Source organism: Pseudomonas sp. NFPP02 (assembly GCF_900119355.1).
Classification (GTDB): domain Bacteria; phylum Pseudomonadota; class Gammaproteobacteria; order Pseudomonadales; family Pseudomonadaceae; genus Aquipseudomonas; species Aquipseudomonas paracarnis.
Map to the genome: position 1 here is coordinate 1 of NZ_FPJI01000017.1, position 57,671 is coordinate 57,671.

Sequence of the window (57,671 nt, forward strand, 5' to 3'; positions counted from 1 at the left end):
CGACCGTTATACAGCGCCTTGGAGATGATCGGCCGGTCGATGTCGCCATTGACGAAATGCACCAGCACTTCCTGACCAATGCGTGGAAGGAACTGCGCACCGAAGCCCTTGCCAGCGAACGCTTGACCGACCCGAACCCAGCAAGCGCCGCGGTCGTTTTCGGCCTGCCAATGAAAGCGCACCCGGACGCGACCCAGTGCATCACAGTGCAGTGGCCCATCGCTGCCGGGCGTGGTTTCACCCTCGGGGCCAACGACCAGCGCGGTCTGTGGGCCGTGGGCGGTCGGACGTGGATTCAGGCGTTGGCCTGTACCGTCTTCGAGGGTAGGGCGCCAACGTTGGGTGTGCAGCACTGCACGAAATTGCTGTGCGAAGCCACTGCGGTTTGCTTCACGGAGCACTTCGGCGTCGAGCGCTTCCAACTGCAGCAATGCCGCCGGATCAGCATCCAGTTCAGGAACTCCAAACTCCAGATTGTTGATGCCGTAGCTGCGTACCTCGGTGAAGAGAAAGTCTTGCATGTCACGCATCGGTTCGGCGTCGGGCCAGGGCGTCTCACCGAGATGAAACCGCGTGCCCGCCCGCGCGCTGCGTACGGTGCCGCGGCCTTGCCAAAAGGCGTGCTCCGTTTGCATCGCCTCGATGTGCAACCCGGTGTAATGTTCGGCTTCGCTGAGAGTGGCAAAGGCGTAGTCGCCCACTGGGTCGTAGCTTTCCAGGCCTTCGCGTTCTTGACCGATAGGGCGTGATGCACTGATGGCCTGACGACTTTTATAGTCGCAGCTCAGTAGCGTGACGCGGTGGCTACCCAACTGATGGACGCGCCCCATACCCTGAATGGTGTCCTGCACTTGCGTCGCATCGGCGCGATGAAAGCGCAAACCAGTCGCGCTGGAGGAGGTGGGATCCTCAGGCAGTGTGGGGCTGTCGCCGAAGATAATCAGGCGTTGTCCGCTAGGGCTTCGTTCATCTTCAACGAAGCAATAGCCCAAGCCTTCTTCGGCCAGTAGTCGCTGCACAAAAGTGAAGTCACTCTCGCGGTACTGCACGCAGTAGCTACGCGGCCGCACTGCGCTGAGCAGTTGCACCGCGTCCTGGGTGAAGTGCCAGCTCGCGTAGTCCGGATAACCCGTGAGTACCTGGTTGATGATGCCCTGCACGGTGCTGTCCTGAAACACCCTTGAACGGAAACTCTGGGTCAGGATCCACAGCCAGGGCACCAACTGCACATGGTAGCGGGTCAGCGTACCGTCACTGCCGATGCGTCGGGCCATATTGACCAGCCCACTGCGACGGCACCGGCTGCCATCCGCGAGGGTGGTCAATAGGGTGAATTTTTGCCCGAGGAATGCATCGAGAGGCAACGCGTGGTTGCCACTCAAGGCCAGTACATCCCAGCGGTAAAGATTGGACAGGACCTCATGCCCGGACCAGCGCTCTACATGAAGTTGGTCTAGTGTTGACTCAAGTGTGTACAGGCGCGTTTCACTGATGATGTTCGCGGCAGTTGTGCTCTTCGGCTTTGATATCCATTTCGTACGCTTTCCCCTGCGGCTCAACAAAGTTTTTGACACAGGCTTGTCTAGCGAAAAAAACACAGTGATGATTGTCTAGCGTAGTTTCTGACGGGGTGTAGTGTAATCACTTACATCAAAATATTGCATCGTTGGCAGGAAAATTTAGTGTCTGATCTTGAAGTTTTATTGAGTCCGATAAATGGCCTACAGGCAACAGGAAAAGATCTTACATACTCATCTGAGTTTGATGGCATACAAAAACTTCGAGAGTTTGACGATCCAACTTTGGAGCAAGGTGAATGGGTTGCCGATCTTAAGGTCGCCAATTGGCCGGAAGTAGTTAAACGATGTTCGAAACTGTTGCGAGAGGACAGTAAAGATCTTCGCGTTGCGGGGTGGCTGACAGAGGGTTGGGTATACACCCAGGGTTTTTCAGGCATGGCCCAAGGTTTCAGCCTGATTGCAGGCTTGTTTGAGCGGTACTGGGACGACCTGTATCCCTCCATCGACGAGGGCGATGTTGAGCAGCGTGTCGGTTGCTTGGCGTGGTTGCTCAAGCAGGGCCTGCGCTGGGTATCGTCGATCCCTGTGGTGGACGATGACGGGTTGTCCTACACACTCTCTGACTATGCAGTAGCGCATCAGCGATCCGGAACGGTTCGCCTTGGGGATTCCGAGCACCTGACGTTGGAGCAGTTGGATCGTGCCAGGTCCGCAACGCCGGTGGGATTCTATCGGCAGCTGTGGCTTGCGGTTCAGGCCGCAGGGGTTGCACTGAGCAGTCTGGAGCACCAGGCCGAAGCTCGTTTAGGTGATCAGACTCCGAGATTTGCGTCGATTCGAGACGCGTTGGACACGGCCTCCAGTAGCATTCAACGGTTTGCGAAAGAGGCTGGCGTGGATGTGCAGGGAAGGGGTGAGCCTAAGGTGCCAGGGCCTCAGCAGCATTCCAGTCAGTTGCTGTCTCCTGTCTCCGTACCTTCAGTCGCCGATACCCAGAGTGCAGTGCTGGGTATCACTTCGCGTCATGACGCGTTGAGTCGGTTGCGCGAGGTGGCAAATTATTTCAGTCAGGCGGAGCCGCATAGTCCGGTGGCTTACATGGCCAATCAAGCGGCTGAGTGGGGGGAGATGCCCTTGCATGAATGGCTCAAAGTTGTGCTGAAAGACGACGCTGCACTGGTTCGCCTGGAGCAGGTGTTGGGTGTGGCCAAGGTTGCCGACAGTGGCGGCTGAGCGCTTGGCATTCCCTCGAGTTCACTTGGAGGGGCACAAACTCGGCGAGCCCGGAAGGTCAGCGCAAATACGTTGGCGACAGTCAATGCCCGCTTCGGTATTGGCTGCTGGGCAAGCCCTGATGCGGTCTTTCAGCGCTTCGCGCGCTGGCAGTGGAAGATCGTTATCCGGGCTTTCGATATAGCGCATCAGCGCAATCAACACGTCTACATCGCTTGAACGAGGTGTGGGAGTAATGCTGTTCGCCGGGCGTGTGGCAGCGGCTCTGGGCTGAGGTTTGGCGGGTTGGATGTGATGTGCTTTTTCTACGGACGGCGGGTTGGCGGCAGTCGTGGGGATGGGATCTGTGTGCTGCTGGGCAGGCGCCTCGTTAAAGATCTGAGCGGATTCGCTAAGCATTTCCGACTCCGTTTGCTGAGCTGTAGTGGTGGGGTAGTGAGTGGTTTCAGGGGGTACGGTCGCGATGCTGACAGCCTGGCTGGGCGTGGGAGTGCCAGTGGCTTCGGGTGACGAATCGAATATCCAGGCCATCCCCGTTATGAGGGTCAGTGCGCTGACGCCCGACCAGATTAGCAGTGTCTTATTTGAGCGTATGTTGGATGGGGTCGCGGTGTTGGTTGAGCGGATATCGGGAGTGCTGCTGTCTTGAGTGTCCGCTAACAAGCTAGGTGCTTTTGAGTGTGCATTACTTGTTGTCACAGCATCCGATTCCAGAGTTTGGCGTTTGTTTCGCCAGTGAGATGGCCTGCACTTATTTGCTGGGTGGCAAGTTGAAATGGCGCAAAATATTGCTAAGAATTTAGGCGCAGCTATATAAAATTTTCAATGCTGTCATTTTGATAGTGTGCTGGGCGCGGCGCAAGAAGCTATCGTTCGGTGCTAATTCCATATTCTTCTCCGGTGGATTGTATATTTGATGCTATTGCTCGTGGTTTTTTGCTTGGCTGCAAGTGCGATTACTTACTTTTGGTGGTTGTTGTTTCCTGAACGTGCAGAGGTGTTTTCGAAATCAATAGTTCGCTTCTTTAAAGCTTGTAGGAAGATTCCCTTTGTCTGGTTGGAAAGTTCTATTTTTGTGAGCGATAGTTTTGTTCGCTTTGGGATTGGTTATAAGCGTTGGCTGTCACCGCTCGCTCAATATCAGGGCCTTGTGTGGTTGATGCTTCTTCTGTTGCTGGTGCCTCCTGCGTTGGTTTTCAGTTTGCGCGGAACGGTGGAGCTTGAAGGGTATGGCAGCGATGTCCACCGTGGGAAACCCACAAGCCTGATTGCAGAGCTGTTGCGTGGTGAGCGGCTGGTACCGCCCCGCGCGCTGCCGCCGGAGGTGTTCACCTCCCGGGAGGTGGAGCGGATTCGTCCTCGCACCGGAGCGGCCGATCGTTCATGGGACAAGATGGATGCTGACTTCGTCCAGCGCTTGCTGGTGGTTTACAAGGTGATGCTGGAACGCCATGGGTACGAAATGGTGCTGCTTGAGGGCTACCGCAGCCCTGAGCGTCAAGACGATCTGGGGCTCTTGCCTGGGACGACCAATGCCAAGGCCTGGCAGAGCTACCACCAGTACGGTTTGGCGGCGGACAGTGCTTTTTTGCGCGAGGGGAAGTTGGTGATCACCGAGAGAGACCCCTGGGCGATGCGCGGCTATGAGTTGTACGGCCAAGTGGCCGAAGAGCTGGGCTTGACCTGGGGTGGACGCTGGAAATTGATGGATTTCGGGCATGTGGAACTGCGTACTGCCGGCCGAGGGCCGTCGGCCAGATCCAGGCCTTAACCCCTGAGCAGGCGCTGTGCAGTGCTGAGCTTAGGCAAACATGGAGAAAGAAGATGACACGACCTTTGATTGTAAAAGGGGACGCGACCACCCACGGCGGAATGGTCATGGAGGCCAGTGAGGATTCGACGATCAACGACAAGGGCATCGCCCGCGTTGGAGATCTGGTGGCTTGTCCGGTCCATGGTCCTACGGTGATCACGACTGGGGACGAGGACTATGAGGTGGACGACAAGGCGGCTGCTCGAGACGGCGATGCCACCTCGTGCGGCGCCGTGTTGATCGCTGGCCAGGCCACAACTTACAGACCGTGAGCGTAGGGTAAGCAGGAATGGAATCTGATGTTTAAACGAGTCCTTGGCTACAAAACGCTGTGGGTGGCGTTGGTCTTTATCGGTACGTGGGGCGTGACATTATGGGCCTGGCGTAACCATTACCGTCTGCCGACGGCACAAGACATCATTACCCATTTCCTGGTGATCCCGTCGACCTTGTGCCTGGGGTATTGGGGGCTGTACCAGACCTTTGAATGGCTGAAGCGCCACCGACAGTCGGGGGCTACAAAGGATCTAGCCGGTGTTGAACCCGTGCCGGACGCTGAACGGGTCATGCCGATTCGGATACTGGATTGGAGCCTGTCCCTGCCCCCCGGCGATGAACCCGTTACTGTTATCGAGGCGTTGATAGCCCGTGAACGACCGGCCCTTCACCCCACACTGAAAAACGCAGACGGGTTCGCGCGCCGTATCGCCTGGATTGACGGAGTGAGTACAGAGGACTTCATTGATTCAGAGCGGGGCGCCCCGTTACCTCTTGATGTCCAGCGCGCCTTGCTGTTGGCCACACAGGCGCTGGAACCTTTACTGGTGCGCCATTTTGAGCGCGAATGTGTCGATACAGACGAGCGCCTTAACCCCCTGCCGATCCACTTCCTACTCCCCACTCGCTGGCCGATTGAGACCCAAACAACGGCACGCCAGTGGTTGCTATCAGCTCTTGGTCGGTTTTCCGAGGCTGGACTGACATGTCCCGTGTCTGTTCACGCTGCGGCTGACACCCGCGGGGTACTGAGTTTTCTTGAGCAGTTGCGCGCTGTCGATGGTGTGGAACCTGAATTCCGTCTGCAGGTCGTGCTTGCCAGTGATTCGTTCATTCAAGATGATGCGTTATGGCAGACGCTGCCGGAGGTCTCCGGCGAGGGGGCGTGCGCACTACTACTCGCGCAGGGCGTCCCAGCAGCCACAGAGCCGGTAGCGGCGGCTATTCACCCGTTTAGCAGCGTCCAGCGTACGCAATCTGCCGACTTGCCGGGCAAGGTGCGCGCCGCGTCTCTGCAACAACTGCTAGAGCAATACAGCACAGCCCCTTCACCGATCAGCGCGGTAATAGCTGATGCGGACCACCAAACCTCTCGTCAAACCGAACTTCTGGTCGCTCTGCACGCAACGCTTCCAGAACTCGACCCAATCCATGAGTGCCTGAGCTTGCCGCTGTGTTGTGGCGAGATGGGCGCCGTGACAGCGCTGGCTTCATTGGCCTTGGCTGCCTCAAACAGTTTGGAGACGCAGCAGGACACCTTGCTGGTGTCGGTGCAAGACCCTTTATGGCGAGCGATCTGTCGTATCCAACCATCGCCGCTACCGGCTCAAGCGCCTCTTCAGGACCTCGCATGAATTTGTGCATCACGTTAGCCCCGGGAATTGTTTGTCATGATTAGCCGCTTCTCCGCCTTTTTTTCCAACTCTCGTGTGTTGGCTGTTATCGGATTATTGCTTGCCGCAGCCTTGCTCCTTCTCAATGCGGCCACCGTAAAAAAAGTGCTTCTTGCACTCCTGGTGGTGACACTTGTCGCAGTGGCCGCCACTTGGTTGTGGCGGCGCATTGTCGCCAGGAAATCGGCGGCGGCGCTGCATCATATGGTGGCTGGTGCAGAGGGGGATGCTCCAGAGTTGCGCCAACGACTGGAAGAGGCGCTTCTCGCGATCAAATCCTCACGACTTGGACGACGCCGAGGAACAGAGGCGCTATACGAGTTGCCGTGGTTAATGGTGATCGGTAATCCCGCAGCGGGGAAAAGTACAGCGGTCCTGAACTCTGGATTGACCTTTCCCTTCAACGATCAAAAAGGCGCTGCGCTGCAGGGGATTGGTGGCACACGTAATTGCGACTGGTACTTCACCACCGAAGGTATTTTGCTGGATACCGCCGGACGCTACTCGGTGCAGGACGCAGATCGTGGGGAGTGGTTGTCTTTCCTCGGGCTGTTGCGCAAACATCGCCCACGCGCACCGATTAACGGAATTGTGATTGCCGCCAGTGTTGCCGAGTTGACCGGGAATTCACCGGAGTTTGCGATCGATTTGGCCAAAAAGCTGCGGCAACGTATTCAAGAGCTGACCGAGCGCCTTGAGGTGATTGCTCCCGTGTATGTGGTGTTCACCAAGGTCGATTTGATCAACGGCTTTAATGACTTTTTCCAGGCGCTAGAGCCACAGGAGCGAGAAAAAGTGTGGGGCGCGACTTTTGCCTTCAACCCCCAAACGGGCCCAGACGCGGTCAGTCAGTTCGATGAGCACTTCGATGAGTTGTGTGAAGGTCTGAAAGAGATGAGTTTGGCGCAGATGGCATTGAACCGTGGGGGCGTCCAAGCCCCAGGGCTGTTGACCTTGCCGCTAGAATTCAAAGGTATCAAGCCCCACTTGAGCACGTTTTTAACGGCATTGTTTGAGGAAAATCCTTTTCAATACAAGCCGGTATTCCGAGGTTTCTACTTCACCAGTGCTGTTCAGGAAATGGCCAGTGTGTGCGGCATGTCCAACGAAATTACTCAACGCTTTGGGCTGAAATCGGCAGACGCAGTCAATGGTCAGAATAAAGAGCGACAGTTGTCTCGCCACAGTTATTTCCTTCTGGATCTGTTCCGCAAGGTGGTGTTCGCTGATCGGCAATTGGTGCGCCAGTATTCCAGCCGTTCACGGACGAGAAAACGCACTGTAGCGTTCCTTGGGACCGCGTTGTTACTCGGTGGAAGCTTGGCGGGCTGGACGTGGTCCTATACCAACAATCAACAGTTGGTGAGCAATGTCCAGGCCGATTTGCGTAAAGCCCAGGACATCCAGAAGGATCGCATCGATCTGCAGTCGCGCCTTGAGGCGTTGCAGGTGATTCAGGACCGGCTGGCTCAGTTACAGAAATACCGTGGTGATCATCCACTGATGCTGGGACTGGGGCTCTATCAAGGTGCCGCACTGGAAGCGAAATTGCGCCATGAGTACTTCCAGGGAATGCGGCAGGTGATGCTGACCCCGGTAGCAGAACAACTGGAATCCTACTTGCGTGAAGTCAGTGCTAATTCTACTGCGCTACAACCTGCGAAATCGGCAGCGCCCGTCAGCACAACTAACGTTGGCGTTTATCAGCCCCCATCGCCGAGCAATGTCCAGGATGCCTACAACGCCTTGAAAGCGTACTTGATGCTGGGCACGGTCGAACGCGTGGAGCCCGCACACCTGAGTGACCAGCTCACGCGTTTTTGGCGCCTTTGGTTGGAAGACAATCGCGGCAGTATGGACCGGGAGGACATGGCGCGCCGTGCCGAGCGGTTGATGAGCTTCTATATTCGCCAATCGAATGCGTCTGAGTGGCCAGTACCGGACACCAAGGTCACGTTGATCGATGACTGCCGTCGGGTATTGAGCGCAGTGATGCAAGGGCTGCCAGCGCGTGACAGGGTCTATGCGGAACTCAAAGCCAGGGCTGCCACACGCTACCCGAGCGTGACAGTTGCAGGCTTGCTGGGGGAGGGGGACAAGATCTTTGCCGGAAGTTATGCCATCTCGGGTACTTTTTCTCGAGAGGCCTGGGAGGGCTATGTAAAACAAGCCATTCGTGATGCTTCGCACAAGGAACTCACCACCACGGACTGGGTGCTGCAGAACGCCCGGGCGGATGATCTGACGTTGTCGGGCAGTCCGGAGCATATCCAGAAAGAGCTGGAGCAGTTGTATACCCAGGAGTACATCGCAGAATGGAAGAAATTCTTGGAAGGCATCACCGTGGCCAGCTTTTCCAGTTTCAGTGAAGCCAATGCGGCGATGAATCAGTTGGGAGACCCACAAAATTCGCCGATGCGCAAATTGATGGAGGCGATCTACCGACAAACATCGTGGGACAATCCCTCGTTGATCAATGAGGGACTCCAGGCGGCTAAGGGTGGGTTTTTAAGCTGGTTCTCCGAGGCCCCTGCTGAAGGCCAGGCATTGGCGCAAAGCAGCGCCGGAGACATTCCGGTTGGGCCTGTAGGTCTTGAATTTTCTGGAATTGCTCGACTGATGGTGGCCCGCGACAGCTCGCCATCGCTGCTGCAAAGCTATCTGGAAAACCTGTCCGGCATCCGTACTCGTTTGAATGCCATCCAGACCCAGGGTGATCCCGGTCCGGGTGCTCGAGAGTTGATGGTGCAGACCCTGGACGCGAGCACCTCTTCTGAGTTGTCGGCTGGACTGCGGCTGGTCGATGAGCAACTGCTGTCGAGTATGGAAGATGGCCAGCGTCGCACCTTACGGCCGCTGTTGTTATGGCCGATGATTCAAACCTTCGGTGCGCTGATTCCGCCGACTCACAACGAAATCAACAAAGTCTGGAAGGCCCAGGTTCACGAGCCTTTCCAACAATCTCTAGCGGGCAAATACCCGTTCGCGCCGGCAGGGCAAATTGAAGCGGGAACGGCCGAGATTGCCGAGGTTTTTGGTCCGCAAGGGGCTATTGCACAGTTTGTTACCGAGAGCCTCGGGCCCCTGGTGATTCGTCGTGGCAACAGCTTGGTCAGCAAGCAGTGGGCAGACGTCGGACTGAGCCTGTCGCCTTCTTTGATGACCCACTTCGCGCAATGGGTTGCCCCATTGGGTCAAACGGCTGAAGGCGGGGCGCTGGTCACGTTCCAGATCTTGCCAGGCTCCGCTGCGGGATTCAGTGAATACAGTGTGCTCATAGGGGATCAGCAACTGCGTTATCGCAATACCCCCGCACAGTGGAACAATTTTGTCTGGGACAGCGGCAAGTCGAACCAAACCGCCAAAGTCAGTGTGGTGACTTACGACGGCCGGACAATCGATCTTCAGAGCTTCGTCGGTCAAAACGCTTTAGGCCAGTTGATTCAAAGTGCTCAAAGTCGACAGAACGCTGATGGTTCTTACGAGTTGCAATGGCGTCAGGACGACTGGGTGGTGCCGGTCACCATGAAGGTCATCAGTAACCCACGTGCGAATGCCGATGGTAGCCAACGCAAAGGCTTGGATGGTACGCAACTGCCGCTGACTGTGGTGGGCCTGGATGCGTCCCTGGAGAAGCGGCCATGAGCTTGGACATGTTGACGTTACCCATCAGTTACTTTGGCAAGTTGCCCGCGCATGGTGATTTTGTCAGGGCTGCGGACAATCATCGGCCCTTGATAGCCATCCTTGATCGCTGGGCAACCGAAGGGTTGGATTTGCTGGCGCAGGACGTTGCCTGGAAGTCTTTGTATGACAGCGCCCCCGGTTTTCATTTTGCCTTTATGGGGTCGCGTCATCGTTCCGTGATCGGTGGGCACCTGTTGCCGAGTGTCGACGCCAGCGGGCGGCGATTTCCGTTTATGGCTGGCGTGACGTTCGAAGTGGCAAAACCCTTGGAGTTTCTTGCACGCAGCCCATTAGCGTTCACCCGAATATGGTCGCGTCTGGGGCGCGAGCTGCCTTTGGCGAAACAGGCCGTTGAGCCCGCTCACATCTTGAGTGAGTTGAGGGAGCATAAGGCCGATCTTACGGTCTGCCCTGACACGTTGCACCGTACCTTCGGCGACTTTCTGCAAGTGCAGACCATCGGCTCGCTGCAGCAGATGCTCAACACGGCCGGGCACCAGGTGAATGTTCGACGCATTTTGCTGGCTCTCGGTTTGCTGCTGCGGCCGGTCATGAGCAGTGGCGCGCCCAAAATGGGCAAGGGCTTACGGTTACCGCTACCCGCCGATCCGCTCCACCGCCATCTGGTTTCAGCTTTTTGGCTCGATTTGATCGCTGACTTTTTGGGGCGGGCAGATTTTGAATTAATGCTGCTGCAACGTGGTGAACATCAACCGACGATGACGCTGGGGTTTGGTGGCGCCTCAGCCCGCGGGCTGTACGGCGTCATCGATCCGAGCATTGAAGAGCACGACACCATCTGGCTTGCGGATCCTGACTGGGTTGAGCAGGAGGTGGGCACGAGCTATGCGTTAAAAAAATTGTCCACCTATTCCAATCAACCGGGGCTTTCCTTGAGTACCGCCAGGGCCACCTTTCGCGAAATTTTTTTGGGGTTATGACATGCGTATTGCCTTAGGTTTTTTACTCTCGTGGGTGTGCCTGGCCGAGGTCGCACAAGCTGCCCAGGACAAGGTAGTGGTCAGTGGCACCGTCCCCTCCGAGGCGACAAGGGCGCAGGTGCTATCGCGTTTGCGTGACCTCTACGGTGCCGAGCGTGTGACCGACCAAATTGAGGTGGGTAATGTCGTAGCACCTGCCAACTGGGATCAGTATGTCTTGAAGATGCTTAACCCAAATCTCCGGAATATTTCTGCCGGAAAGGTCCAGGTGGAAGGCAATCAGATCCGTATCAGCGGTAATGTGAAGAACGAGGCTTTGCGCCAGGAGGTCACCAGTACATTGGCCAGTTCCTTCAACCAAACCTATCAGGTGCATAACACTCTGCAGGTCAGTTCAGGGCAGCAGGCGCTGGATGAAACGCTGGGCCAGCGTACCATTGAGTTTGAAAGCGGGAGCGCGATTCTCACAGCCAAAGGCCGCATCGTGCTGGATGAGATGGCAAAAGTGATACGCGAGTTGAACAATGCTCGGATTGCGATCATTGGCCACACGGACAACGTTGGGTTGCGTGAAAGCAATATCGAGCTCAGCTTGGCGCGTGCGGCCGCGGTGCGTCAGTACCTGATCGGTAAGCAGATCGAATCCAGCAGTATGTCGGTGACAGGCAGCGGCCCGGATGCACCGATCGCCGACAACAGCACGGTTGAGGGGCGCAGTAAAAACCGGCGAATCGACTTCAAGATATTGAATTGATCAACACTTAACGGTGAGCGTTATCCGTTTGGTGCGCCAAATAGTAATGCAGGGCGAGGAATCGCTTGCGTGTTTCATACTCAAATACGCGGATAGCCAGTCCGTTCGCTAGTCTGGCAAGCGAAGCTGGCCGGAGCTGCAACTTGAACACATAAGTCAACTCCGAAGTGCCGTCGCCCAAGTCGCGGTGGCGCATTGTCGCAGCCCACCACGCGAATGGACCGCTGGGCTCCACCAGCACGGCTGACGCCAGCTCCGAGGTGCGGTAATTTACGAATCGCGTGCGCATGGATAGACACCGTTTCAAGCCCCGTCCTTGGTTGTAGCTGATAGCGCCGATGTAGGGATGGCTGCCGCCACCTTCGATCTCGGCGCGAGACAACAAGGTGTCCCATTTCAGGCGTACTTGATGGTTATGAAAAGCCTCAAACGTAGCCTCCCCGGTGGCGGGCATGGTAAGTACGATGCGTCCTCGCATATTCATTTATCCCGAGTCAGGCTGACTTGTCTGTTGGCGTGCGTTGTGGAGGGATCCTGCTTGGATCGACTGAACGCCTCGATACCCAGCCGTCGCCTACGTTTAAGGACCGCTCCGCTGGTCACTCCGGCCAATCGGGCTATCACGCTGTCGGATTGAGTACCCAGCAACGCATCCAAGCCTTCCAAGCGCGATGGCTGTCGACTGCGTTGGGATTTGATTCCAAGTTTAGTGCGCCGAAACGTTACAGCCGACTTCGTGACGCCAGCGATATGAGCCACGAGCTGGTCGGACAACACGCCTAACAAGCAATCGTATTTGGTGATACGACTCGGCGTTCTACTGTTATACGAGGCGATACCCAAGTTGCGCCGGCGCTTGTTGACTGCCCCCTGAGTAACCTGTGCCAGCTTGGCGATTCTCGCGTCTGGTTGGGTTCCCAAAAGCGTGTCGAATTTGTACAGTTCGCTCCTGTTTTTCATCGGCATTCACCATCACATTCACTGGTGGATGGCGGCTTGTAGCCAGGGCCATTTACAGAATAACGGTGGGTAGGCGGGCGGCAGGCAATCCTCCAGGACTTTTGCCAGAATCACCAACAACAGCAGTGCGATACCCGAAACTGTCAGGTAGTGGAGCGGGAGCAGGCGTTCGTTGGAGGGCTTTTTGCGGTTGAAGTGGATGGGAGTGTTCATTTGCAAATCTCTTATTGTCTAGTGACTGCTTCATGCGTTGGGCGCCTACAATTTCGGCGCGGATTGATCCGGGCTCCATTGCCAGAAGGTGGTGCCGTAGTTGCTGTCCTCGATTGCCGGAAAGGGGGCACCTTGCTGGATGTAGCGTCTAGAGTTAGTTTTGGCTGGCGTGAACCACCAACCGGATGTCGGGCAGAGTTCGCCGGCGGCTTTGCGTAAGGCGGGCTCGGGAGGGGCAGGTTGTGCTTTTTCTAACGTGGCGGCTTTTGCCACGCTGTCCATGCTCGGCACAGGGACGCCGCTGACCATGGAGGGATCTTGGTAACTGTCCAGGATTGGCAAGCCAATGGCTCGTGCCTGCTCTTCGAGTTCAAAACGGTAAAGCAAGGAGTCCATCAAGGAAGCAGCATATTTGATTCTGGTTGCTTCGTTAGGATGGCTGGCGCCGCTAAGACTGGCGGAGGTTCTAATGATTATCTGCACACTGTCAAATATGGGTGTTTCAGATCCTTCTTCTCGGCTTCCTGGGCTATAACGAAGTTTCAATAGCATGCCGTCCGCATGCCACTGCCATGTGAACCCCCCTTGGAGGTTTTGCCAGTCTTCCCACGTCAGGCGATAATCAGGGTCGGCCAAAAAAGTGGAGGTTAGTTTTAGGTCTGCAATATTTGGTTTTTTTAAATGACCATCCTTAAAATAATAGGTTGCGCGGCCGATCAGGCGGGGATCACTAGGCATGATGAATCGTTGCCAGCCTGCTGTCAGAATGCTGTCCTGAATGCCGTTTATCAATGCATAGACTTGGCTGTCATAAGCTTCAATCTCTGGGGTATGTGGGCCTTTAAATAGGGGGCCATCTGGCAAGTCGATACGCATGTTGACTTCATCTACACCGTGATCGTCGCTAGCATTGTCATAGAAAAGCACGGTATAGGCGGGAGGGAAAAGCAATCCTAGTTTGGTGTGTTTAAGTTGGTATCGAACATTGCTGGTGCGATAGAAGAGCACACTGCTTACGCCAGAGCTTGAAATGGGGAATTCAGCGCGATTAATAATGTCATTGCCTTTTTCTCCCAAAGCGAACTCCAATATCGGCGTTTTCATTAAAGATTTCCTGTCAGCTGTAGGGGCGGAGTTCGAAGGTATGTAAACGATAAAAAGGCGTGCGAGTATTGTCAGTATTAGCAGTAGGCCTATTCCAGATGTCCAAAAAATAGTGCTGCGGAGCATTATTAGGCTTCCTTCCATGCTGCAATCACGTTCATTTGCTTCATCATGTACAGTCGGAACTGGCCATCAAAATCACGACCCTGCGTCATTAATTTATGATATTGGTCGAGTATTTCTTGAACGTATTTCATGCGTTCCTTTGCGCTGTAAAGCTTGCCGTCTTTAAGTTCCATAGTGATAGTGGTGTCGTTTCCGGTGAGGCCGAATTTTTCTAGCTCTCGTACTTCAATCTCCCGGGTAATCATCGGTGCTGCGTTGAATACCAGTGAAGGATCCTTGGCGCCGAGCAAGTTAAATAGCTGTCGCCCTAAATCGTTGTTGTCGATAGCGAATTTGAATTCGGCATGATCATAAACGACCGCTTGTAAGTGATGGTTTTGTTCGTGTGCCAGGAAAAATTCGGCACTACTAAAGGCTAGATCTTCTTTGAGTGCTGAGTCGTGAGTCGTTTCATACGCTCTGATCTGGCGGAATCCATTTTTCAGGTCCTCCGTCGCTTTACACTGCTTCATTTCAATCAGCGCACCTTTACCGTCAGTCAGATTCATCTCCCAATTCAGCTTTCTTATATCGAATACATACATATTCTTTTCAAGATTCCTGCGCAAGGAGGTGTTCTCCCCTAAAGCCCAGGGCATCAATCGCATCTTCTCGGCGATCACCGGGTCATACGTGGCAATATTGCGGCAATCCACGTCGCGGAAAAACACGTCACGCCCAAGTTTCCGCCAATAAAGCATCCACGGCGTGACTTCTAAAAACACCCAAAAATTACCCTTAAGCAAATAGTAGTAAGTAATACGCGACATGAGGCGGGCTTGTCCGACCACGGAATCGAATTTACTTTCGGCAAACTCAATGCCGTCCACCACTTGCTTGGCGGCAAATGCGGCTAGCCCGGCCCAATAAAAGCGTCCTTGGAATTCAGTGCCTTCATCGTTTAGAAAAAGTTGCGCGTAATTCCCGGCGGTTCGTTTGGCACGCCTTAAGGCCTTGGGTATCAGGACATTGTTTTCTGCGAGCAATTTAATGCTGTCCGCTTGGACGCTGGACCATAAATCGCAGCAGGTCACTACGGCATCTTCGGTCGCACCGGGCTCCGCGCGGGTATGCGCCTGTTTCAGGGACCGACCTTTGACGTAGCTAACGCCTTCTTGCGTGTCGACAATCCGGGATGCGGTCATCGCCTATCTCCGTGCTTGTTGCTCAAAAGGAATCGTCTTCGACCTTAATTTGCGGGTAGCTCATATGCACCTGGGCGGGCTCTGGCTGCGCGGCAAAGTGTCGACGGGTTTGAGCCGTGGCATCGCTGATCGCTCGACTGCGAAGGTCCCCCGCGCGGATATCAAGGATTTGATCGATTTCGGGTAAGGGGGCGCCGGCAGCATCTTTCAGAATGAAGGCAAGTTCGGTGGCGCCTTCGCTCTGTGACATGACGTCGAGGTTGAGGGTGTGTTTGGCGCCGCCCAGCAACGGATGCTCACTACCCTTGACACTGAACTGTCCCGGACAGGCAAAGGTGATATCGCCACCTTGCAACGTAATACTCGCCGACCCGGCTTGCAGGACGATTCGGGTCTTGGCGATCAGGTCGATCCTGCCTGCGCTGGCGGTGAAGGTTGCCGCTTGATCGGCCAACACCTCCATCCGGTCAGTGTGCGCCTGCAGGCTGATCGCACCTGTTTGCGCCACGACCTTAGCGCCACCTTTAGCGGTGTACCACTGCAGGTTGCCACCACTGACGCCGGTGACGGAGTGAGCGGCGCTCAGGTGCAGCTCCTGTTGGCTGGTCACCTGTATCTGTTGCCCTGCGTACACGGCACTACTGGCGGGTGTGGCGCTCGTCAAATGATCCGGGGTTTCCAGCACCATATGCGGCGCGCTGAAGCGCTCCACGGATTGTCCGTTGTCGCGCTGAGTGGTGCTTTGGCCATTGACCTGGGCGGGATACTGCGCGCCTTTGCGCGGGTTCAACTCATCGGCTAAGGCTTGTGGCCCGGCGTGGGTTGCCATGATGCCTGGCTGAGCTTGCTGCGCGGCCTGGCTCAACCGTTCGGCGGTGTTCACGGCGCCGTAGAGTTGGTCGAGCGCATCGCTCATCTGCATCTGAGTGGCCTTTGCGCCAGTCTGAAGGCTGGCGGACAGGAGCAGGCCTTCAGCCGCTCGAACCTGCCCCCATCCTTGGGTGGTCTGATGGAAGCCCAGCCCCTGATAAATACTGCGCTTGCTGCCTTCACTGGCAATGGCGTACCCCAGGGTGAGCGAGCTGCGTGCGGTTTCATTCCCTAGCTGCTGACGCAGTTGGCCTTGGGCGTCATCCAGTTGCCAATGGCTGGCGGGCTGGCCATCCAAGGCGACGGTCTCTACTCCACTGATGGTGCCGGGGTGGTTGGCGGCGGCGTCGATTCCGGCGCTGAAGGGGGCCGTGGCGTCGCCGTTGTACACCTGTGCAATGACCACCGGTTGGTCAATATCGGCATGCGTATAGCTGATCAGCACTTCACTGCCGATACGCGGTGTGAAGTGCTGACCAAAGTTCGCCCCGGCCAGGGCTTCGGCGACACGGACCCAAGTCCCCGATGTTTCATTACCGGGCGCATGTGCGTTGTCTTGCAGGCCGCCGGGCAGGGGGCTTTCACCGCGTTGCCAAAAAAACTGTACCCGCACCTGGTGATCACGGTTGCTGGTGAGGGTGTGTTTTGGTACGCCGACGACGGTGGCTGTTTGTACACCGGGGGCCTGGGGACGCGGGAGTCGGTCTGGCACGATCGGGACAGTGGGTGCAGCCGCGAGGAAGTGGTTGTTGTAGAGACCTTGTTCCAGTTCCGGTTGCCCCGCTCGGTGCGCAAGCGGCAGGCCTAGGTTATTGGTTGCGACGTGTCGGATCTGCCGGCAAACCAAGGGCAGGGCACCCAACTGCGGATGATGGTCCAAGGTGTAGCGAACACCCAGTTGCAGCGGCCGTGTTGCGCTGTCTCCTTCGTAGCCGTGGCAGCTTAGACGGCGCGCACTTAACAGATGGGTAGCGGCCAGGTGTGCCTCGTTCTGCGCATGAAAAATGGCGCAGGCAATTGCCTCATACACCTCCAGTTCAGGCACCACGGGCCCTTCGCTGATGGCGTCGTCCGCGGACCCGCTCAACCCCAGCAGTTGTTCCGGGTTCCAGGCGCAGGTGGTCGCGGTATCACTGGAGATCTGACGCTGCTCGCTCAGCCGACGAATACCGTCATCCGCTTGCGGCGTGTCTTCGCGGGAAAAGCTCAAGGTTCCCCCGTCCGGCCATGGGTAGTCGCGGTCGATAATCACCAGCCTGGCGCTCTTCTTCGCGTTGGCTGCGTGTTCAAAGTAGAAACTCAAACCTTCTTCGGACAATAGCCGGCAGACAAACTCATAGTCCGTCTCACGGTATTGCGTGCATAACGCACGTCTTGGCAGCAGTTGCGTCACGCGCGCCTCCCACTGCGCTTGTGGGTAGTCGGCAAAAATGCGCGTCACGATCTCCAGGGCATCCAGGTCCTGGAAGATCCGTGTGTTGCGGCGCGGCTTGAGTAGGCTCAGCCAAGTCCCGATGTGCAGTCGATAGTGTGCGATACCACCGTCGCTGTCGTGTTGCTCTGCACTGATCACGGTGCCTTGCCAACTGCGCGGCTGACCATCGAGCTGCGCGAGTTGCAGACACAATACCGTGCCCGGTAACCGCGCTAGGTCCAGCACGGCGCAGGGGCTGATACAGTCGAGGGTGAAGGCAAGTTCTTCGTTTATGGCTTCGAGGCCTTCCCAGCGCTCCACCACCAAGGCATCGGGCAGAACCGTTTGCACCTGCAGAAGCCGGTTATGCTGCGAGAGCAATGAAGACCAGTCGGTGGCATCCATGTCAGCCGGTGAGCGCATGTGTAGCTCCTTCAGGGTAGGGTGATGGTCAGGCTGGCCGTGCGTGTGGGGAGCTGGATCACGTTGTCGAGCAAGGCCATGTGTTGCTGCGTTTCGGTTGAAAGCGTCATGCTGAAGGCGGTAAAGCTGATTGCCCCAACAGCCCCCAATACTAAGGCGGGTGTCCACAACGGAACCTGTCGACGCAGGAGGTGCACGACACGATCAGGCGAGGCCCAGCGGGGAGCGAAGGCGGTACGTTTGCCTTTGAGAAACGCCAATTCGTCACCCAACCGTGCCGTTAGATAGCTCAGCTGTTCCGATCCTTCCAGGCGATATTTGCCTTGGAAGCCCAGCAGCAGGCACAAGTGATAGACCTCCAGTGACTGCAAGCGAACCGCACCCTTACTGCGCAGGTCCTCCAGGTAGTTGAAGAATTTGTCTCCCGCTAACTGGTCACCGAACATCGAAAGCTGCATCGGGTTGAGCTCCCACTGGTCACGGAACGGGCAGTCGGAAGCGGAGAGAATCAGCTCGTCAATCGTTGCGCAGAACGCGTATTTGGCCGCGTGGATGTCTTCGTTTGCGATACTTGCTGCCGTCGCAGCACTCTCCATTCGGGTAAAGAAGTGCTTGATTGCTGCGCTGAACGCTTGCTGGTGTTCAGGCACTTGACGGCGTTGAATCAACAGCAGCAGATAGAAGCCGTCGGACATCAGGTCGATCAGGCGCTGGGGCGAGTTGCTTGCGTAGCTACTAGAGGGTTCTGTCGGGGCAAGCATGTGAGGTGCGTTGGTATAGGTCATGGCAGCAGGGCTAGCAGTTCAAGTTTCAATTCGCTGAGGCCGTTGGGGATGTACACCGTGACGGTCTGGCTTTTCAGCATGTGTTCGTACAGAGCCCCACGGGGCTCAAGGGCGAAATACAGCATGCCCGGCCGCACAGGGATCGCCGACGGAGGCACGGGGGTGTAGGTCAAGGTCACACCGGGCATGGAGGAGGTGACGAGCTTTTCAACCGTATCCGGCGAGCCAATTTTTACCGTGCGCGGCACGATTTCAGCGAGTTCTACGCCAGCCTTTTCAGCGCTGACGCCTAGGTAGAGAGTGCTGTTGCCGTCAATTCGCTCGTTGTCCAGGCGGCCTTGGTGATACGCCGGTTTCACTTGGGTGAGCGCAATGCTGAAGTAACGCGCGGAAATCACGGTGTCCACCAAGCTGTGAATCACGGCGAACAGGGTGTTGAAGCCGGGTGCCGGGTGACTATGGTCGTAAGGCGGTAAATCAGCCAGGCGATAGGTTTTAGAAAATGTCAGCAGGGCGCCGGCCAGGCGCAGCAGTTCCTGATGCACGCGTTCGGGATGCAGGCCAGGGTGCTTGAACAGGTGAGAAAGGCTGGCGCATGCCGTATTGCTGGTGTGCAGCAACCAGAATGAGGCGATATCTCCCGCGCGAAATTCAACGATATTCTGCGAGGGCTCGCGGTGGGTTTCCTGCATGACCTGGGCCTTGGCATCAAGGGCTTCAAGCAACTGTCGTAACTTGATCTGCAAGCCGGGCATGGCGGCCAAATTGACGGAGGGGGGCATGTACTGGTCGTCCACCTCAAACCCGCCATTACTGCTGCGTTTCACGCGGACCATAGGAATAACTTCAAACGCGTCCTGTGCCTGGTCTTCCGTCAGCAAGCGAACGGCGGGAGCAAGGAAAGCGATTTCGCTTTCTTCCGAATCAGTGAACAGATCCGGAGTCTGCTCGTTGTTCTGGGCATAACGACCAGCGCTTGTGGCCAGGTCGCTGACGGCAAGGTTGCGTCCGTAGGGGTTCAGGCGGGGCAAGGCCAGGTAAACGATGATCTCAGACACTCCCAGGGGTAAGTCCTGAAGCGTGAGCGCCGTTGGCAGTGTGGCGCCTTCCGGCGCGCAATACAGTTCGCCCCCTGGGAACACGGCGGACACTTCCAGCACGCGCAAAGTGCCTTGCGCCAGGCTCCCCTTGTCGAGTGTCAGCTGTTGAATCCCCCAGGCATAAGGCTGCAACAACTGACTCATCTGGCTCAACCTTGCCTCGTGATAGCGATCTTGTTGCTGAAAGAGCTGCGGGCGCAGGAATAGTCCTTCGCCCCACAGGATTTTGGCGTTATGACTCAATGGAGGAGCTCCTTGCAGGGCGCTGCGGATGGGGGTCTCACGCTCATTGGTGACTCGGGCATCTGACGGTGGCCAGGGTTTCGGTGGCGCCCGTGGTGTTGATCAGCGCTCCTTGCGTGGAGGTCAGCGCGCAGGCATGAACGCCCACGGTGATGCCGGTGGGTGCCGAAGCGTTGGCGTCGTACGCAAAGCGCCAACGCCGCTCGGCGGGCTCGCGGAAAAACGCCACGATGCCGATGTAGGCGGCACCGTTTTCCAACTTCTCGTTGAGTTCGTAATGCTGCTCGGGCTGTAACAACATTTCTCGCGAGTTGACGAGGTCTGAACCCAGGGCTCTGAGCTCCTGAGTGTCGTCCAGGAAGCTGTCGAAGGGCGTCTGTTCAAAGCGCTCTGTGGCACGCAAGTGATAGATCTTGATGACTTGGGCCAGCGGTTTTTTATGAGTGCCTTGATTGAGATTAGCGGCCGCATGAATGCGCAGAGGGACCAAGGGCGTCTGCTCTACTTGTTGTTCGTTACTTGAGCATCCCGTTAATAGAAGGGCCCCTATTAGGCATAGGATGTCGGCGATCCTCCTAACTTTTGTGCGAGAGACGCTGAAGCGGATTTTACATTTTCTTAGAGTTTTCATTAGTTAAGTGGCTCTTGAAACTAAGAAAGTTGGGGCGGCGGTACGGTGTAACTAGTTGGTTGGGATGTCGCCGTTCATAAAAGCTTCCCTGTATGCGCACGTAGCAGATGGGTCATTCGCATTGCACAGGAAAATTCCTATTTAAGTCTTGGTTGCAGTCGAGTTAAGCGCAATTTGAGAGTTTTGCCCGTTTTGGTCAAGCATTACGGGTGGTTTTGTCTGTTTTAACTTCTTTCAAGTGGGCGTTTACGATTCATTTTGTAAGATGTTTTTTCTTACTTTGTGGGAAATTTCACTTTATAAAGGTTCCGTAAAAAATCGTACGAATTTGTTTGCAAGCGCTTTTTTGTTGTTATACGGTTTGAGCTCTTACGGGCGCCGGTTAATGATTCGTCCGGCGGCAAGAGAATAAATGAAGTGATAAGCATAGGACTAAGAAGTTCATCCTGGAGGGATAGCTGTGCGTGCGATTCTTATTGTGGCAGTTTTTTTATTGTTGGCAGGCTGTGCAATGCAATCTGCACAAGACTCCGTACCGACATTTGAACACTTGATGTTTAAAGCGGATGAGCGCATTCAAGCGCGAAACTTTGAGGCGGGTAGGAAGTTGCTGTCGGAGGCGGCCGCCATGGAGCCTACGCGCAAAGAGCCTTGGTTGCGCCAGGCTGAGCTGGAGTTTGAGGCTGAAAATTATGGCGCTGCGATTCTGGCCTCACAGGAGGTTCTGCAGCGCGATGCGGCGAACGCACGAGCAGACGCCATCCTGACTGTGTCGGGCTTGCGCGTAGCGGTGCAGTCGTTGGGAAGGCTGCGTGATGAGAAAGACGTAAACGGCCCTGTGCACCAAGAGGCACAAAAGCTCGCGACGAGGTTGCGCGAAACCTTGGGCGCCAAGGCATTGCTGCCCAAAGCCAAGGCTGCGGCACGCAAGTCGGCGGCGGCACCCGCGAAGGCTGCGCCAGCGCCGTCGAACTCCAATCCGTTCTCCAGCCTGCCGGGCATGAATTGAACGTGACTCCTTAAGTAAGTATTTGATTGAGGCAGTGCCTGCTATGGCTAAAAAGGAAAGCGTGCAAAAGCGCCTGCAAAAAGTGCGGGCGCCAAGGATCCAACTGACCTACGACGTTGAGATCGGCGATGCCATCGAGCAAAAGGAGTTGCCCTTTGTGGTCGGTGTGCTCGGGGATTTTTCCGGCAGTCCGGAAACACCTCTGGCCCGTCCCAAGGATCGCAAGTTTGTTTCGCTTGATCGGGATAATTTTGACGAGGTCATGGCGGCGATGGCACCGCGGGCGACCTATCGGGTGGCCAATGCGCTGACGGGGGAAGGTGAGTTTGGTGTGACTTTGAACTTTCAGTCACTGGAAGACTTCGGACCAGAGGCTCTTATTCTCCAGGTGCCCGCCCTGCATAAGTTGCATGAGGCGCGCAGCAAGCTGGCGGATATGCGCAACAAAATCTCGACCAACGAGACCCTTGAGGATGTGCTCGGCGATGTACTGAAAAACACCGAGCAAATGGCCACGATTCGTCGTGAATCCCAGGGGGACGCATGAACAGCGCAAAAGCGTCCAGTGATGTGAGTGCCCCACTGCTGAATGAAGGGGCGAGCCTGCTTGATCAGGTCGTTGAGCAAAGCAAGATCGCCAAGTCCGAATCGGAGCACCTCCGTGCACGTGACCTGATCGCCGAGTTGGTAGCTGAGGTCATGCAGGGGACTGTTGTAGTGTCGGAGAACCTTGCCCGTAGCCTCGATGCCCGTATTGCCGAGCTGGATCGGATGCTCTCGGAACAGCTTTCGCTGGTCATGCATGCCGCAGAATTTCAGAAGCTCGAATCCAGCTGGCGCGGCTTGCACCATTTGGTGACTGAGTCGACTACCGGGGCCATGATCAAAATCAAGGTCTTCAACGCATCGAAAAAAGAGCTGATGCGCGACTTCAAAGCTGCATTGGAGTTCGACCAAAGCTCACTGTTCAAGAAGATCTACGAGGAAGAGTTTGGCACCTTTGGTGGTGCACCGTTTGGTGCATTGATTGGTGACTATGCGATCACCCGTCAGCCAGAAGACCTGTACTTCCTTGAGCAAATGTCCCATGTCGCGGCTGCCGCCCACGCGCCATTCATAACGGCGCCTGCGCCTGAACTGCTTGGCCTGGAGAGCTTTGCCGACCTGGGCCGCCCGCGCGATATGGCCAAGGTGTTTGATACGGTTGAATACGCCAAGTGGAAATCCTTGCGCGACTCTGAAGATGCGCGCTATGTGGGCTTGGCGTTGCCGCGCTTCCTGGGGCGCCTACCGTACAACCCTATTGATGGTATCACCATTGACAGCTTCCCGTTCGTTGAGGATGTAGACGGTCGCGACCACTCCCGATACCTATGGTGTAACGCTGCTTATACCCATGGGGTGCGTCTTACGCAAGCGTTTGAGAACTTCGGATGGTGTGCCGCTATTCGAGGTGTTGAGGGTGGTGGTCTGGTGGAAGGGCTGCCGACTCATACCTTCAACACCGATGATGGTGAAGTGGCGCTCAAGTGCCCGACTGAAGTGGCCATCACTGACCGTCGTGAAAAAGAACTCAGCGATCTGGGCTTTATTTCCCTGGTGCATTGCAAGAACACCGATTACGCGGCTTTTTTTGGCGCGCAGTCATTGCAAAAGCCGCGTAAGTACAACACAGACGCGGCAAACGCCAACGCGCTGCTGTCCTCGCAACTGCAGTACATCTTCGCCGTGTCGCGGATTGCTCACTACCTCAAGTCGATGATGCGCGACAAGATTGGTAGCTTTGCATCGGTGTCCAGCGTTTCAACCTTTCTGAACACCTGGATCAGCCAATACGTGCTGCTCAATGACAACGCGAGCCAAGAGGCCAAAGCCCAATATCCCTTGCGTGAAGCGTCTATTCAGGTCTCCGAAGTGCCCGGTCGTCCTGGCGTATTCCGCGCCGTGGCGTTCCTGCGTCCCCATTACCAACTTGACGAACTGTCGGTGTCTCTGCGCCTGGTCGCTGAGCTGCCCGCGGGCGTTAAGGCATAGAGTGATTGCTACACCAACCCTCCCTAAAAAAGGACGAAGTAAATGAAAGACATCTACCTCAAAATTGGACAGCCGGATGTGAAGGGTGAGTCCCTGGATAAGGACCACGCGGATTGGTTGGAAATCGATTCCTGGGTGCATGAAATCCGCCAGCCAAAATCGTCAACGGCGTCTGCAACCGGTGGCAACACGGCCGAACGTTGCGAACACGATGCAATGGAGTTCACCAAGACGATGGATGTCACCAGTCCGCAGCTGTATGAGGCAGCGTCGAGTGGTACCACCTTCAAAGAAATCACCATTGAGTTCTTTAAGCGCGACGGTGAAGGTCAACGAGTGAAGTACTTGGCGATCGATCTGAAAAACGCCGTGGTAGCCAGCATCGCGCCCAAAGTTGTGGCGGGCCAGGAGCCTATGGAAACCTTCAAGTTGAAGTACGCCGCCGTGCAATGGCGTTACACCCAGAAAGCCAGTGGTGGCGGCCAGCAGGGCAACACTCAAGGCGCTTGGAGTTTGACCAAGAACGACAAGTCGTTCGCGGTCTGATTGATGCGTTAAGTCGGGCCATGACGTGGTCATGGCCTCGAACTATTTTTCTGAACATTTTCTGTATGGCTTTGGGTGAATATTTCCCGAGTCAAAGGACGACTTCTGCGTGAAAGGATACGAACTTAGCCTGCTGGAAAAGCTCTTCGATGAGGCGCCGCATAGCGTTGCCCAGGGCAAATTTACCCGGCACACGCTGGAGCAGTTCAAGGAGTCCGTTGCGCTGGATGTCGAGGCCTTGCTCAACAGTCGCCTGGTCATTGAGGAGGACGTTTTAAAGGCGTTCCCACATTGCCAGATGTCACTGATGACCTATGGCTTGCGTGATGTCTCAAGCCGCAGTTTGGCCAGTTCCGTGGACCGTGCCTTTATCTGCACGGCGTTGGAAAAAACCATCTCTCTGCATGAGACGCGCTTGAAGGACATTCGGGTATCGCTGGATCAACACCGACGTTCGGCAGGCGGCTTACGCTTCTCGATCAGTGCCATGCTCATTGTTCATCCCGCACGCGAACCAGTCAGCTTCGATGCATTGCTGCAGCCCAGTACGTTGCAGTATCGCGTCAGTAAAACCCGACGCCTGGCGGTGAGTGAATAAATGTCCATGGACGACCTTCTGCCGTTTTACGAGCGCGAACTTGCTTTTTTGCGCAGTTACTCTCGCCAATTTTCTGAGCGCTATCCGAAAATCGCCGGGCGGTTGCTGCTGGCCGGAGATGTCAGTGAAGATCCCCATGTTGAGCGCATGATTCAGTCGTTCGCACTGATGGGCGCACGCATCTCGAAAAAGATCGAGGACGATTACCCAGAATTTACCGAAGCATTGTTGCAAGTGCTGTACCCCCACTACTTACGCCCGTTCCCGGCTTGCTCGATTACCGAGTTCGACCTGGGGAGTGGTGCAGGGACATTGTCCGAATGCGTGACATTGCCGCGCGGCACTGAGCTGCTTTCCCGCCCTGTACGCGGGGTCGAGTGCCGGTTTCGCACGGTCTACAACGTGATTTTGGCCCCCTTGCGGATCGCTTCGGCGCGCTTCAGTCCCTTGGTTCAGGCGCCCCGTGCTGTGCAGTTGCCGCTCCAGGCCAGCGCTCAGCTCTCGATAACCTTCGAACTTCTGTCTTCGCATGCCTGCATCCAAGCACTGGGGCTGGACCATGTTCGTTTGTTTATCGACGGTGAGCCTTCGTTTTGCGCGGTGTTGCGGGATGTGCTGGCGCTGAATGTCGTGAAGGCCTATCTGGAATCGGGTGATAGCGGGCAATGGCAGGCACTCCCCGCGTCACCGATGAAGAGTGTCGGTTTTGCCGAGCACGAGGCGCTGATTGACTGGCCGGCGCGTGCGCATCCGGCCTATCGGTTGCTCACGGAGTTTTTCGCATTTCCAGAGAAATTTGGCTTCTTTGATTGTGATTTGAACGGCGCCCAAGGCCGGCGCTTCACGTTGCATTTATTGCTCGGCGACGTGCTCCCAGGTTCGACCGCTTCGCGCTTGCTGGAGGGGCTGTCGGCAGCCAACATACGCTTGCACTGCACGCCAGTGGTAAACCTGTTTCGACAGCGCGCGCGACCAATATTGGTGTCGCACCAGGCCGTTTCATACAACGTAGTTGGCGATCAGCAAGCGGCCTCTGCGTTTGAGGTGCATGCCATCGAATCGGTGACGCGTGCCACCGAAACAGCGGGTGGTAATTCAGTTAGCGAAATTCGGCCCTTTTATTCCTTGCACCATGGCGAATGTCTGGAGCGCAATGCCCTCTATTGGGTAGCGCACCGTGATGAAGATCTCGCGCGTAAAAGCCCTGGCCATGAACTGCAATTGACCATCGTCGATCCCGACATGGACCCCATCTCACCAGGCAGTTCGTCGTTAAGCCTGGAGCTCACGTGCAGTAACCGTAACCTCCCTGAGCAACTTGCTTACGGCGTGCCGAGTGGCGATCTACGAATGCCCGGTGGATCCCTAGCGCAGCGTATTTCGTTGTTGCGAAAGCCAACAGCGGCGGTGCGTTTTGCTTGTGATCGCGGAGCGCAATGGCGCTTGATTTCCCATCTGTCGCTCAATCACTTGTCGCTGGTTGAGGGCGGAGCCGCCGCCTTGCGCGAGATGCTCAAACTGTACGACTTGCAACGCTCAGCCACGACGGCCCGGCAAATCGAAGGTATTCACGAGTTGAGCCATCGCCCGGCTACCGCCTGGTTGCCAGGCAAATACTTCGCCAGCGTGGCGCGGGGCACTGAAATACGCCTGGTGATTGATGAGGAGAGCTTTGTCGGTATCGGCCTGCATATCTTTGCCCAGGTGGTAGATCACTTCTTTGGGCTTTACGTCCACGCCAATAGCTTCACGCAGTTGGTGCTGATATCCAAACACAGCGGTGAGGAGGTCCTTCGATGCCAACCCCGAAGCGGCGACTCGATACTGGTGTGATTGCGCAGATGGTCGAACACCCTTACCGCTATGAGTTTTTCCAGGCGGTTCGGGTGTTGGAACATCTGTTTATTGGCCAGGGTGAGCGCCCCGGCGAGGTAGTGGGTAAGCGTCTGCAATTTCATAACACCCTGACCTTGGGGTTTCCCGCCAGTGAAATTGAACGGATGGAGATGTTGGCGGATCTCCCCGAGCAGGGGCTGGAACGGGTGGAGCGTTGGCAGGCGTATTTTCAGGGTCATCTGGATTCGGTGTCACTCACGCCGGCGTTCTTTGGCTTGTTGGGCGGGCAGGGGGCTTTACCGTTGTCCTACACCGAACGCCTGGGGGAGCGGGAGGCCGTCCATCGTGATCGGGCAGCGCGAGCGTTTCTGGACATCTTCAGCAATCGCGCCACGGCGTTGTTCTACGGCGCCTGGAAGAAGTATCGGCTCGCCTTGCAATACGAATTGGACCGTCAGGGGCGTTTTTTGCCGCTGACCCAAGCGCTGTCCGGGTTGACTCAACGCTCCCTTTCCAATGATCCGGCGTCGGGCGGTGTCTGCGACCAGGCGTTCGGGTTCTACAGCGGTGCCATAGGTCATCGTCCGTTGTCGGCGGCTTATTTACAGCGCGTGCTCAGCGAATATTTTCAGGTGCCTGTACTAATCGAACAGTTTGTCGGCGGCTGGCATTCGGTGCCGGTGAGTCAGCGTTCCCACCTCGGCGCCCCTGGCTTGACGTTGGGGCGTAATGCGTTGGTCGGTGGCCGGGTCTGGCAGCGTGATTTACGCGTGCGCTTATGGATCGGGCCGCTGCTGCGCGAAACGTTTGATGACTTTTTGCCCGGTGCGAACGGCGCGAAGGCGCTGGCAACATGGCTGACGTTGATGGCGGGCAGCAGCCTGGAGTTTGAGGTTCGCCTGATATTGCAGGCTGACCAGGTGGGTGGGGTAGCCCAGTCGCCATCGGGCAGCAGGCGACTGGGCTGGGATGCTTTTCTGGTTACCGAGCACCAATCCATGAATCGGACCGACGTCCGTTACCGCATCACCACATTGCATTAACCCCTGGATCAACGCTGGCGGTTTGACCACGACTTTTCTCAAGGACGCAGGATGAGCACTTCACTGAAAACACTGATCTCCAAACTGAACTCCACGTGCCGTCAAGCCGCCGAACAGGCCGTCAGCCGTTGCCGGGCGCGTGGGCATTTTGAGGTGGAGGTTGAACACCTGCTGTTGGCCTTGCTGGAGCAGCGCCACAGTGACGTCTCAGTCATCATGAAGCGCAGTGGCTTGAGCCAGGAGACACTGGAATCGGAACTCAGCAAGGAGTTGGACACGTTACGCGACGGCAGTACGCGCACCCCAGTGTTCTCGACACAACTGCCGGTATGGCTGGAGAGTGCATGGCTGATTGCTTCTCTTGAGGCACAGGACGGCGCTATTCGCAGCGGTCATCTGCTGTTGGCATTGCTGACCCAACCGGCCTTGGCGCAAAGGGCGACCCGCAGCTCTACCATTCTGGCGAAGTTGTCGCCAGAGGACCTCAAGGCTCATTTTGACCGCTTCACAGAAGGCTCTCAGGAGTTGGATCACGTCAGCGATGTGGCCTGCATACCCGGTGCCGATGAAGGTGTCACTGTACAGGTAAAAACACCCGCTCTGGATCAGTTCACTACCAGCCTGACGCAGCGCGCCCGTGACGGCCATCTGGATCCGGTGATCGGGCGCGAGATGGAAATTCGCCAGGTGATCGACATCCTCATGCGCCGCCGGCAAAACAACCCGATCCTCACCGGTGAAGCTGGCGTCGGCAAAACGGCGGTTGCCGAAGGATTGGCGCACGCCATCGTCTCCGAGGATGTGCCCAGCGCATTGGTGGGTGTTGAGTTGTTGGCCTTGGACATGGGCTTGTTACAGGCTGGCGCCAGCGTGAAAGGCGAGTTTGAGCTGCGCCTGAAGAACGTGATTGAGGAAGTAAAAAAGCACCCGATCCCCATCATTCTGTTTATCGATGAAGCCCACACGCTGATCGGCGCCGGCGGCACCGCCGGGCAGAACGATGCCGCCAACTTGCTCAAGCCGGCCCTGGCGCGAGGTGAGCTGCGTACCTTGGCGGCTACCACGTGGTCTGAGTACAAAAAATACTTTGAAAAAGACGCCGCTCTGACCCGTCGTTTCCAGATGGTCAAGGTCGATGAGCCGTCCGAGTCGGTAGCAGCGGCTATGTTACGGGCGTTGGTGCCCCTGATGGAGCAACACTTCAACGTCCGCGTGCTGGATGAGGCGGTCACTGAGGCAGTGCGCTTGTCGCACCGCTATATCAGCGCCCGGCAACTGCCGGACAAGGCCGTCAGCGTGTTGGACACGGCCTGTTCACGAGTTGCCTTGAGCCAAGGTGTTCGGCCCGCAATGATTGCTGACCTTCAAAAACAGCTAGAGCAACTGGAGGTCCAGCGGCAGGCATTGAGCCGAGAACTCGCCAGTGGCGGTCAGCACGAAAAACACTTGAACGAACTGCAAGCCCACTCCGCGACACTGACTCAACAGTTAGATGAGGCCACTACGCTGTGGCAGCAAGAGTCAGTGTTGGTCCAACGTATTGCGCAACTGCGTGGCGAGTTGGAGGAGGGAATGCCGTCGGCCAATGCGTTGACGGCAGCGCGTAAAAAAGCTCCCATGCCACCGCAGCGCTTGGAATTAGCCCGAGCGATGGACGCCTTGGCCAAGGTGCAAGGGGAGACCCCCTTACTGCCGTTGCAAGTTGACGCCAATGTCATTGCCCAAGTGGTGTCCGCGTGGACTGGCATACCCTTGGGCAAAATGGTCAAAGATGAAATTCGTACGGTTCGCACCTTGGGTGATGTGCTGCAGGCCCGGGTCATCGGTCAGCCCCATGCCTTGGCCTCTATCGCACAGCGAGTGCGCACTGCCCGCGCTTATCTTGAGGACCCGGACAAGCCCAAGGGCGTATTTCTGTTCGTCGGACCTTCCGGCGTTGGCAAGACGGAAACCGCCCTGGCTCTGGCCGATGCGTTGTACGGCGGTGAGCGCAAGCTGATCACCTTCAACATGAGCGAATACCAGGAAGCCCACAGCGTCTCAGGCCTCAAAGGCTCGCCCCCTGGCTATGTCGGTTACGGCGAAGGCGGGCAATTGACTGAAGCCGTGCGGCGCGCGCCCTACAGCGTGGTGCTGCTGGATGAAGTGGAAAAGGCCCATCCGGATGTGTTGGAGCTGTTCTACCAAGTGTTTGATAAAGGTGTGCTGGACGACGCCGAAGGGCGTGAAATCGACTTTCGTAACACATTGATCATCCTTACCAGCAATACCGCCTCGTCGTTGATCATGCAGGCGTGCCTCAACAAAACGCCCGATGAACTGCCGGGTGTCAAACAGTTGTCGGAGCTGATCCGCCCCACGCTATACAAGACCTTCAAGCCGGCCTTTCTCGGCCGCATGGACGTTGTGCCTTACTACCCGATCAATGATGACTCGCTGGCCGCGATTATCCGTTTGAAGCTGGACCGCGTTGGTCGCCGTGTCGAAGCCAATCACCAGGCCGAGTTTCATTACGACGATGCGCTGGTGGAGTCACTGCTGGTGCGTTGCACTGAAGTCGACATCGGCGCCCGTGCCGTTGACCAGATCATCAATGGCAGCCTGCTGCCTGAAATCGCCGACGCCGTCCTGGCACGAATGGCCGATAGGCAGACCTTGTCGCGAATCAAAGTCGGCGCTAATAAGCGCGGCTTTACCTACCAGATCAAATGAACACCGCCGGGAAGGATGACCTGTGACGTTCTCTACCGCATTGACGCAACAGCAGCGCCTTTTGCAACTGCACACCCCCTTGGGCGCAGACACGCTGGTCGCCGAATACCTCGACGGCTGGGAGGCGCTAGACCAGCAAGGGTACTGCTTGCAACTGAGTGCCTTGTCCGCGGACGGGCGTTTGCCCATTGAACAACTGGTCGGCGCACCGGTGTTGGTGCAGTTGCAGTGTGCTGACTCGCGCACGGACTTGCGGCCTTTTCACGGGCATGTCAGCCAATGCACACGCGTCGGCAGCAATGGTGGGTTGGCCCGTTATCAGTTACGGATCGAGCCATGGTTGAGCCTGTTGCGACACCGGCAAGACAGCTACGCCTTTCATGACCTGACCGTGATGGAGATTTTCGAGCAAATTTTCGGTTTCTATAGCAAGGGCGTGATTCAGCCGCAGTGGCGCTGGGCCCTGGAGGATCCGGGCGTGTACCGCAAGCGCAGCCTGACGACTCAATACCAGGAAAGTGACCTGGCGTTTGTGCAGCGGCTGCTGGCGGAGGAGGGCATTGCCTATCACTTTGAGCATCTGGGTGATGCCCAGGCCCCGAACTTGGGCAGTCATACCTTGGTGCTGACCGACAGCAACCGCAAACTGGCGCCGAATGCGCCGGTATCCGTGCGCTTTCATCGCAGCGACGCCACCGAGGCAGAGGACAGTGTTCAGCAATGGGCGGAAGAGCACCGCTGGATGGTGGGGCAGGTACAGCGCCAAAGCTGGGACTACCGCAGCAATTCATTGTTGTCAGGACACGCTCAGGGCGACACCGGCATCAGTGGATGTGTGGACCAGGACACCGCCGGCCCTTATGCCTGGACGGACACAGCCCAGGGTGAGCAGCGTGCACGCCAGCACCTGAATGCTCAGCAGGTTGCGCGTCGCCAAGTGCACAGCCTGGGGACATGGCGACGTTTGGCACCAGGGGCCACTCTATGCCTGAGTAACCACGACAGCGTGCAGGCGGACGAACCCATGCTGTGCATACGGGTGCACCATCAGGCCCGCAATAACCTGGATGCTCAGCTGCAAGCGGCGGTACTGGCAGGGCTGGGGCCTGTGCCCGACCAGCCGGAGGCGGTGTATTGCAACCACTTCACACTCATCCCCGCCAGTCACCCTTATCGACCGCAAACCCAAGACGGTCACGGACGCCGCCTGCATCCCATCCCAACCGTCCACGGTGCGCAGAGCGCCATTGTGATCGGCGACGGAGGCCCCGTGATGACCGATCGCGACCAACGCATCAAGGTGCAATTCCACTGGCAGCGCGGTGAACGCTCATCCAGCCATCGCCCCCATCCTCGTGCGACCGACAATGCGCCGGCAGACGCCCGTGTTGGCACTTGGGTGCGCGTGGCCGCGACCCAGGCCGGTGGCAATTGGGGGAGTGCCTGGGTGCCCCGGGTCGGGCAGGAGGTGCTGGTGGAGTTCCTCGAAGGGCAGATCGACCGCCCCGTGGTCATCGGCTCGCTGTACAACGGCCGGGGCCAGGCCGAAGCGGCGCATAACCAGATCGCAGGCGGTGCCTCCGGCAGTACCGGCAACGCACCGGCGTGGTTTCCCGGCAACCAACACGCCGGGGTACTCAGTGGCTGGAAAACCCAGGACCTGTCCACCAGCGCCACCGGCAGCGGCGGCTATCGACACCTGCAGTTCGACGACACCCCAGGGCAAAGCCGCGTCCAGCTCTACACCACCGATCAAGACAGTGGTCTGACGTTAGGGCACCTCAAACAGAACAAAGACAACCAACGCCTGGCTGACCGAGGCTATGGCGTCGAACTGCACACCCAGGCCCAAGGTGCATTGCGTGCCGGTACCGGGCTATTGCTGACGACGGAGCCGGCTGACCAGCAAATGCAGGCCAAGGGTCTGTTGGCCGAGCTGGAAAAAGCCCAAGGCCAAGTGGATCAATTGGCCGACAACGCCAGACAGCAGAAGGCCGGGCTAGCCAGCGACGGCAAGCAGTTGCCCACCAGTGAAGCCCTGCAGAACAGCCAGGAAAGTCTGAAGGCGACACAACAGGGAACCGCGTCAGGCACGGGCATTGGCGGTGGCGAGGGGCAAGTGGCGGCGTGGAGCAAGCCGCTGCTCGCGCTCTATGGCCAAGCGGGCGTGCTCAGTTTGACCCCCAAGCACCAGATCTGGGCGACGGGTACTCAATGCCTACTCAACGCCGGCGCGGACATCAACTTCACCGCCCAAGGCCACACCGCCTTTCTCGCGGCTCAAGGCCTGATGCTGTTTACCCGTGGCGCAGGGGGCGACAGTCGCCCCATTGCGAACACCGGCATCGCCCTGCACGCCGCCAGCGGCGCGGTCAGCGTGCAAGCGCAGAGCGACAAGATCCGCATGGCGGCACAACAGAACATTCGCCTGGTCAGCACCCAGGGCAACGGGCTTGTACAGGGCAAAGAGCAGGTGCTGTTGAGTGTGCAGGGCGCGACCGTTCGGCTGGTGGGGGGCAACATTGAGATTCATGCGCCGGGGACGGTGACGTTCAAGGCGCAGCGGCACGCCTTAACGGGCCCGAAGAATGGTGCTCCTAATCCAGCAGTGTTGAACAAAGGGCGGTTCACGGGTTGCGAGTTCAAAAATAGCGAAGCGGACATGTCGGGTGCATCTGTTGTTTAGGGAAAGGGAGGCCTCTGTGAACGAAACAGAGATCAGCGGGATCAAGGACCTGCTGTTTAACAAGGTGGCTTCATACCCCAACACCTACGTATTGCTGGATATGGCGCGTCCTCATGCATTGGATCAAGTTGTGCGGGAGCGGGCGCAAGACAATATGGCGTATTTGAAACATTCCGACTTTGCTGAGCAACCTCAAAAAGCACCGGTACTGGTGAGATTAGAAGGGCGTCACGATGATTTGTTGGACGCTAGCGTTGACCTAGCAATACAGCAAACGATGACTTCTGACTGTCGCCTACGGCAGGTGGCTGGATGGCTATCTTCCTCGCTGTCCCCCCAGCCGTTGGCCAGCCTGCTGAGTTCAAAGCTCAAGCTGCTCCACGGCAGCGGTACGGCCCGACTGCGGTTCTATGATCCTCGAGTGATGGCACAACTTCCTGTTGTCTTCGATAAGCCGCAGTTGATGCAACTCGAGAGCGGTGTCGAGCAGTGGATCTATTTGGATGAAGGGGCGCAGCTGCAGCAAACGGTATATCCCTCACTTGCACCAATAAGTCGAGCACCGTTCCTGGCTAATGCCGAACAGTGGTCAGCATTAAAGCAGATTGAAGTGGTGAACTCGGCAGTTCATATGCTCCGGACGTTGGGTTGTGCCTATGAGCCTGACTGGATCACACAAATAACTCTTTTAGTCCGGCGCGCGGTTGAACAAGGCTTCAAGGGACAAGTGGAGCAAGCCACTTACGCAGTTTTCGGAGTTTGGTTGCATCGCAGTTTTGACCAGCACTCTCGAATTCGTCAGGTACTGGAGGACGCTCGAAAAGTGGGATCTACCTTTGGGGAGGCGATGGGGTCGGTGAGTGGCGATGAACTTCTACGTCTCAAACATGAAATGGAGCACGCTCATGCAGGCTAGTTTCTCCAGCCCTTCAATGTGCCAGTTGCGAGCTTTTTTGAATGGATTAGAGGGGGCGATAGTGAGCAAATCCAAGGTGGCCACTTTCCTGGCGAAAAACTTCAGGTGCGTGCGGATACAGGCGCATTACCCAAGTATCGGTCAGGCCACTCATTGGATGATCTTGCTATGAGCAATCCAATAATCAACGCGAGTCAAAACTCAATGGTGCCGTGTAGGCCTGGCAAGTGCAATTTTTGCAACAAGCAGGGGTTGCTGATTTTCCCGCTGAGGCATTCGGCTTTTTGTAGCGACAGCCCGATGTTGTTGGACAAGGTCGCGGTGGTGGCGCTGGGCGAGTCGTTTGACTTCCCCCAAGTGCGCTTCAGTGCGCGGATGCTGCGCAAGAGTTACCTGTATGTGCTGGTCGAGCGTAACGGCCTGAAGACCTGGCAGTCGTATTTTGTCACTGACGATGCGCGGCTCTATCAATTCGCCCCGCTCTACCCACCCGCCCCAAGCCTGACGTTCAGTTGCTCCCGAGATGCTAACGCGCCCTCGACCTCGGCGGTCAGTATTGAAAAGCCGGAAGAGGTCAACAACACCTATTGGCTGTACACGCCTGACCCCTTGTCCAAAGCCAAGCTGGATGAGTACGAACAGTCCGCGGCGGCATTTTCAAACGAAGAGAAAATGCAGTACTTCAGCCCTGCGGACTGGGTTAACGGCAACCGTCACCAACCCTTCAGCCTTGAGCCGCAGGCCTTGGCCCAATGGGTACTGGAATATAAAGCGTTGGGCATCACCGCTACGGCGGCGACTCAGGACGCTGCGCCGACGCAGTTGGCCGCACGTTCTCCGGCCCTGCTCAATGCACTGAGTCAACAGGCCTATCCACCACTGTGTCCATCGGATGCATTGGACAGTGGGCGTCTGATCTCATCACATATCCGTCTTGTAGCATTGCGGGATGCGCTGGAGCGAGACCAAGGCGCTGCCCTGGTGCTACGTGATGCGATCGGTGTGACCCAGGAGCTGAACGCCTGGCGTAATGCGGCGCTCGAAGGGGCGGAGCCCTGGCTGAATGAAGAGCAGGACGGCGCCACCAATCACTGGCGTGTTCAGGTTGCGTTGCGGCTCAAGGATGTACGCGAGGGAATCCGTGAACACCGGATTAAAAAAGCCGATGAAAGCATCGATGATTGGGCCTACACCAGTCATACCGAAGACACATTGCAAGGCCTGTTTCCGGACACCAACAAGGAAGCGCGTGAAGACTACATCGTCCGAGCACGCAACCGCGCCAGTCTGAGAATGACTGAAGTCGAACTGTATGCGGAGATGGTAAAAGTCCGCGCAGAGGCCCAACAGCGTTACCCCGATCCTGGCGTCGCGGCGCGTGAAAGCATGCGCGAGACAGGCAAGGCTATGACTCGTCAGCAAATAGGCGAGGAGACGATCGCCCAGCGCAAACAACGTGCCGGTGAGCAGGCGCTTAAGCTGTTTGATCAACTTGACATGAATGAGGCGGACTCAGTACTGGCGCAGTTCGACGCCAAAACCGCCGAGTGCGAAGCCGTCGCTGAAGCGCGAGCCGCAGAGCATTTAATCGTCTTGCAGAGCACCTACCTGCTTAACGCCTTGTACGCCTATGACCCACAGGACCTGCGATGTGGCTGGGCGTTCGCGATCCAGGCCGCGCTGTGCACCTTGGGCATGGAAGCGTGCCCACCGGGCCAAGCCCTGCTGGCGCAGTGGTGGGAAGACACGCAAATCGCCGAAGGCAACCTGTTCTGGCGCGGTTATGCCTTGAATCAGCAGGACCTCATCGAACACACACGGGTCGGTTTGACCGAAAGTAAATCACTGTTCGCCAGTCTGCCGCTCAAGGACATTGCTGCCATCGCGATCAAGGAAATCAAGCGCGGTAAAAGCATCATCAATACCTTCGAAAAAGCCAACAAAGTCCTGGCCGATGGCGAAAAACTCGCGCCCATGGACTGGCTGGCCCGTTCGCAGATGGGCGTTCTGATGGGCTGGTACGCGCAGTTGGCCAAAGGCGTATTCACCTACGGTTCACCAAATAGTGTTGATAAGGCCATGGCCCATGTACTGACCACCGCCGTGAGTTGGCGCCTGGGCAAATTGGCACCGCAGTTGCGCCTGGAGGAACTGGCCGAGGCCAAGACACCAAAGAGCATTGACCGGGTGCGTGCGGAGTTGCAGGTGCGGGTGCGCGCTTCGGTTCAGGCAGAGTTGGAGTCCGGCAAGGTGGGCAACTTTTATGCCTTGCGGATCGGGGTGATTGTGGGACTGTACGAAGCGTTTCAGCTCTACAACAAGGCCCAGGCGATGCCGGATGGCAACAAGCAGAAGGCGGAATTTGTCGCGGCAGCACTGGCGACCACCGCCGTCGCGCTGGATTTGATGCATACCGGGGCGGAGTGGACCAGTAAGAAATATGGGGCTGCCACGGCAACGGGAAGAATAGCGGCCAGTTGGGGCGGTGGATTGAAGTTGTACGGTGGTTTTTTGGGCGCGATTGGTGGTGTGATTGGTGGTTCGCTAGATGTGAGCACTGCTGTCGATCAAATTCACAAAAAGCGGTTTTCGTTAGCGTTCGCATACGGTGTTAAAGGAGCTGCCACATTCGGAGTTGCATTTCTTTCTCTAGGAATTGCGATATCTGGAAGTGGTCCGTATTTACGAATGTTAATAGCTAGAACCGGTAATGCTATTACTTTGGAACTCCTTAAGGTCCTTGAGGTGGTAGCGGCGCGTTTGGCGGCGGAGCGAGCGCTACTTGTGATGCGGGCGGGATTAGCTCGACTTGCTTGGATCGCATTGATTATTGGTGGGGCAATATGGTTATTTGAGCCAGCGGCTATTGAAGCGTGGTGTGAAAAGTCCGTATTTCGGAAAAGTAAAAAAACTAAAGGGTTTAAGGGCCAGGCTGAAGAAGTTGTAGGTTTGGAGTCTGCCTTCACTAGTATGGTTGGTGAATGATGTTTTTATTTGAGCGTATGATGTGGTCTGTAAAAACAGAAGATCCAGAAGCGCGAGAGCATTGGAAAAAGGACGCCGCCACAAGCGAAGGGGTAGCTTCGTCGATTGCGACGCGCTTGGATGAAAATGCAAAACTATGGGGGGTTTATGAGTCAGCTAGTGATGTCCCTACTGATGCGGGCTCATTATATGAGTTTGGTGAAAATTACATTGATGTGCGCGCAGCTTTCCAAGAGGAGAAGCGAGGGCTGATTGCATTCGCCTTCCTGGCATTATCCATTGGGCTGAACTCTTACATGTTTTATGGCTTTGTTTGGACGGTCATAGGTGTTCTTGTTTCAGACTTTAATACTGAAAAATCTGTAGGTCTTGATGGGTGGTTTTTTGGTGTCTCAATTATCAGTCTTTGGTTCGTGATGAATTACCTTCTTTGGAAACACACTTGGAAATGGATTCGTGTCGAGTTGTTTACTCAGCGACATTTAATCGCGCGTTTCAATCGCAAAACTCGGCAGGTCTATGTGAATCGCCCAGATTACGCAGGAGGGCTCGTCACGTTGCCGTGGGGCGCAGTGGTCCCAGTGATCAATCCAGAGGATCCTGATTTTATCGGGGCCAGCGGTTTTTTGATCTTAGGCTTCCTTTCCGATCATTCCGGGGCTGGTTACGATGAATTGCTCATGTTAGGGCGGCCTATGCACGGTAATCAGGAACTGGTTGGTTTCTGGGAGTTCATCCGCCGGTATATGGAGGAGGGTCCACAAGCCGTTCCCAAGCCGAAAAGGTTGCTCACTCTGAGACCCACCCCAATCGAGCCGATTCGAGCAACCCTTCGTTTCATGTCCGGTTTCTGGCGCAACGGTGGAAAGATTACCGCGTTGATCACGGGCACCTTACTCTCGCCCCTGATCGTGCTGCATGCCCTGTGTCATTGGATTTCTTTACTGCTGTGTTGGGCGCCACGTTGGCCCAAAGAGATCCAAGAAGCCGGCCAACCTGGCAAACCCATTCCCAAGCTTACGACCGCGGAAGACTTCGGTCCGATTATTGGCGCCAACCTACGGGCCAATACCCTGAAAGAACGAAGCGAAACGCCTATGCCTGAGCGTAAGGGATGGCGGCCGGCTGCCGGTCATCAGGAGCGCTCCGAGGTTTGATAGGGCATTCCCCGTTGGATGAGCTGCATAGACAGCGTGCCGGTGAGCAGGCGCTTAAGCTGTTTGATCAACTTGACATGAATGAAGCGGACGCAGTGCTGGCGCAGTTCGACGCCAAAACCGCCGAGTGCGAAGCCGTCGCTGAAGCGCGAGCCGCAGATTCGGAAAGCTTGTTGGTTTTCGCTATTCAAGTAACGAAGTGCAGATGGCTGAGTTGCAAGTAGCGTTAAGGAGTTGATATGGATTATACAGGTCTCGAATTTGGCAAGCTGCGCTATCCAGTAAATCGTCCGTTGCACGATGAGGAGCGTAAAAAGAAGTTGGATGTGTCACGCTCCATAGATGTAGATCCGAATAATTTTTTGTCAGTAATCAAACTTAATTCTACTTACCTAGAGGTGGTGGATCGCTGGTATGCAGGTAAAGGCTTTAATGTCTGGCTGGGTTTGGTGGGCGCGCTGGCATTATTTCCTACAGCTATTTATTTTTATTGGGCGGTATATTTCTTATGGCCTCCGATCGGTGATGATGAGAACTGGATCAGTTGGGTGTTATGGTTGATTTTTTTCCTCTATTACTGGTCATAGCGATTGGGATACGCTGGCTTGTCCGAAGTGAGTGTTTTAGATGGACTCATTATCCTATGCGTTTAAATAGAAGGACAAGGCAGCTTCATATATTTTGTCAGAATGGGAGTGTGCTGACGGCGTCTTGGGATAGTGTTTTTGTTTTTGTTGGGGAGGCGACGACGCAGCCGGCTGGTAAATCCTACGACTTGAGGGCGCATGTTTTATCTGAGGATGGTAATACTGTGTTGCAAACATTTTCACTTGGCTATGTGCTGGCGGGTGGGCGGGAGAATGTGCTGCAGTTGTGGGAGTTCATTCGGCGCTATATGGAATGTGACGATGGTGCGGCACAGGCGTATGTTGATGCGTCGATTTGCTTGCCTATTCATGACAGAAAAGAAGGCTTCTTTTTTTCGGTTTTGCGAACGTTTGCGGGATGTGCGCGTTGGCCTTGGATCTCTTTGGTCTTTTCTCTCCCATACAGTTACATTGCACTTGGTCGCTGGCTAGCGATGACTACGAGTCGTATTCCTTGCTGGCCGCCTGAAATTGAGGCAATGAATGCGATTGACCCAGATGACGCATGGGCGCGCGATTGGCGCGATAACCCCAAGTTCGGGTTCGTGGATCAAACATGGCCGCTGATATGCTTTGTTATTGGTATCTGCAGTGGTTTGGCCATTTTGTTGATGATAGAAAATTTTTTTTGATGCATCACCCCGACGGCTGGGAAGCCCAAGACCTACCCATCAATGCCACCGGCAGCGGGGGCTATCGACACCTGCAGTTCGATAACTCCCCCGGTCAAAGCCGCGTCCAGCTCTACACCACCGATCAGGACAGTGGTCTGACAAATGTGACGGTGCCCGAGATCACTGCACCGAAAATGTTAAATAAAAAACGCGTGGCGAAGGGGAAGCAACCTTTCTTCAGCTACCGGGTCCTGCAGATCGAGGCTCCTCGGGGGGAGAGCGACCGCAGGCGGTGGGGTTCACGCCGCGCCACGGGCGCATTTGCGCCGTGGGCATATCCGGCGGTTGGAGGAGCGTACGGTTTGGGTCCGGCCTGCCATGGTTAACCTGGGGGCAAGTGCGGTCTTGGGAGCGGTGGGAAAAGACTACGCGCTGATGCCGACGCGCGCCACCTGATACGCCCTAAGCTCCGTCACATGCCGTCCTTCGTCAGCAGCTATTGTGCACATCCAACCCGCGCGGGCCACGCATGAGCCGATGACACGCCACCCGCTCGACACGCACCGTTGACAGTGTCATTTGTATTTCGAATGTACCGGGTGAGGCGTTGCAGCAATTAGGAAAAGCGTTGGGCATAGATATCCCCCCTGCGATGGAAGCAGCCAAGTGCTGTTGATTTCCAGCCGAATGCTGGGCACGCCGCTGCTGTGGAGGTCAATCAACAGCTGAGGTCTGCGAGGGTTTAATGAGGCCGCGTTCCGCCTGCACCACCCCATGGTGGTGAACACGCCGATCACCAGCGTTACGCTGATGCTACGTGAACGCACGTTCATGAGCGGATGCTCAGGCCGGGCGTGGCCGCAGTTTTTTGGTCATACGCACGCACCCTGTAATTTGGTTGAACTGCACGTAATGGGCTTGCGCCGTCCATTCCTCGACCAGGATCAAATACTCGGCCGGCGGATTGATCTGGCGCAGATAACCGCACAGCAGGCGTGTGCGTCGCGCGTTCATCGGCTGCTTTAGTGTCAAGATGACGTTGTCTGCGGCACGGCATTCAGTGATCTCCATGACTGAGCCCCTCATCGAGTGCTGGCGGCAAACGTGCTGGCCCAGTATCAGAGGCTGGGGATTCTCGCCGCGTGGCGTTCATTCTCAGATGAGGCGTTGCAGGCGTCTACTGTCATACTTGACAGTCCTTTAGTCGGTTGTGCACTGCCGTGACCCATTCCTCGACGTAACGGGCGTTAAATGATTCAGAGGCACAGACCGTCGACTACGTGCGCTCAGCTTCAAGTAACAGCGGGCTGCCTCACCTTGCGACTTAACCCCGGTGTCTTGCCCGTAATGCGTTTGAATGCGCGACTGAAAGCGGCCTGGGATGTATAGCCCAAGCGCTGTGCTACCTCTTCAATCGGCAGCCTTTCCAGGGTCAGCCACTGGCTTGCAAGCCGCATTCGTAGTTCGGTGACATAGCGCAGCGGCGTCATGCCAATCGTCACCTGGAAGCGATCCGCGAAGGCTGAGCGTGAGGTATTGCATTGCTCTGCCAACTGGGCAACGGTCCAGTCGCGGCCCGGTTGTTGATGGAGCGCTAGCAGCGCACCGGCCAAGCGTGGATCGCGCAAGGCGGCGACCAGGCCAGAGGCATTACCGCAAGCGCACTCTACCCAGCCGCGAACGACCATGGCGGCCACCACGTCGGCCAACCGCGCGAGGATGCCGGCGAAGCCCACACGTGCGGCGCTGACCTCGCGTTCCATGGTGGTCAGGATGGGCACCAGTCCAGGGTAGCGCTGGCCGCCGGCATCAATCAACATCAGGCCCGGCATCAGCTTGCCAAGGCCATGGATACTGCCCAGTTCAAACTCCATGCAACCACTGAACAAAATAGTGCTCGGCGTTGGGCTGGCATCGGTTCCGGTGTCAACCGCGCATACGGTGTCACCGAGGGGGACGCGGTCTAGGCGTTCGATGTCCTGAACGGGTGCGTCCGCATGGGAAGACAGTTGATGGGCGGCGCCATGGGAGATGAACACGGCGTTGCCGGCAGACAGCGCGTAGGTGGTGCCGTCCGCCATTCGCAGCACCGCATTGCCGACCGCCATGAAATGGAACCAGGCATGCCCAGGTTTTTCAGCGAAGCCCAAACCGAAACTCGGACTGGCTTGTATACGCCGGTATTCGACGCCACGCAGGCGCATACCGCGCAACAGCTCGTTGATGAGATCCGAGGAAAGAGCAAACTGTTTTGCAGACATTGTTCAGGTGTTTTAGTCAAAAAGTAGAGGTTTTTGATCATAGATCATCCAGTTTCCGGCGCCTAGACTGCGGCTTGAAATGAAGACTGGAGATCCCTGCAATGACTGACTGTATATGTAATGCCGTATCCAACCGCCATCCCGGCGCCTTCTCGGAGGCGGAGCCTGCGGCCCCCGCGTGGATGGCGGTCTTCTCGCTGGCAATGGGGGTGTTCGGATTACTGACCGCTGAGTACCTTCCGGCCAGTTTGTTAACACTGATGGCGACTGATCTGGGAGTGTCCGAAGCACTGGCTGGCCAGGCGGTAACGGTGACAGCAGTGGTAGCGCTGTTCGCCGGTTTGTTGGCGCCAGGCCTGACCCGCGGTATCGACCGACGTTGGGTGTTGCTGGGGTTTTCAACGCTGATGGTTGCCTCCAATCTTCTGGTCGCCGTTTCCTCCAGCTTCGCGGTGCTGTTGTTGATGCGCATCTTGCTGGGGATTGCCCTAGGCGGGTTCTGGAGCATGGCTGCGGCGGTGGCGATGCGCCTGGTGCCGAGTGCTTTGTTGCCTCGGGCGCTTTCGATCATTTTCAGCGGGATTGCTATCGGGACGGTTGTTGCCGTGCCGCTGGGCAGCTATCTGGGTGGGCTATACGGCTGGCGCAGTGCGTTCTTTGCAGCGGCGGCGGTAGGCATGGTGACCCTGGCTTTTCAGTCATTGACTTTGCCGCGCCTCGCGCCGCGCCGGCCGACACGTCTGCGCACCGTTTTCGAAGTGTTGCAGCGCCCGGGCATCGCCATGGGGATGTTCGGTTGTGTGCTGGTGCATAGCGGTCACTTTGCGATGTTCACCTATGTTCGGCCATTCCTGGAAGGCACTACCGGCATCGGCCCGCAAGGGCTGTCGCTGATGTTGCTGGGGTTCGGTGTGGCGAACTTCTTCGGCACGCTGTTGGCTGGCAGGCTGCTGGAGCACCACCCGCTGGCCACTCTGGTGTTAATGCCTGCGCTGGTCGGGGTTGCAGCACTGGCGTTGGTGCTGTTGCCACCCTCGTTGCCGATGCAGGCAGTACTGCTGGCAATATGGGGCTTGGCCTTCGGCGGTGTGCCGGTAGCGTGGTCGAACTGGGTCGCCAGCGCGGTACCTGATCAGGCGGAAAGCGCCGGGGGCATGGTGGTGGCATCTGTGCAGTCCGCCATCGCCACGGGCGCCGCCGCTGGCGGAGCAGTGTTCAGCCTCGGTGGCAGCGCTGGCGTATTCATAGCGGCAGCGATGCTGATGCTGCTGGCTGCGTTGCTGATTGCGCTGCGTGTCCGGGTTCCTTCTGTCCATGGCGTTCGCGAGTCCACGCCCGCATTACACCTTTGATTCGGTTTTCCAAACCGCCTCGTTGCGCTTTGGGTGGATGTCACATTTGGCACCGATAATCCTGAGTCACGGTGGTTTCCAGGCGAAGCATAGGCGCCCCTGCGCGAGCGCATAGCAGAAAATATCCGCAAGGCGGTATCAAGGGCACCGCGGGATTGCCGTGTGGGATACTCCTTTGGGGCCCAACTCGGAGCCAGACTCCACTGAGTGCCTCAAAGCTCCCCGGTTAGAAATTGTGCCCGTCCATAACCAAAGCTCCAGTCCGCATCTGTATTGGTTACTATTGAAACCACCAGTTCGGAGGCGGCAATTCCACATTTCTCCCGCAGGCCTTTCGCTAGCAACTGATAGAACAAGACTTTGGATTCCTCAGTCCTAGGACGACTGATCACAGTGATCACCACTACATTGTCCGTTCGATCGATACCGAGCCCTGTATCTTTGACAATCAATCTACTTGGGCGATGTTCGTTGACGATTTGATACCGATCCCCTTCGGGTACTTGAAATGCCTCCACGACTGCGCAGTGGGCAGCGTCGAGCAAGGTTTTTACTTGGTCATCAGAACGCCCATCTATAAGGTCGATTTTGATCAATGGCATGTCTTGATTCTCACTAGTCAAAGGTGCGTGCATTGCAGGAAGGATTCACACGATAAAGCTTTGGACTGTTCATAAAAAGGCCATATATTAAAATTCATTGTTTTCTTTTTAGAACAATTCACTTTCAAAAACGTTGGAAATTGATCGACTTAAGCCTCATGAATCACCCGCTCATTCTCAGCGGCATCGACGTCTACGACTGGCTTTGAGGCGCTGGCCTTCAACGGGCACAGCGCGCACCCCACCTCACTGGCTACATCCTTGTAGCCAGTGAGGTGGGGTAAGTTGCATCAGACGGGATATCTCGATGCTATCCACTACGGGTTTGTCATCGAATTCAAACCCGTTGTCTTACAGCCTCCGTTTACTTGAGCGTGACGTCGAGCATCGGCGGGATGTAGCCGTAGTCATACTCGGCGACTACGAACGTTTGCTGCCCTTTGATCTTGATACCCACCGTCGGTGCCTCGGTGCCCCCGATACGGATCTGCGTGCCGGTGTCGTCAGTCGGTACGCTGTCGATAAAGGAGGTCACCAGGCCGTTGGGCATGACGCAGTGCGAGTAGGTCTGGAACGGTTGGGAGGACGGGTTGCCCAGTACCAGGCCAGAGCCGTTCAACGGCACATACGGGCCGAACAGCGAATCGGCGACGAAACCGTACACCCCGTCCGGGCCGGTTACACCGTCGGCGTAGGTGAAGGTGTGGCTGATGGTGAACAGGTAGTACTTGCCGTCCTGGAACACGAAGTGCGGGCGTTCGGTCTGGTCGTTGACGCCGACCGCGGTCAGCAGCGGTGGGAGCATTTCCCAGTCGTCGCCGTCTTCGTCGCGGGCCACGGCGATCCCGACGCAGGCGGTCTGGAAGCGCGAGTTGCCGACCTCTTCATAGCCGGGTGGCACGTCGCCGATTTCGGCTTTACCGACCTTGTGCGAACCGCGCTCGCCGGCCACGTTGCCTTCGAACAGCATGTACAGCTTGCCGTCTTTCGGGTCGCGGAATGGCCATGGATCGCGAAAGCCCCAGAAGGCGTTTTGCGCTTCGGTCTGGTACATCTTGCCGTCCGCCTCGAACAGCGGCTTGACCTTCTCGAAGCCCACCAGGCTGACGCCGTGCTCGGTGGTCACCACGCGGCCACGCACCTTGACGATGGTCGCGCCGGGCGTGACGGCGGTGTAGTACAGGTCCACTTCGCCTTGTTCGTTCAGCAGGATCGGTGTGCCAGCCCATTCGCGCACGGTGGGCGAAACCCCTTCAGCCATTACCCGGCCGCCGAGTTTCCAGTCTTTGCCGGTGCGGGAGAACCAGTAGTACATCTTTGCCCGGCCATGGCGATCGTTCCAGTCGCGGATGACGTCGTAGTTACCATTCTGATCGAGGTATTGCGGGTCGTTCGGATGGCGATCCGCAGTGAGGGTGAAGATCACCGACCAGCCGTCAACGGAGGTGATGTTGCCGTCGATATCACGCAGCGGCATGGTGTCCCAGATAAAAACCTCGTCACTCAATACCGGGAAGTTCGCACTGACCAGCGGCTGGGTGGTGGTGGGGTCGTCCGCATGGACTTTGAGCGCATCGGCGCGGGTCCACAGGCTGGGTTGATGGGGTGTTTTGCCAAATTTCGAAGGGGTGCTTTTCATAGTAAGCCTCGTCCATGAAGGGATTCAAAATACTGTATTCATATACAGTTATTTGAATTTAGAGGACTCGTCGCTATGGGTCAAGGTTAAAAATGCACTTGTGCATAATTCGTGCTTTTTCCAAAGCTGATACGTTTCAGCTCGTCTTGTTTAAAGCGGTTCGTTCCTGAATGGATCGGCGAAGTTGTCCGCATGATGGCGGCAAACCAAGCGCCAGGCAGAAAGCCCAAAAATAATGAACCCTGCCTGCGCCTGCGCACCCAAAGTTACATAACCTGGAGGTGCATCATGCAAACCACTTACTTCTGGATAGGCCTGGCAGTGATCCTCGTACTGCTCGACGCGTGGATCATCAACAGCATCTGGCGCAGCGATAACGCATCGGCCAGCAAGGCAGGCTGGAGTGCTGTCGTCGTGGTACTGCCGTTCCTGGGCGCCGCGATATGGGCGATTGCCGGCCCAAGGGGTGTCACCAAGGGGCCGTCTTCTCCCGAGCACAGCAAGGGCTGAGTCCGGGCCGCGCTATGAACAACCCAGACCCCGACGACTTACAGAGCCGCAACTACCCGGTACCGGAAGATATGGCCTTGCAGCGCAAGGTCTGGCGCTTTGAAAGGGTGGGTTGGTACGCGCTGCTGGTGCTGATGGGGCTGAGCCTGGCGGGCCTGTTTTCCAGCGGGCCGCTGAGCACCCGCGAAGTGCGCAGTGCCGATGGGCAGTTGCGCGTGGAGTACCAACGCTTTTTACGCAATGGCGCCTCCGATGGGCTGGTGATTCATGTGCAAGGCAAGGCGCAACAACCCCTGGAGGTCGAGCTGAGCGGTGAGCTGCTGCGCGGTTCCAATATCGAGACGCTCCAGCCGCAGCCGCTCAAGGCCAGGGCGGCCGGGGAGGGTGTAAGCGTCTGGATGCTGAGTGACAGCGCCGGCCAGGCCGTGTTGTACCTGACCTTGCGCAGCGACACGGTGGGCAGCGTGGATACCCAGGTGTCGCGACCAACAGGGGCGTCCGTGCGCTTCTCTCAGTTCATCTACCCTTGACCGTCAGCCCAAACCCTAACGGCGTGAGCGGCACAGTTTTTCGATCAAGGAGATCAACGAGTCATGGCCCACGGGTTTGCTGACATGCGCATTAAAGCCCGATTCAGTCGCCTTTTTCTGGTCATTGCCAGCGCCATAGCCCGTTAAGGCGATGGCGGGAGCCTGTCGAAGGTGGCTTACTTTGCGCAGCTTCTGCATCAGCTCATGGCCATTCATTTTAGGCATGCCGATGTCCGAAATAATCACGTCGTACTGGGCATCCCGGGCTGTTTCAAGTGCGCTTAACGGGTCGCTGAAGGCGCTCACTTGGGCGCCTTCCATTTCCAGCAGCATGTTCAGCACCTCAAGGACTTCGGCTGAATCATCGACCAGTAAAACCTTGAGGCCATTGAGGCGCTGATCTTCGTTCTGGGTAGCGCCGCTATCCAGCAGATGATCCTGCTGTTTGCACAGCGGCAACCAGATCGAAAAGGTGCAACCGAAGCCCAACCCTCGCGAATGCACGCTCACCGAACCGCCGTGGGCCTCCACCAGCTGCCGCACCAACGACAAGCCAATCCCCAGGCCTTCGCGCTGGTGAGTCTGGTGCTGGTTTTCCGCTTGCCCGAACAGGTCGAAGATTTCTTCCAGGCTTTCTTGGGCCAGGCCCGCGCCGCTGTCGATGACGTCCAGTTGCGCGCGCCCGTCCGAGCGGCTGACCACCAACTGCACCTGGCCGTCTTCGGGGGTGAATTTCAGGGCGTTGTTGACCAGGTTCCAGATCACTTGCTCGATGCGCGTGGGGTCTACGTCAACGATCAACGGGCCCGGCACCGAAGGTGTCTGAAGGCTGACCTGGCGACGATGACCGTCGGCAAGGACCACGCTGTGAATGTCCTTGAGGGTGCGAATCAGGTCGATCGGTTGCTTTTTCAGCTTCAGTTTGCCCGTGCGAACCCGGGCGACATCCAGCAGGTCGTCAATGATCCGCGCCTGGCTGGACACCGCTTCGCAGATGGTATTGACCGCCTTGATGGCCGGGCCCGCGACCTTGGTGGCGGGCAAGCGCCGCAACAGTTCTGCGTTCAGCTGGATCAGGTTCAACGGATGCTTGAGTTCGTGGGACATCACCGCGAAGAACTCGTCTTTGAGATGGCTGTTGGTCTGGGTTTCCTTCAAGCGCTGATTCTGTTCGTCCTGGGTGCGTTTGTGGCCGGTAAGGTCGCGGGCAATCTTGACGTAGCCGCGCAAGCTGTCGCTCTTGAGCTGCGTCACCTCGCCACTGCAATAGAAACGGCTGCCATCCTTGCGCACATGCCAGCGTTCATCTTCGCCACGCCCATGTTCGCGGGCGGTGCGCAGTTCGCTCTCCGGCACGCCAGCGGAGCGGTCTTCCGGGGAGAAAATCAGGTCGTAGTAAGCGCCCAGCACCTCGTCCTTGGTGTAGCCGAAGATCAGTTCGGCACCGGTGTTCCAGTCGGTGATGGCGCCGTGGTCATCGAGGATGATGATGGCAAAGTCGTGGGTGCTCTCGGCAACCAGACGCATGCGCTCCTCGCCCAGGCGCAGTTCCTCTTCGGCCTGACGCCGCTTGGTGATATCAATGAAGGTCAGCACGGTGCCATCAATGTGGTCTTCACTGGAGCGGTAAGGCAGCAACCGCGCAATGTACCAGCGGTCGTCGTTGCTGCTGATTTCCCGCTCGATCAAGCTCAGGGACTCAAACACGGTGGCGGCGTCTTCGGTCATTTGCGGGTAATTGAGGCGGTGGGTGATGTCCAGCAATGAGCGTCCGGTGTCCACCGGCAACATACTGAAAATATCCGTGGCCCGTGGCGTGAACCAACGGATGCGCATGTTGCGGTCGACAAAGACCGTGGCGATGTCGGTGGACGCGATCAGGTTGGTCAGGTAGTCGTTGACCTTGTCCGTCTCTTCCACCTTGGTCTTGAGCTCGAAATTGACGGTCAGCAATTCTTCGTTGATCGACTGCAACTCTTCCTTGCTGGTTTCCAACTCCTCGGTGGCCGAGCGCAGTTCTTCGTTGACGGCCTGCATTTCTTCGTTGGAGGCCTTGAGTTCCTCGCTGGAGACTTCCGCCTGTTCGATGGTGTCCTGCAGGTGCAACTTGGTGCGTTGCAGCTCGCGCTCCAGGTTGCTCATGATCGCGTTTTCGGCCTGGCTGACGGTGTCGATGTCGGGCAGCTGTGGGTCGACGGCGGTTTCCTGGAAGATCACCAGCACGTAGTCGTTTTCGGTCGCTTCATCGCGGTAGGGGCGGGCGCTGATGTCCACCAGGAAGGGGCCTTGCTCGCGTTGGATGCGGATCTTGCGCGAAGACACCGGGCTATTCGATTGCTGGACCTGAAACAAGGTGGTGCGGATATCGAGGCGTAAATCGGGATGCACCAACGTCAGCAGGTTGTGCGTCACCTCGCCGGCCACGTAGCGCAGGAATCGACCTGCGCCTTCGCTCATGTGCAGGATATCGGCCTGCATATTCACGATAACGCTGGGCGGCGCGGCTTTTTCCAGAGCGCGCAGATGGATGTCCGCGAACGAGACCTTGCTGGGCGCCTTGGTTTCAATCGCCAGCGTCGTGGCGCTCGGGCGCAGGTAGCCGCCTCGCGGCATGGTCGGGGCGCGACGCACGGCGGACGAGCCGGCACGCACCCTGAAAATGCGGTTGCGCTTGTCCACCGGTACAAACAGGTCCAGGCAGCCGTCGGCCGACTCCGAGGAGCCGAGGAACAGGTAGCCACCGGGACGCAACGCGAAGTGGAACATTTGCAGGATGTCGCGTTGCACTTCGCGATCCAGGTAGATCAACAGGTTGCGGCACACGATCAGGTCGATCTGCGAGAACGGTGGGTCGGCCAACAGGCTGTGTTTGGCGAACAGCACCTTTTCGCGAATTTCCTTGCGCACCCGGTAGTGCTGGTTCTTCTCCTTGGCAAAGTACTGGCGCAACCGTTGAGGCGGTACGTCGGTGATGATCGCTTCGGGGTACACGCCGTTGCGGCCATGGGTAATGGCCCGCTCATCAATATCAGTGGCAAACACCTGCATCTTTGCACCGCTGGCGTCCAGCGCCAGTTGCTCGGCCACCAGCATCGCCAGGCTGTAGGCCTCTTCGCCGGTGGAGCATCCTGCCGACCAGATACGCACTTCCTCACGGTGCGGCACGCTGTCTTCCAGTGACTTCACCAGGTTGGGGATTACGTCTCGCTCAAGCGCTTCGAAGGCCTCGCGGTCGCGAAAGAAGTTGGTCACGCCAATCAGCATGTCGCCCAGCAAAGCCTTGGTTTCGTCCGGGTTGGCCTGGAGGAAGTTGTAATAGGTGGCGAGGTCGGGTTGGGCCGTGACCTGCAAGCGCCGCTCGATACGACGTAACACCGTGGCGCGCTTGTAATGCTTGAAGTCATGCCCGGTACTGGCGCGCAACTGGATCAGAATATCCAGCAACAGCTGCTCGGCCACGGCGGCATCGCGTTCGGTACTGGGTGGGGTGGTCTTGATCTCAGGGTCGTTGGCGGTGGGCAGCACAATCGACTGGGCATTGCGCCACAGTTCCAGCAGCTTCTGCGGCATTTCCACCACAGGCAGCACCAGGTCGACCATCTGGGTTTCGATGGCCGCCAGCGGCATGCCATCGTACTCGGCGTCTTCCGGTGCTTGTACCAGGGTGATGCCGCCTTGCTCTTTGATGCGCGACAGCCCTACCGCGCCATCTGAGCCGGTACCAGACAGGATCAGACAAAACGCGCGTTCTTTATGGGTGTCTGCCAGGTCGCGAAAAAACAGGTCGATGGCAATGTGCGGTCCACCTTCGCGCACGGAAGGTGAGACCGCGAGGTAGCCATCATTCATCTTCAAGAGCTGTGCTGGCGAGATGACGTACACGTGATTCTTTTCGATGGGCGTGGCGTCATTGACCTGCGACACCGGCATGCGGGTCGTTTCCTGAATGATCTTGCCCGCCACACTTTGATGGTCGGGCGAAAGATGCAGGATCACCACAAAGGCCATGCCGCAGTCTCTGGGCATGTGCTCGAAGAACGCTTTCACGGCTTGCAGCCCGCCCGCCGACGCGCCAATACCCACCACCGGGAAATTCAAGTTGCTGGGGGTCAGATCTTTGCGTTGCGGAACGTTGGGGGACCGCGGGGGGGCAGACTTCATAAATACCAACCTTGGATAACGGCGCACAGGAGGACGGGTGTAGAGGGAAGAACTTGAGCAACGAGGGCGAGGGCTGAACCGACAGTGAAATATAGCTGAAAACCTGCCGCCAACAAAAAATGCGTTTAGGCCACCCGGTCATTCGACCGACCACTTACACCCGGTTGAGGCGCGCAGCCTGCGGAAGGTTTAATCAAACTGACGAGTGGCCATCGTGGTAGCACGGTTATCCGATTTTCTGAAAATCCGTCTGAACTTCGCTTCCTGGCGAACCCTCGCAAAGAGAAACCCACCCAGGAGACGTTCTGATGAACAGCTATCCAAAACCACCCTTCAACGCCCAGCAACAGCCCGTACCCGGTGAGCAGCGCAAGATGGACCCGATCCCCGATTGCGGTGAGCAGTCATACCAAGGCTCGGGCCGGCTCGCCAATAAAATCGCCTTGGTCACCGGGGCCGACAGCGGCATCGGACGGGCCGTGGCCATTGCCTTCGCACGTGAAGGCGCGGACGTGGCGGTGTCGTATCTGGATGAACATGAAGACGCCAAGGAGACCGCACGCTGGGTCGAGGCGGCGGGTCGTCAATGCCTGTTACTGCCCGGCGACCTGGGCGATGCGGCGCAGTGCACGGCCATCGTCAACGACACCGTGGAGAAGTTCGGCCGCATCGATGTGCTGGTCAACAACGCAGCGTTCCAGATGACCTATCAATCGCTGGAAGACATCCCCGACGAGGACTGGGTGAAAACCTTCAACGTCAACATCACCGCGATGTTTCGCATCTGCAAGGCCGCGCTGCCGCATATGGCCGAGGGCAGTTCGATCATCAACACCAGCTCGGTCAACTCCGATATGCCCAACCCCAGCCTGTTGCCCTATGCGGCCACCAAAGGCGCGATTGCCAACTTCACCGCCGGCCTGGCGCAGATGCTCGGCGAGCGCGGGATTCGCGTCAACAGCGTGGCCCCCGGGCCTATCTGGACGCCGTTGATCGTCTCGACGATGACGCCGGACATGGTGAAAAACTTTGGCGGCAACACCCCATTGGGACGCCCAGGCCAGCCAGTGGAAGTGGCGCCGATCTACGTGCTGCTGGCGTCGGATGAAGGCAGCTACATCTCCGGCGAACGCTACGGCGTGACGGGTGGCAAGCCGATACTTTGATCAGTGATTGAGGAGGGCGGTATGAGCGAAGCCTCGAAGCACCACGAACCGAATCCTTCTGAGCGCAAGGTGCGCCCGGCGGCGGCTAAGCGAAACGATAAGTCGCAGGCACCGGCAGGCGGGCAACAGGCACATAGGCAAGGCGGTGTCGCTCCTGGAGGGCCTTCAACAGACCCTGAGTCAGGGGCGTGAACGCGAGGGGATATACACTCGGCCTGACATCCTGATTGGTTGTCAGGCCGCTATCGCAGGCAAGCCAGCTCCCACATTTGGATCGCGGGGGTGTCAGGTCGATGCATGCTGGCTGACGTTATTTTCGCTTGGACCGATGAATTCGCATCCACTCTCGATAGGCCACTGTACGCTGCGCATCCGCACGTTTCTTCGCCTCGGTAAAGCGCGCCCACGTCTGCGCATCGCCGCTGTAGGACTCAATGATCTCGTACGCCAACGCGTCCAATCGATCCGCTTCGAAGAACATCTCGGCGTTTCGCGTGACCTCGTCGTCCCGCCTGTTTGTAGTTGTGTAACCAAGAGTCTGACTGTTCATCCTCTGACGCCCTCCGCCCATTGAATCTGTGCCGCGCCACTCCAGCGCACCTGGGTAATGCCGTATTTCTCCGCCATCGGCTTGGACACACGCTTGAACGTGTGTTGCCCAAATTTGGGGATGACCGCCACACCAGCGTCACAACTGGCCCAATGCCAAGCCTCGGCATTGTCCATGCGCGGTGCGCGCACGATGAAGGACTTGGGCTCGCCGTGCAGCTGGTACTCGATAGTGAATAGGTCGTTGTGTTTCATGAGGCCTCCTTGATACTCATGAAGTACAGATATTTGACGTCAAAAATAATTCAAATAAGTTGTCCGACAATTCGATGACTGGGCGCAGGGCATGGATGAGGCCTAATCATCTACCGTAAAGGTGACCCATCCAGGCCCATCGGCCGGGCGTTGCAGCTCGGCGATGACCCCGCTGACAGAGGAGCCGTCGGGCAAATTGACGGTGATAAAGTTGGGATTGCCGGGCCAATCCATTGGCGTGTCAAAGTCCAAGCGCGCGATGGTCGGTTTACCGCTACTGGTCATTTGGATGTTTTTTGATTCGTTAAGGCGTTCATCTGAGGGTGTTCCAAGATGGCGCGAGGCAGTGATGACACTGGCAATACCTTGGTAGTCGTAAGACATGCTGGGTTACCTCATGTAAAGGGAACAACGAAGATCAAATGTGGGAGCGGGCTTGCTCGCGAAGACGTCCGTCCATTAAACATTGACGTGACTGATCCACCGCCTTCGCGAGCAAGCCCGCTCCCACAGAGGAGTTGTGCTTGACTGGCTGGTATTCGGGATTTGCCCCGTTTTCATTTGTGACGAGCCGAATATTTGCGCGCAACGACAACGCCGCCCACTAGCAGCGCTGCGCCTATTGCAACCATCCCATAGGGCGTACGGCGGGTTTGCCGCCAGCCGCCTTCGACACGACGTTCGCCGCTTGCCGGGGTGTAGAGGTTGCCCGTAGAGGTCACGGCGCGCTGGCTGCGCTCCAGGCCGAGGCGGGTAAGCCAGCCGGATAGCCGCGAAAAGCCAGGCAGCAAAAAATGCGCGACGCGGGCCACGGTGGCAGCGCTGCCTACCGTGGTGCTGTCCCTCGGTTGCAGCGCACAGGCCACCATCGCTTGCGCGACTTTATGTGGGTCGTAGACCGGTGGCGGTGGCGTCAACTCGTGGCCGGTAAAATTGCCGCCATCGCGAAAGCCCGGTGTGTCCATCACGGCGGGATAGATGTCGCACACATGAATATCCGGGTAGTCAGTCAGCTCGCCGCGCAGTGCCTCAGTCAGGCCGCGCAGGCCGTATTTACTGGCGGAGTAGGCGACGGCATAGGGCTGGGCTACCCAACTGCCCAGCGACAAGGTGTTGATCAGAGTGCCGCGGTGCTGGGCTTTGAAATAGGGCCACACCACGTGGGCGCCGCGCAGGTACCCGAGCAGGTCGGTTTGCAGCACCTGTTCGTGGGCTTCCAGGGGCGTGTCCTCGAAACTGCCGACGGCGCCTACTCCGGCGTTGTTGATCCAGATATCGATGCGGCCATTGCCGAAGGCAGCCGCTTGTTCGGCAAGGGCGCGCATCTGGTCGCCCTGGGTTACATCGGTTTTAACGGCGATGGCCTCGGCGCCACGCGCAGCGCATTCCTCGACCACCTCTTCCAAGGCTTTTTCATCTCGGGCCGCCAATACCAAGCGGGTACTTTGCTCGGCAAAGGCGTGAGCAGCCGCGCGACCAATGCCACTGGAGGCGCCGGTGATCACCACGGTCTTGCCGTGCAGTTTCCCCTTGGCCTGCATGACGCCAGGCGAATCCTCGGGCACGTGGACGGGCACCGGGTGCAGTTGCAGGCGGGTACCGTCAGTCAGTATCAGGGTCAGGTTTTCGACGGTGCCAGCGACGCGGTCGGGAAACACCGGTTCGCCTGTGGCGTCGAGCTCATCATAGATAAAAGTCTGGCCTTCAAGCCATCCGACGGCCGTCATCAATTCAGGGCCTAGGTAGTACTTTCCGTCCAGGAAAAACCCGCTGAAGTTCGGTGTGCGCTCCAGGTTTTCCACGGCGTATCGCTCGCCAGGCCTCATTCCGGTTGCGGTATCAATCATCATGACATCCTCCTTTGGCTGGTCTTGGGTAGAGAAAGGCCCGCAAATGATCGTTCAATCCAAATGACTGAATGGCGGTGTCAATGTTGATGGGCCTTCAGGGTCGGGTCGGCGATCTGGATAACCGTGCCCTGGCGCCACGCGTCCGCCCCAGGGGCGATGGGCGGCGCGGGGATATCGGTACGCGTCTTTTTCTTGTCGGCACTGTCGATGCCCAGGCGTTTATCTCGCTCGGCGACCATGCGCGGGTCAGCCTGGCCGTCGGCGGTAAAGCCCATCATCAGCTGAGGCACGCCTAACGGGAGGCGTTTATCCAGATCGGTATGCCAGGTGTGCCAGGTCTTGCCGTAGGTGTGCACCAGCTTCTCCATCAGCGCATGTTCCGCCACCTCAGGAATTCCCGGCGCGACCAGTTGCCCTGACTTCACTTCATGCACATGGCTGTGCCACAGCGCCTTTTCAGGCGCGGGCAACGTGTTGAACTGCGCCTCGCTGATGATGTACTCCACGCCCATCAACTTCGCATCCTTGCGGTTGCCGTCGTAGATCACGCACTGGATGACCTCTTCATTGAGGATTGCGCAGTAGTGATGGGCTTCCATTTGTACATCGGGATGGCCGTTGTAGAAGTGAAAGCCGTCCAGGTAGGCGTTCAGTGCGTCAATCGGCGGGCGTGATTGAAGCAGGGCGGCGCCGGCTTCCAGTGTTCGGGTCGAGGGTGTTGTGGGTTTTCCGGGGGCCTCGACATTCGAGGGTGAGTTGTTGCCAGCGCAGGCGCTGAGCAGGGCCAGCGTCACTGCTGCGGCCAGGGATTGGGTCACTTGATGGATGGGGTTGTCAGTCATGGTCGGCTGCCTCCTGTTGCCGGTGTGTTCATGCGCGATGATCAAAGCCAGGTTTGATCCTGTTCTCGTTGGAAAGACGCGCGTACGGGGCGTTCAAAATGCTTTGAGTTGAACACTCACTCATTCATCAGGTCGTTTTTTATAGAGGCGCTGACAGCGCAATTGCTTACCTGCCAGTGAGGTGTTCATCCCATGCACAAGACTGAAAATCCAGCGTCGACGCTGCTTACCCAATTGCTCCAGGCACGCGGGCCGGGCGGTCAGGAGGACGAGGTGCGCGCCATATGCCTGGAAAGCCTGACGCCGTTGTGCGATGAGGCCTGGGTCGATCCGGCAGGTAATGTGGTGGGTTTGATCAAGGGCAAACCCAGCGATGCCGAGCCTGCCGGTGCGGTTAAAGTCATGGCGCATATGGATGAAATCGCCATGGTGGTTAAACGCGTCGAGGCGGATGGCACGTTGCGGGTGACGGCGTTGGGTGGGGCCAACCCGGTCAACTTTGGTGTGTGCCCGGTGGATATCCTGGGGGACGCACGCATCCTTCCTGGCGTGCTGTCCTTTGGCTCGATGCACGCGACCAGTAATACGGCACAAGGGGCTGATGTGCTCTCGGGCGATGTGCACTGGAACGACGTTCATGTGATCACGCGATGCACTGCCCAGGCATTACGCGAGCACGGCATTCGGCCAGGAAGCCGTGTGGTGCTGAGCCGGCATTGGCGTGAGCCCTTCCAAGTGGGCGATGCCATTGCCGCGCATTTTCTGGATGACCGCGCCCCGATTGCTGCCGTTCTGCATACAGCCCAGCTGCTGGCTTCGCGCCGGGAGGCGTTGGCCAGGGATGTCTATCTGGTATTCACCACCCTCGAAGAGGAGTGCAATGCCGGGGCAATGTATGCCGCGTCGACGCTACCCGGCGACACCACCATCGCGGTGGAGGTGGGGCCGGTCATGCAGGAATACGGCACGCGCCTGGCCGTCGACCCGATCATCAATACCGGGGACCAGAAAGGCTATTACACCCGGGCGGTGGTCAACGACCTGGCGGCTGCCGCAGAGCGCTGCGGCTACAGCCCCCAATATGCGCTGTTGGTGGATTTCGCTTCGGATGCCAGTGCGGTCATGAGTAACGGGACCTGTGCCCGCGCCGGCTGCCTGGCCATTCCAACGGAAAATACCCATGGTTATGAATTGATTGTGGATGGGGCGGTGCAGGCCTGTGCCGCGACATTGGCCGAGTACCTTGCAACCTGATAGACGGGGCAAGGTACGCTGACCGGCGTGGGGCTCAGATTGGGCCGCTTGGAGAATCTGTCTCCTGCCTGATTTCATCGGCCGCATTGGGTTGCCCCAGCTTGCTGTATTGCTCGCGCAATTTTTGCAACTCACGCGACCCAAGCTTATCCAGGCTCAACGCCGCATTGTGAGCTTCTTTGGTGGCACGAATCAGCTCGTCCAGTTTCAGATGAAGAATATCGTTGTCACGGTTCTGGGTATTCTGGATCAGGAACACCATCAGGAAGGTGATGATGGTGGTGGAGGTATTGATGATTAACTGCCAGGTGTCGTTGTAATGAAAGTAAGGCCCGGTGAGCGCCCAAACAGCAATCAAGCTGACGGCTGTCAGAAAGGTTTTTGAGCTGCCCGCCTGGTTGGAGAGTTTTTGGCAGAATTTCGCGAACTTCATGGTGCTATCTCCTGGGGGATGTTCCTCTGTAGACCCCAGCAGAATTTCGAAATTCTTTTTTACAAATCGTTTTTTTTGACAAAAATCAATGAGCAAATCCCTCTTGCACAGGAGCACTCAGCATGTCGGTCGCTGCTTCTATCGTTGAATACCTCAAGCACCATCAGTTGGTCATCACGACGGCGGAGTCGTGTACCGCAGGCAAGATCATCACCTTGCTTTCGCAGGTCGACGGCAGCGGTTCGTGGATCGAAAGCGGGTACGTGGTGTATTCGCCAGAAGCGAAACAGCGGCTGTTGAACGTGCGTCGCTATACCATCGATACCTTCAATCTCACCAGCTGTGAGGTCGCCCAGGAAATGGCCCAAGGCGCGCTGCGCGACAGCCCCGCTGATGTGGCGGTCGCCACCACTGGCCTGCTGGGGCCGGATGGAATTGATGGCATTCCCCCAGGCACTGTCTGTTTTGCCTGGGCCTATCGAAACGGCGGGGCACTGAGTGTGTTCAGTCGCAAGGAACGCTTTATGGGTTCTCGTGAGCAGGTGCAGTTGGCCGCGTCTCTTCATGCATTGAAATGGCTGCCGCATTTTCACCAACGGGCGATGGTCGGTGAACGCGCCTAATGCTGCCAAGTGTGCGCGTTTACGGCTGCGGTTCGATGTCCATCAGCAAGTCGCCGTTGGTCAAGGATTCAGCCTCCTGCACCACGCCACGATAGGCCTGACCATTCCATTCAAAGCTAATCCAGTGGGCCTTCGGCAATAGCTTTGGCCATGGCGGTGCAAGCCGCAACTGCACGCCGGGCGCAGTGCG

The 57,671-nt window shown here is 57.2% G+C and carries 51 protein-coding genes (1 of these 51 running past the window's edge); 28 read left to right on the forward strand and 23 right to left on the reverse strand.

The features are described from left to right. A partial coding sequence (gene tssI, locus BT204_RS24010; RefSeq protein WP_345769714.1) for a type VI secretion system Vgr family protein occupies positions 1–1,529 on the reverse strand: 1,529 nt, incomplete at its 3' end. A gap of 153 nt (positions 1,530–1,682) precedes the next feature. On the opposite strand from tssI, the gene tssA reads away from it, so the two are divergent. Further along, the gene (gene tssA / locus BT204_RS24015) at positions 1,683–2,753 is read left to right on the forward strand and encodes a type VI secretion system protein TssA (protein ID WP_054921272.1); all 1,071 of its coding nucleotides are present in this window, start codon (positions 1,683–1,685) and stop codon (positions 2,751–2,753) included. Between the two features lie 21 nt (positions 2,754–2,774). On the opposite strand, the gene BT204_RS27730 is transcribed toward tssA, so the two are convergent. After that, positions 2,775–3,152: a hypothetical protein gene (locus BT204_RS27730; protein ID WP_139271539.1), complete on the reverse strand. Its 378-nt coding sequence runs from the start codon at positions 3,150–3,152 to the stop codon at positions 2,775–2,777. 517 nt (positions 3,153–3,669) lie between these two features. Here BT204_RS27730 and BT204_RS24025 point away from each other — a divergent pair. Genes BT204_RS24025 through BT204_RS24050 form a run of 6 tightly spaced genes read left to right on the forward strand, consistent with a single transcriptional unit; the run spans position 3,670 to position 11,618 of the window. Continuing rightward, the gene (locus BT204_RS24025; RefSeq protein ID WP_082430485.1) at positions 3,670–4,524 is read left to right on the forward strand and encodes a M15 family metallopeptidase; all 855 of its coding nucleotides are present in this window, start codon (positions 3,670–3,672) and stop codon (positions 4,522–4,524) included. Between the two features lie 53 nt (positions 4,525–4,577). After that, complete coding sequence (locus BT204_RS24030) at positions 4,578–4,838, forward strand: PAAR domain-containing protein (RefSeq protein ID WP_054921266.1); 261 nt, start codon at positions 4,578–4,580, stop codon at positions 4,836–4,838. Between the two features lie 27 nt (positions 4,839–4,865). Then, positions 4,866–6,197, forward strand: coding sequence for a hypothetical protein (locus BT204_RS24035; RefSeq protein ID WP_054921264.1), 1,332 nt, complete (start codon positions 4,866–4,868; stop codon positions 6,195–6,197). A gap of 36 nt (positions 6,198–6,233) precedes the next feature. After that, positions 6,234–9,881 (forward strand): type VI secretion system membrane subunit TssM, encoded by a 3,648-nt coding sequence (tssM, locus tag BT204_RS24040; protein ID WP_072448481.1) that lies wholly within the window; start codon positions 6,234–6,236, stop codon positions 9,879–9,881. Beyond that, on the forward strand, positions 9,878–10,864 hold the full coding sequence (tagF, locus tag BT204_RS24045; protein WP_072448482.1) for a type VI secretion system-associated protein TagF: 987 nt from the start codon (positions 9,878–9,880) through the stop codon (positions 10,862–10,864). The genes tssM and tagF overlap by 4 nt, the downstream gene beginning before the upstream one ends. 1 nt (position 10,865) lies before the next feature. Then, positions 10,866–11,618 carry an OmpA family protein gene (locus BT204_RS24050; protein WP_054921256.1) on the forward strand — a complete coding sequence of 251 codons (753 nt, stop codon included), beginning with the start codon at positions 10,866–10,868 and terminating at the stop codon, positions 11,616–11,618. 7 nt (positions 11,619–11,625) lie between these two features. On the opposite strand, the gene BT204_RS24055 is transcribed toward BT204_RS24050, so the two are convergent. The 8 genes from BT204_RS24055 to tssJ form a co-directional block, all read right to left on the reverse strand. Further along, positions 11,626–12,102 carry a hypothetical protein gene (locus BT204_RS24055; protein WP_054921253.1) on the reverse strand — a complete coding sequence of 159 codons (477 nt, stop codon included), beginning with the start codon at positions 12,100–12,102 and terminating at the stop codon, positions 11,626–11,628. Positions 12,103–12,596: 494 nt separating this feature from the next. Beyond that, positions 12,597–12,791: a hypothetical protein gene (locus tag BT204_RS24065; RefSeq protein ID WP_054921249.1), complete on the reverse strand. Its 195-nt coding sequence runs from the start codon at positions 12,789–12,791 to the stop codon at positions 12,597–12,599. A 45-nt stretch (positions 12,792–12,836) separates the two neighbouring features. Then, complete coding sequence (locus BT204_RS24070) at positions 12,837–13,895, reverse strand: class I SAM-dependent methyltransferase (RefSeq protein ID WP_139271540.1); 1,059 nt, start codon at positions 13,893–13,895, stop codon at positions 12,837–12,839. A gap of 128 nt (positions 13,896–14,023) precedes the next feature. Continuing rightward, on the reverse strand, positions 14,024–15,205 hold the full coding sequence (locus tag BT204_RS24075) for a DUF2515 family protein (RefSeq protein WP_072448485.1): 1,182 nt from the start codon (positions 15,203–15,205) through the stop codon (positions 14,024–14,026). 22 nt (positions 15,206–15,227) lie between these two features. After that, positions 15,228–17,912 (reverse strand): type VI secretion system Vgr family protein, encoded by a 2,685-nt coding sequence (locus BT204_RS24080; protein WP_072448486.1) that lies wholly within the window; start codon positions 17,910–17,912, stop codon positions 15,228–15,230. An 11-nt stretch (positions 17,913–17,923) separates the two neighbouring features. Next, a complete protein-coding gene (gene icmH / locus BT204_RS24085) occupies positions 17,924–18,697 on the reverse strand; it encodes a type IVB secretion system protein IcmH/DotU (protein WP_054921239.1) in 774 nt (257 codons plus the stop codon). After that, on the reverse strand, positions 18,694–20,040 hold the full coding sequence (gene tssK / locus BT204_RS24090) for a type VI secretion system baseplate subunit TssK (protein ID WP_054921237.1): 1,347 nt from the start codon (positions 20,038–20,040) through the stop codon (positions 18,694–18,696). Before tssK ends, icmH begins: the two co-directional genes overlap by 4 nt. A gap of 43 nt (positions 20,041–20,083) precedes the next feature. Next, positions 20,084–20,671: a type VI secretion system lipoprotein TssJ gene (gene tssJ, locus BT204_RS24095; RefSeq protein WP_083544083.1), complete on the reverse strand. Its 588-nt coding sequence runs from the start codon at positions 20,669–20,671 to the stop codon at positions 20,084–20,086. 460 nt (positions 20,672–21,131) lie between these two features. On the opposite strand from tssJ, the gene BT204_RS24100 reads away from it, so the two are divergent. The 12 genes from BT204_RS24100 to BT204_RS24160 all read left to right on the forward strand — a co-directional run bounded on the left by BT204_RS24100 (position 21,132) and on the right by BT204_RS24160 (position 38,193). Next, entirely contained in the window at positions 21,132–21,680 is a 549-nt protein-coding gene (locus BT204_RS24100) for an outer membrane protein assembly factor BamD (protein WP_139271541.1), read from the forward strand. 43 nt (positions 21,681–21,723) lie between these two features. Then, positions 21,724–22,227 (forward strand): type VI secretion system contractile sheath small subunit, encoded by a 504-nt coding sequence (gene tssB, locus BT204_RS24105; RefSeq protein ID WP_054921230.1) that lies wholly within the window; start codon positions 21,724–21,726, stop codon positions 22,225–22,227. Then, the gene (gene tssC / locus BT204_RS24110) at positions 22,224–23,714 is read left to right on the forward strand and encodes a type VI secretion system contractile sheath large subunit (protein ID WP_054921228.1); all 1,491 of its coding nucleotides are present in this window, start codon (positions 22,224–22,226) and stop codon (positions 23,712–23,714) included. The genes tssB and tssC overlap by 4 nt, the downstream gene beginning before the upstream one ends. Before the next feature lie 42 nt (positions 23,715–23,756). Beyond that, positions 23,757–24,260, forward strand: coding sequence for an Hcp family type VI secretion system effector (locus BT204_RS24115; protein WP_054921225.1), 504 nt, complete (start codon positions 23,757–23,759; stop codon positions 24,258–24,260). A gap of 109 nt (positions 24,261–24,369) precedes the next feature. Then, positions 24,370–24,858 carry a type VI secretion system baseplate subunit TssE gene (gene tssE / locus BT204_RS24120; protein WP_054921223.1) on the forward strand — a complete coding sequence of 163 codons (489 nt, stop codon included), beginning with the start codon at positions 24,370–24,372 and terminating at the stop codon, positions 24,856–24,858. A gap of 6 nt (positions 24,859–24,864) precedes the next feature. Next, the gene (tssF, locus tag BT204_RS24125) at positions 24,865–26,691 is read left to right on the forward strand and encodes a type VI secretion system baseplate subunit TssF (protein WP_054921285.1); all 1,827 of its coding nucleotides are present in this window, start codon (positions 24,865–24,867) and stop codon (positions 26,689–26,691) included. Continuing rightward, the gene (gene tssG / locus BT204_RS24130; RefSeq protein ID WP_072448488.1) at positions 26,655–27,737 is read left to right on the forward strand and encodes a type VI secretion system baseplate subunit TssG; all 1,083 of its coding nucleotides are present in this window, start codon (positions 26,655–26,657) and stop codon (positions 27,735–27,737) included. Before tssF ends, tssG begins: the two co-directional genes overlap by 37 nt. Before the next feature lie 51 nt (positions 27,738–27,788). Next, positions 27,789–30,449, forward strand: a complete 2,661-nt coding sequence (tssH, locus tag BT204_RS24135; RefSeq protein ID WP_054921220.1) for a type VI secretion system ATPase TssH — start codon at positions 27,789–27,791, stop codon at positions 30,447–30,449. 22 nt (positions 30,450–30,471) lie between these two features. Next, complete coding sequence (locus BT204_RS24140) at positions 30,472–33,135, forward strand: type VI secretion system Vgr family protein (protein ID WP_054921218.1); 2,664 nt, start codon at positions 30,472–30,474, stop codon at positions 33,133–33,135. A gap of 16 nt (positions 33,136–33,151) precedes the next feature. Then, entirely contained in the window at positions 33,152–34,051 is a 900-nt protein-coding gene (locus tag BT204_RS24145; RefSeq protein WP_054921215.1) for a DUF4123 domain-containing protein, read from the forward strand. Between the two features lie 204 nt (positions 34,052–34,255). Continuing rightward, positions 34,256–37,036 carry a T6SS effector BTH_I2691 family protein gene (locus BT204_RS24155; RefSeq protein WP_275668965.1) on the forward strand — a complete coding sequence of 927 codons (2,781 nt, stop codon included), beginning with the start codon at positions 34,256–34,258 and terminating at the stop codon, positions 37,034–37,036. After that, complete coding sequence (locus tag BT204_RS24160; protein ID WP_054921209.1) at positions 37,033–38,193, forward strand: DUF6708 domain-containing protein; 1,161 nt, start codon at positions 37,033–37,035, stop codon at positions 38,191–38,193. The genes BT204_RS24155 and BT204_RS24160 overlap by 4 nt, the downstream gene beginning before the upstream one ends. Here BT204_RS24160 and BT204_RS27735 read toward each other — a convergent pair. Continuing rightward, the gene (locus BT204_RS27735) at positions 38,172–38,384 is read right to left on the reverse strand and encodes a hypothetical protein (protein WP_139271542.1); all 213 of its coding nucleotides are present in this window, start codon (positions 38,382–38,384) and stop codon (positions 38,172–38,174) included. The genes BT204_RS24160 and BT204_RS27735 overlap by 22 nt on opposite strands. Before the next feature lie 48 nt (positions 38,385–38,432). Between BT204_RS27735 and BT204_RS24170 the strand changes: the two genes are divergently transcribed. The 3 genes from BT204_RS24170 to BT204_RS27955 are packed head-to-tail and all read left to right on the forward strand — an operon-like array spanning position 38,433 to position 39,840. Beyond that, a complete protein-coding gene (locus BT204_RS24170) occupies positions 38,433–38,780 on the forward strand; it encodes a hypothetical protein (protein WP_054921204.1) in 348 nt (115 codons plus the stop codon). Beyond that, on the forward strand, positions 38,747–39,472 hold the full coding sequence (locus BT204_RS24175; RefSeq protein WP_325168233.1) for a DUF6708 domain-containing protein: 726 nt from the start codon (positions 38,747–38,749) through the stop codon (positions 39,470–39,472). The genes BT204_RS24170 and BT204_RS24175 overlap by 34 nt, the downstream gene beginning before the upstream one ends. After that, positions 39,397–39,840, forward strand: a complete 444-nt coding sequence (locus BT204_RS27955) for a hypothetical protein (RefSeq protein WP_156359074.1) — start codon at positions 39,397–39,399, stop codon at positions 39,838–39,840. The genes BT204_RS24175 and BT204_RS27955 overlap by 76 nt, the downstream gene beginning before the upstream one ends. A 457-nt stretch (positions 39,841–40,297) precedes the next feature. Here BT204_RS27955 and BT204_RS24185 read toward each other — a convergent pair whose 3' ends face one another. Beyond that, positions 40,298–40,525, reverse strand: a complete 228-nt coding sequence (locus tag BT204_RS24185; RefSeq protein WP_054921197.1) for a hypothetical protein — start codon at positions 40,523–40,525, stop codon at positions 40,298–40,300. A gap of 221 nt (positions 40,526–40,746) precedes the next feature. Then, a complete protein-coding gene (locus BT204_RS24190) occupies positions 40,747–41,715 on the reverse strand; it encodes an AraC family transcriptional regulator (RefSeq protein ID WP_072448494.1) in 969 nt (322 codons plus the stop codon). Positions 41,716–41,816: 101 nt separating this feature from the next. Between BT204_RS24190 and BT204_RS24195 the strand changes: the two genes are divergently transcribed. Continuing rightward, entirely contained in the window at positions 41,817–43,067 is a 1,251-nt protein-coding gene (locus BT204_RS24195) for an MFS transporter (RefSeq protein WP_072448496.1), read from the forward strand. 212 nt (positions 43,068–43,279) lie between these two features. Here the strand turns inward: BT204_RS24195 and BT204_RS24200 are convergent, their stop codons facing one another. Then, positions 43,280–43,669 (reverse strand): tautomerase family protein, encoded by a 390-nt coding sequence (locus tag BT204_RS24200; RefSeq protein ID WP_034127089.1) that lies wholly within the window; start codon positions 43,667–43,669, stop codon positions 43,280–43,282. Between the two features lie 364 nt (positions 43,670–44,033). Next, positions 44,034–45,308: a glycoside hydrolase family 68 protein gene (locus tag BT204_RS24205; RefSeq protein ID WP_057978089.1), complete on the reverse strand. Its 1,275-nt coding sequence runs from the start codon at positions 45,306–45,308 to the stop codon at positions 44,034–44,036. A gap of 288 nt (positions 45,309–45,596) precedes the next feature. Between BT204_RS24205 and BT204_RS24210 the strand changes: the two genes are divergently transcribed. After that, the gene (locus BT204_RS24210; RefSeq protein ID WP_003190416.1) at positions 45,597–45,818 is read left to right on the forward strand and encodes a PLDc N-terminal domain-containing protein; all 222 of its coding nucleotides are present in this window, start codon (positions 45,597–45,599) and stop codon (positions 45,816–45,818) included. A 14-nt stretch (positions 45,819–45,832) separates the two neighbouring features. Further along, positions 45,833–46,348, forward strand: coding sequence for a hypothetical protein (locus BT204_RS24215; RefSeq protein WP_072448497.1), 516 nt, complete (start codon positions 45,833–45,835; stop codon positions 46,346–46,348). Positions 46,349–46,363: 15 nt separating this feature from the next. On the opposite strand, the gene BT204_RS24220 is transcribed toward BT204_RS24215, so the two are convergent. Further along, the gene (locus BT204_RS24220) at positions 46,364–50,509 is read right to left on the reverse strand and encodes a CheR family methyltransferase (RefSeq protein ID WP_072448498.1); all 4,146 of its coding nucleotides are present in this window, start codon (positions 50,507–50,509) and stop codon (positions 46,364–46,366) included. A gap of 308 nt (positions 50,510–50,817) precedes the next feature. Here BT204_RS24220 and BT204_RS24225 point away from each other — a divergent pair, with 308 nt between their 5' ends. Next, positions 50,818–51,675: an SDR family oxidoreductase gene (locus tag BT204_RS24225; RefSeq protein WP_072448499.1), complete on the forward strand. Its 858-nt coding sequence runs from the start codon at positions 50,818–50,820 to the stop codon at positions 51,673–51,675. Positions 51,676–51,985: 310 nt separating this feature from the next. On the opposite strand, the gene BT204_RS24230 is transcribed toward BT204_RS24225, so the two are convergent. From BT204_RS24230 to BT204_RS24250, 5 genes are all read right to left on the reverse strand, one after another. Further along, a complete protein-coding gene (locus BT204_RS24230) occupies positions 51,986–52,225 on the reverse strand; it encodes a hypothetical protein (protein WP_019821471.1) in 240 nt (79 codons plus the stop codon). After that, positions 52,222–52,479: a DUF6555 family protein gene (locus BT204_RS24235; RefSeq protein WP_072448500.1), complete on the reverse strand. Its 258-nt coding sequence runs from the start codon at positions 52,477–52,479 to the stop codon at positions 52,222–52,224. The genes BT204_RS24230 and BT204_RS24235 overlap by 4 nt, the downstream gene beginning before the upstream one ends. Positions 52,480–52,581: 102 nt before the next feature. Then, complete coding sequence (locus tag BT204_RS24240) at positions 52,582–52,863, reverse strand: hypothetical protein (RefSeq protein ID WP_020303208.1); 282 nt, start codon at positions 52,861–52,863, stop codon at positions 52,582–52,584. A gap of 173 nt (positions 52,864–53,036) precedes the next feature. After that, on the reverse strand, positions 53,037–54,326 hold the full coding sequence (locus BT204_RS24245) for an SDR family oxidoreductase (RefSeq protein WP_072448555.1): 1,290 nt from the start codon (positions 54,324–54,326) through the stop codon (positions 53,037–53,039). An 80-nt stretch (positions 54,327–54,406) separates the two neighbouring features. Beyond that, positions 54,407–55,171: an OBAP family protein gene (locus tag BT204_RS24250; protein ID WP_072448501.1), complete on the reverse strand. Its 765-nt coding sequence runs from the start codon at positions 55,169–55,171 to the stop codon at positions 54,407–54,409. Between the two features lie 192 nt (positions 55,172–55,363). Here BT204_RS24250 and BT204_RS24255 point away from each other — a divergent pair, with 192 nt between their 5' ends. Further along, the gene (locus tag BT204_RS24255) at positions 55,364–56,425 is read left to right on the forward strand and encodes a M28 family peptidase (protein WP_072448503.1); all 1,062 of its coding nucleotides are present in this window, start codon (positions 55,364–55,366) and stop codon (positions 56,423–56,425) included. Between the two features lie 34 nt (positions 56,426–56,459). Here BT204_RS24255 and BT204_RS24260 read toward each other — a convergent pair whose 3' ends face one another. Further along, positions 56,460–56,858 carry a low affinity iron permease family protein gene (locus BT204_RS24260; protein WP_014718020.1) on the reverse strand — a complete coding sequence of 133 codons (399 nt, stop codon included), beginning with the start codon at positions 56,856–56,858 and terminating at the stop codon, positions 56,460–56,462. A gap of 122 nt (positions 56,859–56,980) precedes the next feature. Between BT204_RS24260 and BT204_RS24265 the strand changes: the two genes are divergently transcribed. Continuing rightward, entirely contained in the window at positions 56,981–57,481 is a 501-nt protein-coding gene (locus tag BT204_RS24265) for a CinA family protein (protein WP_054895711.1), read from the forward strand. 19 nt (positions 57,482–57,500) lie between these two features. Here BT204_RS24265 and BT204_RS24270 read toward each other — a convergent pair whose 3' ends face one another. Continuing rightward, positions 57,501–57,671, reverse strand: partial view of a hypothetical protein gene (locus BT204_RS24270; protein WP_020303212.1) — the 3' portion only. Its footprint extends 108 nt past the window's final position; the window shows 171 of its 279 coding nt (coding positions 109–279); its start codon lies beyond the right edge, outside the window; its stop codon occupies positions 57,501–57,503.

Coding starts and splice junctions, on each gene's coding strand:
- BT204_RS24235 (WP_072448500.1), bottom strand. CDS start 52,479: ATGAAACACAACGACCTATTCACTATCGAGTACCAGCTGCACGGCGAG.
- tssH (WP_054921220.1), top strand. CDS start 27,789: ATGAGCACTTCACTGAAAACACTGATCTCCAAACTGAACTCCACGTGC.
- BT204_RS24200 (WP_034127089.1), bottom strand. CDS start 43,669: ATGCCATTGATCAAAATCGACCTTATAGATGGGCGTTCTGATGACCAA.
- BT204_RS24170 (WP_054921204.1), top strand. CDS start 38,433: ATGGATTATACAGGTCTCGAATTTGGCAAGCTGCGCTATCCAGTAAAT.
- BT204_RS24210 (WP_003190416.1), top strand. CDS start 45,597: ATGCAAACCACTTACTTCTGGATAGGCCTGGCAGTGATCCTCGTACTG.
- BT204_RS27730 (WP_139271539.1), bottom strand. CDS start 3,152: ATGCTTAGCGAATCCGCTCAGATCTTTAACGAGGCGCCTGCCCAGCAG.
- BT204_RS24250 (WP_072448501.1), bottom strand. CDS start 55,171: ATGACTGACAACCCCATCCATCAAGTGACCCAATCCCTGGCCGCAGCA.
- BT204_RS24230 (WP_019821471.1), bottom strand. CDS start 52,225: ATGAACAGTCAGACTCTTGGTTACACAACTACAAACAGGCGGGACGAC.
- BT204_RS24035 (WP_054921264.1), top strand. CDS start 4,866: ATGTTTAAACGAGTCCTTGGCTACAAAACGCTGTGGGTGGCGTTGGTC.
- tssM (WP_072448481.1), top strand. CDS start 6,234: ATGATTAGCCGCTTCTCCGCCTTTTTTTCCAACTCTCGTGTGTTGGCT.
- BT204_RS24185 (WP_054921197.1), bottom strand. CDS start 40,525: ATGGAGATCACTGAATGCCGTGCCGCAGACAACGTCATCTTGACACTA.
- icmH (WP_054921239.1), bottom strand. CDS start 18,697: ATGACCTATACCAACGCACCTCACATGCTTGCCCCGACAGAACCCTCT.
- BT204_RS24050 (WP_054921256.1), top strand. CDS start 10,866: ATGCGTATTGCCTTAGGTTTTTTACTCTCGTGGGTGTGCCTGGCCGAG.
- tssJ (WP_083544083.1), bottom strand. CDS start 20,671: ATGAAAACTCTAAGAAAATGTAAAATCCGCTTCAGCGTCTCTCGCACA.
- BT204_RS24025 (WP_082430485.1), top strand. CDS start 3,670: ATGCTATTGCTCGTGGTTTTTTGCTTGGCTGCAAGTGCGATTACTTAC.
- BT204_RS24030 (WP_054921266.1), top strand. CDS start 4,578: ATGACACGACCTTTGATTGTAAAAGGGGACGCGACCACCCACGGCGGA.
- BT204_RS24115 (WP_054921225.1), top strand. CDS start 23,757: ATGAAAGACATCTACCTCAAAATTGGACAGCCGGATGTGAAGGGTGAG.
- BT204_RS24225 (WP_072448499.1), top strand. CDS start 50,818: ATGAACAGCTATCCAAAACCACCCTTCAACGCCCAGCAACAGCCCGTA.
- BT204_RS24175 (WP_325168233.1), top strand. CDS start 38,747: ATGGTTGATTTTTTTCCTCTATTACTGGTCATAGCGATTGGGATACGC.
- BT204_RS24075 (WP_072448485.1), bottom strand. CDS start 15,205: ATGACCGCATCCCGGATTGTCGACACGCAAGAAGGCGTTAGCTACGTC.
- BT204_RS24065 (WP_054921249.1), bottom strand. CDS start 12,791: ATGAACACTCCCATCCACTTCAACCGCAAAAAGCCCTCCAACGAACGC.
- tssB (WP_054921230.1), top strand. CDS start 21,724: ATGGCTAAAAAGGAAAGCGTGCAAAAGCGCCTGCAAAAAGTGCGGGCG.
- BT204_RS27955 (WP_156359074.1), top strand. CDS start 39,397: ATGGCCGCTGATATGCTTTGTTATTGGTATCTGCAGTGGTTTGGCCAT.
- BT204_RS24260 (WP_014718020.1), bottom strand. CDS start 56,858: ATGAAGTTCGCGAAATTCTGCCAAAAACTCTCCAACCAGGCGGGCAGC.
- BT204_RS24055 (WP_054921253.1), bottom strand. CDS start 12,102: ATGAATATGCGAGGACGCATCGTACTTACCATGCCCGCCACCGGGGAG.
- BT204_RS24155 (WP_275668965.1), top strand. CDS start 34,256: ATGGTGCCGTGTAGGCCTGGCAAGTGCAATTTTTGCAACAAGCAGGGG.
- tssC (WP_054921228.1), top strand. CDS start 22,224: ATGAACAGCGCAAAAGCGTCCAGTGATGTGAGTGCCCCACTGCTGAAT.
- BT204_RS24220 (WP_072448498.1), bottom strand. CDS start 50,509: ATGAAGTCTGCCCCCCCGCGGTCCCCCAACGTTCCGCAACGCAAAGAT.
- BT204_RS24265 (WP_054895711.1), top strand. CDS start 56,981: ATGTCGGTCGCTGCTTCTATCGTTGAATACCTCAAGCACCATCAGTTG.
- tssG (WP_072448488.1), top strand. CDS start 26,655: ATGCCAACCCCGAAGCGGCGACTCGATACTGGTGTGATTGCGCAGATG.
- BT204_RS24080 (WP_072448486.1), bottom strand. CDS start 17,912: ATGCGCTCACCGGCTGACATGGATGCCACCGACTGGTCTTCATTGCTC.
- BT204_RS24160 (WP_054921209.1), top strand. CDS start 37,033: ATGATGTTTTTATTTGAGCGTATGATGTGGTCTGTAAAAACAGAAGAT.
- BT204_RS24255 (WP_072448503.1), top strand. CDS start 55,364: ATGCACAAGACTGAAAATCCAGCGTCGACGCTGCTTACCCAATTGCTC.
- BT204_RS24215 (WP_072448497.1), top strand. CDS start 45,833: ATGAACAACCCAGACCCCGACGACTTACAGAGCCGCAACTACCCGGTA.
- BT204_RS24205 (WP_057978089.1), bottom strand. CDS start 45,308: ATGAAAAGCACCCCTTCGAAATTTGGCAAAACACCCCATCAACCCAGC.
- BT204_RS24245 (WP_072448555.1), bottom strand. CDS start 54,326: ATGATTGATACCGCAACCGGAATGAGGCCTGGCGAGCGATACGCCGTG.
- BT204_RS24195 (WP_072448496.1), top strand. CDS start 41,817: ATGACTGACTGTATATGTAATGCCGTATCCAACCGCCATCCCGGCGCC.
- BT204_RS24070 (WP_139271540.1), bottom strand. CDS start 13,895: ATGAAAACGCCGATATTGGAGTTCGCTTTGGGAGAAAAAGGCAATGAC.
- tagF (WP_072448482.1), top strand. CDS start 9,878: ATGAGCTTGGACATGTTGACGTTACCCATCAGTTACTTTGGCAAGTTG.
- BT204_RS24190 (WP_072448494.1), bottom strand. CDS start 41,715: ATGTCTGCAAAACAGTTTGCTCTTTCCTCGGATCTCATCAACGAGCTG.
- tssF (WP_054921285.1), top strand. CDS start 24,865: ATGGACGACCTTCTGCCGTTTTACGAGCGCGAACTTGCTTTTTTGCGC.
- BT204_RS24240 (WP_020303208.1), bottom strand. CDS start 52,863: ATGTCTTACGACTACCAAGGTATTGCCAGTGTCATCACTGCCTCGCGC.